General features: G+C 39.4%; 74 protein-coding genes and 3 tRNA genes (2 of these 77 only partly in view). 3 read left to right on the plus strand and 74 right to left on the minus strand.

All coding sequences use genetic code 11. The features are described from left to right. From ISS83_00345 to ISS83_00375, 7 genes are all read right to left on the minus strand, one after another. Positions 1–483, minus strand: the 5' end (the start) of a protein-coding gene (locus tag ISS83_00345) for a prolyl-tRNA synthetase (GenBank protein MBL7142105.1). The gene continues 768 nt to the left of window position 1, outside the view; only the first 483 of its 1251 coding nucleotides appear in the window; its start codon is at positions 481–483; its stop codon lies beyond the left edge, outside the window. Between the two features lie 2 nt (positions 484–485). After that, the gene (locus ISS83_00350) at positions 486–1562 is read right to left on the minus strand and encodes a site-2 protease family protein (protein MBL7142106.1); all 1077 of its coding nucleotides are present in this window, start codon (positions 1560–1562) and stop codon (positions 486–488) included. A 137-nt stretch (positions 1563–1699) separates the two neighbouring features. After that, complete coding sequence (gene frr / locus ISS83_00355; protein ID MBL7142107.1) at positions 1700–2260, minus strand: ribosome recycling factor; 561 nt, start codon at positions 2258–2260, stop codon at positions 1700–1702. 141 nt (positions 2261–2401) lie between these two features. Next, positions 2402–3292, minus strand: a complete 891-nt coding sequence (locus ISS83_00360) for a hypothetical protein (GenBank protein MBL7142108.1) — start codon at positions 3290–3292, stop codon at positions 2402–2404. A gap of 3 nt (positions 3293–3295) precedes the next feature. After that, positions 3296–4297: a rod shape-determining protein gene (locus tag ISS83_00365; protein ID MBL7142109.1), complete on the minus strand. Its 1002-nt coding sequence runs from the start codon at positions 4295–4297 to the stop codon at positions 3296–3298. Between the two features lie 30 nt (positions 4298–4327). Beyond that, positions 4328–5524, minus strand: coding sequence for an MFS transporter (locus ISS83_00370; protein ID MBL7142110.1), 1197 nt, complete (start codon positions 5522–5524; stop codon positions 4328–4330). A gap of 60 nt (positions 5525–5584) precedes the next feature. Then, the gene (locus ISS83_00375; GenBank protein ID MBL7142111.1) at positions 5585–6343 is read right to left on the minus strand and encodes a tetratricopeptide repeat protein; all 759 of its coding nucleotides are present in this window, start codon (positions 6341–6343) and stop codon (positions 5585–5587) included. 372 nt (positions 6344–6715) lie between these two features. Here ISS83_00375 and ISS83_00380 point away from each other — a divergent pair, with 372 nt between their 5' ends. After that, on the plus strand, positions 6716–8020 hold the full coding sequence (locus ISS83_00380) for a hypothetical protein (protein ID MBL7142112.1): 1305 nt from the start codon (positions 6716–6718) through the stop codon (positions 8018–8020). Here ISS83_00380 and ISS83_00385 read toward each other — a convergent pair. From ISS83_00385 to ISS83_00590, 42 genes are all read right to left on the minus strand, one after another. After that, positions 7991–8698, minus strand: a complete 708-nt coding sequence (locus tag ISS83_00385; protein ID MBL7142113.1) for a PD-(D/E)XK nuclease family protein — start codon at positions 8696–8698, stop codon at positions 7991–7993. The genes ISS83_00380 and ISS83_00385 overlap by 30 nt on opposite strands. Positions 8699–8703: 5 nt before the next feature. After that, complete coding sequence (gene rpsI / locus ISS83_00390; protein ID MBL7142114.1) at positions 8704–9189, minus strand: 30S ribosomal protein S9; 486 nt, start codon at positions 9187–9189, stop codon at positions 8704–8706. A gap of 125 nt (positions 9190–9314) precedes the next feature. Continuing rightward, positions 9315–9665, minus strand: a complete 351-nt coding sequence (rplM, locus tag ISS83_00395; GenBank protein ID MBL7142115.1) for a 50S ribosomal protein L13 — start codon at positions 9663–9665, stop codon at positions 9315–9317. Between the two features lie 2 nt (positions 9666–9667). Further along, complete coding sequence (gene rplQ / locus ISS83_00400; protein MBL7142116.1) at positions 9668–10018, minus strand: 50S ribosomal protein L17; 351 nt, start codon at positions 10016–10018, stop codon at positions 9668–9670. Next, entirely contained in the window at positions 9984–10814 is an 831-nt protein-coding gene (rpoA, locus tag ISS83_00405; GenBank protein MBL7142117.1) for a DNA-directed RNA polymerase subunit alpha, read from the minus strand. The genes rplQ and rpoA overlap by 35 nt, the downstream gene beginning before the upstream one ends. Before the next feature lie 58 nt (positions 10815–10872). After that, the gene (gene rpsD, locus ISS83_00410) at positions 10873–11502 is read right to left on the minus strand and encodes a 30S ribosomal protein S4 (GenBank protein MBL7142118.1); all 630 of its coding nucleotides are present in this window, start codon (positions 11500–11502) and stop codon (positions 10873–10875) included. Between the two features lie 140 nt (positions 11503–11642). Beyond that, positions 11643–12092, minus strand: coding sequence for a 30S ribosomal protein S11 (gene rpsK / locus ISS83_00415; GenBank protein MBL7142119.1), 450 nt, complete (start codon positions 12090–12092; stop codon positions 11643–11645). Positions 12093–12244: 152 nt separating this feature from the next. Then, positions 12245–12634 (minus strand): 30S ribosomal protein S13, encoded by a 390-nt coding sequence (gene rpsM, locus ISS83_00420; GenBank protein MBL7142120.1) that lies wholly within the window; start codon positions 12632–12634, stop codon positions 12245–12247. 5 nt (positions 12635–12639) lie between these two features. After that, positions 12640–12756: a 50S ribosomal protein L36 gene (gene rpmJ / locus ISS83_00425; protein MBL7142121.1), complete on the minus strand. Its 117-nt coding sequence runs from the start codon at positions 12754–12756 to the stop codon at positions 12640–12642. 33 nt (positions 12757–12789) lie between these two features. After that, a complete protein-coding gene (infA, locus tag ISS83_00430; protein ID MBL7142122.1) occupies positions 12790–13005 on the minus strand; it encodes a translation initiation factor IF-1 in 216 nt (71 codons plus the stop codon). A gap of 48 nt (positions 13006–13053) precedes the next feature. Next, positions 13054–14355, minus strand: a complete 1302-nt coding sequence (locus ISS83_00435; protein ID MBL7142123.1) for a hypothetical protein — start codon at positions 14353–14355, stop codon at positions 13054–13056. A gap of 101 nt (positions 14356–14456) precedes the next feature. Further along, positions 14457–16103, minus strand: a complete 1647-nt coding sequence (locus tag ISS83_00440; protein MBL7142124.1) for an alanine--tRNA ligase — start codon at positions 16101–16103, stop codon at positions 14457–14459. An 11-nt stretch (positions 16104–16114) separates the two neighbouring features. Next, complete coding sequence (locus ISS83_00445; protein MBL7142125.1) at positions 16115–16627, minus strand: ribonuclease H-like YkuK family protein; 513 nt, start codon at positions 16625–16627, stop codon at positions 16115–16117. 38 nt (positions 16628–16665) lie between these two features. Next, positions 16666–17397, minus strand: a complete 732-nt coding sequence (locus ISS83_00450) for a triose-phosphate isomerase (GenBank protein ID MBL7142126.1) — start codon at positions 17395–17397, stop codon at positions 16666–16668. A 26-nt stretch (positions 17398–17423) separates the two neighbouring features. Beyond that, a complete protein-coding gene (map, locus tag ISS83_00455; protein ID MBL7142127.1) occupies positions 17424–18170 on the minus strand; it encodes a type I methionyl aminopeptidase in 747 nt (248 codons plus the stop codon). A gap of 246 nt (positions 18171–18416) precedes the next feature. Then, on the minus strand, positions 18417–19109 hold the full coding sequence (locus ISS83_00460) for a nucleoside monophosphate kinase (GenBank protein ID MBL7142128.1): 693 nt from the start codon (positions 19107–19109) through the stop codon (positions 18417–18419). Continuing rightward, the gene (secY, locus tag ISS83_00465) at positions 19096–20373 is read right to left on the minus strand and encodes a preprotein translocase subunit SecY (GenBank protein ID MBL7142129.1); all 1278 of its coding nucleotides are present in this window, start codon (positions 20371–20373) and stop codon (positions 19096–19098) included. The genes ISS83_00460 and secY overlap by 14 nt, the downstream gene beginning before the upstream one ends. Positions 20374–20375: 2 nt before the next feature. Next, a complete protein-coding gene (locus tag ISS83_00470) occupies positions 20376–20822 on the minus strand; it encodes an uL15 family ribosomal protein (GenBank protein MBL7142130.1) in 447 nt (148 codons plus the stop codon). A 4-nt stretch (positions 20823–20826) separates the two neighbouring features. Beyond that, entirely contained in the window at positions 20827–21315 is a 489-nt protein-coding gene (locus tag ISS83_00475; protein ID MBL7142131.1) for a 30S ribosomal protein S5, read from the minus strand. Positions 21316–21322: 7 nt separating this feature from the next. Beyond that, positions 21323–21661, minus strand: a complete 339-nt coding sequence (locus ISS83_00480) for a 50S ribosomal protein L18 (protein MBL7142132.1) — start codon at positions 21659–21661, stop codon at positions 21323–21325. A 4-nt stretch (positions 21662–21665) separates the two neighbouring features. After that, entirely contained in the window at positions 21666–22259 is a 594-nt protein-coding gene (gene rplF / locus ISS83_00485; GenBank protein ID MBL7142133.1) for a 50S ribosomal protein L6, read from the minus strand. After that, positions 22253–22642, minus strand: coding sequence for a 30S ribosomal protein S8 (rpsH, locus tag ISS83_00490; protein ID MBL7142134.1), 390 nt, complete (start codon positions 22640–22642; stop codon positions 22253–22255). Before rpsH ends, rplF begins: the two co-directional genes overlap by 7 nt. Before the next feature lie 6 nt (positions 22643–22648). Then, the gene (locus ISS83_00495; GenBank protein ID MBL7142135.1) at positions 22649–22834 is read right to left on the minus strand and encodes a type Z 30S ribosomal protein S14; all 186 of its coding nucleotides are present in this window, start codon (positions 22832–22834) and stop codon (positions 22649–22651) included. 144 nt (positions 22835–22978) lie between these two features. Further along, entirely contained in the window at positions 22979–23536 is a 558-nt protein-coding gene (rplE, locus tag ISS83_00500) for a 50S ribosomal protein L5 (protein MBL7142136.1), read from the minus strand. A 4-nt stretch (positions 23537–23540) separates the two neighbouring features. Beyond that, positions 23541–23861, minus strand: a complete 321-nt coding sequence (locus tag ISS83_00505) for a 50S ribosomal protein L24 (protein MBL7142137.1) — start codon at positions 23859–23861, stop codon at positions 23541–23543. Next, a complete protein-coding gene (gene rplN, locus ISS83_00510) occupies positions 23858–24229 on the minus strand; it encodes a 50S ribosomal protein L14 (protein MBL7142138.1) in 372 nt (123 codons plus the stop codon). The genes ISS83_00505 and rplN overlap by 4 nt, the downstream gene beginning before the upstream one ends. Positions 24230–24231: 2 nt before the next feature. Then, a complete protein-coding gene (gene rpsQ / locus ISS83_00515) occupies positions 24232–24471 on the minus strand; it encodes a 30S ribosomal protein S17 (protein ID MBL7142139.1) in 240 nt (79 codons plus the stop codon). A 2-nt stretch (positions 24472–24473) separates the two neighbouring features. Then, positions 24474–24656 carry a 50S ribosomal protein L29 gene (rpmC, locus tag ISS83_00520; GenBank protein MBL7142140.1) on the minus strand — a complete coding sequence of 61 codons (183 nt, stop codon included), beginning with the start codon at positions 24654–24656 and terminating at the stop codon, positions 24474–24476. A 3-nt stretch (positions 24657–24659) separates the two neighbouring features. Then, positions 24660–25064 carry a 50S ribosomal protein L16 gene (rplP, locus tag ISS83_00525; GenBank protein MBL7142141.1) on the minus strand — a complete coding sequence of 135 codons (405 nt, stop codon included), beginning with the start codon at positions 25062–25064 and terminating at the stop codon, positions 24660–24662. 11 nt (positions 25065–25075) lie between these two features. Next, complete coding sequence (gene rpsC / locus ISS83_00530) at positions 25076–25723, minus strand: 30S ribosomal protein S3 (protein MBL7142142.1); 648 nt, start codon at positions 25721–25723, stop codon at positions 25076–25078. A gap of 6 nt (positions 25724–25729) precedes the next feature. Next, positions 25730–26254, minus strand: coding sequence for a 50S ribosomal protein L22 (gene rplV / locus ISS83_00535; GenBank protein MBL7142143.1), 525 nt, complete (start codon positions 26252–26254; stop codon positions 25730–25732). Between the two features lie 4 nt (positions 26255–26258). Continuing rightward, complete coding sequence (gene rpsS, locus ISS83_00540) at positions 26259–26573, minus strand: 30S ribosomal protein S19 (protein ID MBL7142144.1); 315 nt, start codon at positions 26571–26573, stop codon at positions 26259–26261. 137 nt (positions 26574–26710) lie between these two features. Continuing rightward, positions 26711–27490, minus strand: coding sequence for a 50S ribosomal protein L2 (gene rplB / locus ISS83_00545; GenBank protein MBL7142145.1), 780 nt, complete (start codon positions 27488–27490; stop codon positions 26711–26713). A 2-nt stretch (positions 27491–27492) separates the two neighbouring features. Next, entirely contained in the window at positions 27493–27912 is a 420-nt protein-coding gene (gene rplW, locus ISS83_00550) for a 50S ribosomal protein L23 (protein ID MBL7142146.1), read from the minus strand. Between the two features lie 4 nt (positions 27913–27916). After that, on the minus strand, positions 27917–28546 hold the full coding sequence (rplD, locus tag ISS83_00555) for a 50S ribosomal protein L4 (protein MBL7142147.1): 630 nt from the start codon (positions 28544–28546) through the stop codon (positions 27917–27919). 2 nt (positions 28547–28548) lie between these two features. Beyond that, on the minus strand, positions 28549–29136 hold the full coding sequence (gene rplC / locus ISS83_00560) for a 50S ribosomal protein L3 (protein ID MBL7142148.1): 588 nt from the start codon (positions 29134–29136) through the stop codon (positions 28549–28551). Between the two features lie 150 nt (positions 29137–29286). Further along, positions 29287–29628 (minus strand): 30S ribosomal protein S10, encoded by a 342-nt coding sequence (gene rpsJ / locus ISS83_00565; protein MBL7142149.1) that lies wholly within the window; start codon positions 29626–29628, stop codon positions 29287–29289. A gap of 34 nt (positions 29629–29662) precedes the next feature. Next, a complete protein-coding gene (gene tuf, locus ISS83_00570) occupies positions 29663–30862 on the minus strand; it encodes an elongation factor Tu (protein MBL7142150.1) in 1200 nt (399 codons plus the stop codon). Positions 30863–31002: 140 nt separating this feature from the next. After that, complete coding sequence (gene fusA, locus ISS83_00575) at positions 31003–33105, minus strand: elongation factor G (GenBank protein ID MBL7142151.1); 2103 nt, start codon at positions 33103–33105, stop codon at positions 31003–31005. A gap of 4 nt (positions 33106–33109) precedes the next feature. Then, positions 33110–33577: a 30S ribosomal protein S7 gene (gene rpsG / locus ISS83_00580; protein MBL7142152.1), complete on the minus strand. Its 468-nt coding sequence runs from the start codon at positions 33575–33577 to the stop codon at positions 33110–33112. A 3-nt stretch (positions 33578–33580) separates the two neighbouring features. Continuing rightward, positions 33581–33994 (minus strand): 30S ribosomal protein S12, encoded by a 414-nt coding sequence (gene rpsL / locus ISS83_00585; GenBank protein ID MBL7142153.1) that lies wholly within the window; start codon positions 33992–33994, stop codon positions 33581–33583. A 25-nt stretch (positions 33995–34019) separates the two neighbouring features. Further along, positions 34020–34637 carry a site-2 protease family protein gene (locus ISS83_00590; protein ID MBL7142154.1) on the minus strand — a complete coding sequence of 206 codons (618 nt, stop codon included), beginning with the start codon at positions 34635–34637 and terminating at the stop codon, positions 34020–34022. A 91-nt stretch (positions 34638–34728) separates the two neighbouring features. Here ISS83_00590 and ISS83_00595 point away from each other — a divergent pair, with 91 nt between their 5' ends. Together ISS83_00595 and ISS83_00600 are read left to right on the plus strand one after the other, a co-directional pair. Continuing rightward, entirely contained in the window at positions 34729–34917 is a 189-nt protein-coding gene (locus ISS83_00595) for a 50S ribosomal protein L28 (protein ID MBL7142155.1), read from the plus strand. 2 nt (positions 34918–34919) lie between these two features. Further along, positions 34920–34992: transfer RNA gene (locus ISS83_00600), tRNA-Pro, on the plus strand. A 454-nt stretch (positions 34993–35446) separates the two neighbouring features. Here ISS83_00600 and ISS83_00605 read toward each other — a convergent pair. The 25 genes from ISS83_00605 to uvrA all read right to left on the minus strand — a co-directional run. Beyond that, positions 35447–36508 carry a nucleoside monophosphate kinase gene (locus ISS83_00605; protein MBL7142156.1) on the minus strand — a complete coding sequence of 354 codons (1062 nt, stop codon included), beginning with the start codon at positions 36506–36508 and terminating at the stop codon, positions 35447–35449. Beyond that, positions 36489–37349, minus strand: a complete 861-nt coding sequence (locus ISS83_00610; protein ID MBL7142157.1) for an MBL fold metallo-hydrolase — start codon at positions 37347–37349, stop codon at positions 36489–36491. The genes ISS83_00605 and ISS83_00610 overlap by 20 nt, the downstream gene beginning before the upstream one ends. A 93-nt stretch (positions 37350–37442) precedes the next feature. After that, on the minus strand, positions 37443–37598 hold the full coding sequence (locus ISS83_00615) for a hypothetical protein (GenBank protein MBL7142158.1): 156 nt from the start codon (positions 37596–37598) through the stop codon (positions 37443–37445). A 185-nt stretch (positions 37599–37783) separates the two neighbouring features. Further along, on the minus strand, positions 37784–38485 hold the full coding sequence (locus ISS83_00620; GenBank protein ID MBL7142159.1) for an anaerobic ribonucleoside-triphosphate reductase activating protein: 702 nt from the start codon (positions 38483–38485) through the stop codon (positions 37784–37786). A gap of 102 nt (positions 38486–38587) precedes the next feature. Further along, positions 38588–40711, minus strand: a complete 2124-nt coding sequence (locus ISS83_00625; protein MBL7142160.1) for a ribonucleoside triphosphate reductase — start codon at positions 40709–40711, stop codon at positions 38588–38590. 311 nt (positions 40712–41022) lie between these two features. Then, the gene (locus ISS83_00630) at positions 41023–41202 is read right to left on the minus strand and encodes a ferredoxin (protein MBL7142161.1); all 180 of its coding nucleotides are present in this window, start codon (positions 41200–41202) and stop codon (positions 41023–41025) included. Positions 41203–41229: 27 nt separating this feature from the next. Then, positions 41230–41673 (minus strand): YjbQ family protein, encoded by a 444-nt coding sequence (locus tag ISS83_00635; protein MBL7142162.1) that lies wholly within the window; start codon positions 41671–41673, stop codon positions 41230–41232. A 5-nt stretch (positions 41674–41678) separates the two neighbouring features. Continuing rightward, positions 41679–41963 (minus strand): rubrerythrin, encoded by a 285-nt coding sequence (locus ISS83_00640; protein ID MBL7142163.1) that lies wholly within the window; start codon positions 41961–41963, stop codon positions 41679–41681. Between the two features lie 79 nt (positions 41964–42042). Continuing rightward, complete coding sequence (locus ISS83_00645; protein ID MBL7142164.1) at positions 42043–42474, minus strand: hypothetical protein; 432 nt, start codon at positions 42472–42474, stop codon at positions 42043–42045. 63 nt (positions 42475–42537) lie between these two features. Further along, positions 42538–43095 (minus strand): hypothetical protein, encoded by a 558-nt coding sequence (locus tag ISS83_00650; GenBank protein ID MBL7142165.1) that lies wholly within the window; start codon positions 43093–43095, stop codon positions 42538–42540. A gap of 61 nt (positions 43096–43156) precedes the next feature. Further along, entirely contained in the window at positions 43157–43429 is a 273-nt protein-coding gene (locus tag ISS83_00655; protein MBL7142166.1) for a hypothetical protein, read from the minus strand. 281 nt (positions 43430–43710) lie between these two features. After that, positions 43711–43782: transfer RNA gene (locus ISS83_00660), tRNA-Asn, on the minus strand. A 39-nt stretch (positions 43783–43821) separates the two neighbouring features. Then, positions 43822–44208 (minus strand): DUF2784 family protein, encoded by a 387-nt coding sequence (locus ISS83_00665; protein MBL7142167.1) that lies wholly within the window; start codon positions 44206–44208, stop codon positions 43822–43824. A 5-nt stretch (positions 44209–44213) separates the two neighbouring features. Then, positions 44214–45455, minus strand: coding sequence for a sigma-70 family RNA polymerase sigma factor (locus tag ISS83_00670; GenBank protein ID MBL7142168.1), 1242 nt, complete (start codon positions 45453–45455; stop codon positions 44214–44216). Next, positions 45434–47176 (minus strand): DNA primase, encoded by a 1743-nt coding sequence (locus tag ISS83_00675; GenBank protein MBL7142169.1) that lies wholly within the window; start codon positions 47174–47176, stop codon positions 45434–45436. The genes ISS83_00670 and ISS83_00675 overlap by 22 nt, the downstream gene beginning before the upstream one ends. Beyond that, entirely contained in the window at positions 47173–47640 is a 468-nt protein-coding gene (locus ISS83_00680) for an NUDIX domain-containing protein (GenBank protein ID MBL7142170.1), read from the minus strand. Before ISS83_00680 ends, ISS83_00675 begins: the two co-directional genes overlap by 4 nt. 5 nt (positions 47641–47645) lie before the next feature. Continuing rightward, positions 47646–48002, minus strand: coding sequence for a nucleoside triphosphate pyrophosphohydrolase family protein (locus ISS83_00685; protein ID MBL7142171.1), 357 nt, complete (start codon positions 48000–48002; stop codon positions 47646–47648). Between the two features lie 2 nt (positions 48003–48004). Continuing rightward, positions 48005–48391, minus strand: coding sequence for an ACT domain-containing protein (locus ISS83_00690; GenBank protein ID MBL7142172.1), 387 nt, complete (start codon positions 48389–48391; stop codon positions 48005–48007). A 27-nt stretch (positions 48392–48418) separates the two neighbouring features. Further along, positions 48419–48503, minus strand: a tRNA-Ser gene (locus tag ISS83_00695). Next, entirely contained in the window at positions 48504–49346 is an 843-nt protein-coding gene (locus ISS83_00700; GenBank protein MBL7142173.1) for a M48 family metallopeptidase, read from the minus strand. It abuts the tRNA gene before it with no gap. A 56-nt stretch (positions 49347–49402) separates the two neighbouring features. Next, positions 49403–49957, minus strand: a complete 555-nt coding sequence (locus ISS83_00705; GenBank protein ID MBL7142174.1) for a LemA family protein — start codon at positions 49955–49957, stop codon at positions 49403–49405. Between the two features lie 105 nt (positions 49958–50062). Then, a complete protein-coding gene (groL, locus tag ISS83_00710; GenBank protein MBL7142175.1) occupies positions 50063–51682 on the minus strand; it encodes a chaperonin GroEL in 1620 nt (539 codons plus the stop codon). Between the two features lie 7 nt (positions 51683–51689). Next, positions 51690–51980, minus strand: coding sequence for a co-chaperone GroES (locus ISS83_00715; GenBank protein ID MBL7142176.1), 291 nt, complete (start codon positions 51978–51980; stop codon positions 51690–51692). Positions 51981–52130: 150 nt separating this feature from the next. Continuing rightward, a complete protein-coding gene (locus tag ISS83_00720) occupies positions 52131–52622 on the minus strand; it encodes a hypothetical protein (protein ID MBL7142177.1) in 492 nt (163 codons plus the stop codon). An 88-nt stretch (positions 52623–52710) separates the two neighbouring features. Continuing rightward, positions 52711–54102, minus strand: the end of a protein-coding gene (gene uvrA, locus ISS83_00725; GenBank protein MBL7142178.1) for an excinuclease ABC subunit UvrA. Its footprint extends 1416 nt past the window's final position; the window shows 1392 of its 2808 coding nt (coding positions 1417–2808); its start codon lies off the right edge, out of view; its stop codon occupies positions 52711–52713.

The raw sequence follows: 54102 nt of genomic DNA on the forward strand, positions 1-54102 counted from the left end.
GAAAGAATATAAATCTTTCATCAAAAACTCCACTCCCCTTAAAAGTCCTGATTTCACCCGTAATTCATCTCGAAACTTATCCTGAATCTGATAAGCATAAAAAGGCAGGTCTTTGTACGAGTTAATAAATTCTTTGACTAAGGGAGTAATGATTTCCTCGTGAGTCCAGCCAAGGGAAAAGTCTTTGTCTGAACGGTTTTTCAATTTAAACATTTCAGGATACTTCCATCTGCCTGTCGTTTCCCAATTCTTCTTAGAATGCAAAGCTGGCATTAAAATCTCCTGACCACCAACTGAATTCATTTCATTACGGATAATCTCTTCAATCTTTTTTTGGACCAAAAATCCCAAAGGTAAAAATGTATATACCCCCGCCATTAATTTACGGACAAAGCCGCCTCTTGTCAAAAACTTGGCATTAATGCTCTGCTCGTCTTTTGGCGCTTCCCTGATTGTTTTTGTGAAAAGTTGAGATTGTTTCATAATTAAAATAATCTGGCAACGTCTTTTATCGTCACCAAAACCATTAATAAAAGTAATAAACTGAAAAATACAGCTGTTATGTTCTGCTCCACTTTTTCGCTAATCGGCCTTCTCCTGATAGCTTCAATCCCCAGAAATAATATCTTGCCTCCGTCAACTGCTGGAATGGGCAGAATATTGAAAATAGCGATATAAATGGCCACTATGCCGACAAATTGCAGAAAATAATTCGTTCCCATCTGGCTAGCCTGAGTAAAAAGATGAACGACCCCTACCGGACCCATCAGTTCAACTCCCGAAGACTGGCCTTGAACAATATTGCTTATCACTTGGCCGTAACCTTTAATTATTGCTCCTGTCATATTAACCGTTGCCACCAATCCCTGCCAAGGAGCCTGGTACCAGGAAAAAGACTGCATTGCTGTTCTGACTAAAGCTACGCCCAAAGGACCTTCTCCTGCTGGCGGCGAAACTCGAGGTACGACTTTGACGTCAAAAACTTCATTCCCCCTTTCAACCGTCAAAACAATCTCTTCTCCTAAATGAGTATTACTGAACTCCTGCACTTCCCGTATTTTACCAACAGCCAATTGCTCCTCGCTAATTGCCATTCCTTTTATCGTATCCCCAGGTTGTAAGCCAGCAAGTTTTGCCGGAGAGCCAGCAGAAATGCTAGCAATCTGCACTCTTGGATTAACTAAACCAGAAGCTTCATCGTCTACAGCCACTGCTGTTCCTAAATTGAAAACAATAGCAAATAGAATTGCTGCCACTATCCAAAAAGAAAGCACTCCGGCAAAAGCAATTAAAGCCCTTTTCCAGACAGCCTGACCTGAAAAACTGCGAGGGTCATTTACCTGACCTATTTCGCCCGGCATTTTTACGAAAGCACCTAGGGGCAGAAGATTTAAAGAATAAATAGTATCGCCAATTTTTTTTCCGAATATCCTGGGAGGGAAACCTATGCCAAATTCTTCAACTTTTACTCCGAATTTCTTTGCTACGATAAAATGGCCGAATTCGTGAAGAGTTACTAGCCCTATTAAGCTTAAAGAAGCGATAAGAATTGTTAAAAACATACCCTGTATATCAACATCCAGGCATTTTCAATGCGAAAACACCCTGAAGATTGTCTTTATTTAATAATATATTTAACATAATAACTTTGTTTGAGATTTTAATACGAAGTATTCTGGATGTTGTATCACGGGGCATATTATTCTGATATTTCTTTTTTCTTATTCTCTCCCATTTCTTCTATCTTTTTATTGTAATCGTCAACCAACTCCTGAAGCTCGTCTTTAGCCCGGAACTTGTCATCCTCCCTGATTTCTCCCTGTTTTGTTTTATCCTGGATTTCACTCCAAACCTCTTCCCTCCACTTTCTAATAGTCCTTCTTGACTGTTCTTCTTTTTCCGCAATGGTCCTGGTTAAATTCTTCCTGTATTCTTCGTTCAAAGGCGGCAAATTAATCCTGACTGCATCCTTGTCAACAATTGGATTAGCGCCGATTCCCGTCTTTTCCAAAGCTGAAACAATGCCTTCGATATAAGACTTATCCCAAGGCTGAATTAAAATCTGCTTTGCCTCAGGTGTAGAAATGGCAGCCAATTGTTTTAAAGGAAACTTCTGGCCGAAACAGTCAACAACAACATCCTCCACCAAAGAAGGCGTTGCCCTGCTGGTACGAATCTTATTCATTTCCTTTTCTAAAAAGCCGATTACCTTGTCTAATTCCGGTTTAATATTTTGAATGATTGTTTTGTAGCTATCCATACCCTGTGTATCAACATCCAGGCATTTTCAATGCGAAAACATCCTGAAGATTGTTTTTATTTAATAATATATTTAACATAATAACTTTGTTTGAGATTTTAATACGAAGTATTCTGGATGTTGTATTACGGGGCATAAAAATTACATTTCCATTACCAGTCTTTCCAGAGCCAATCTGGCGTTAACATTGGTCTGGGCAAGCAGTAATTTTGTCGTTTGAATTAGATTAATAATATTTTTTAATTTATCAGCTGAATAACTTTTAAAGCTAATATCGGAATTGCCAGAAGAAAAACGGGCAAGCAGAATGTCCCTGAAATAATTAAGCCAGACATCCAGGGTTTTTTGCGTTTCTATCGGCTCTTCGCTCAAATCTTTTACGTACTGGAAACGGGAATAAAGCATTGATTTTGAAAGATTTTTAACTTCTTCTATTTTTTTCTTGAACGCTCCAACCGCTTTTTTATCGGAAACGAAATCCATAACCAGTCCCGGTTTCCCAGAAGAAATGGAAGAAAGCTCTTCTGCCTCTTTTTTCAAAAACCCTTTGTCTAATAGATAGCGATTGATTTCTTCTTCTTTGACCGGATTAAACTTTACAACCTGAACGCGGGAAAGAATGGTCGGTAAAAGATAATGTATTTTGTCGCTGATTAAGATTAAAACGCTGTCACCCCTCGGCTCTTCCAATGTTTTTAAAAGCGCTGTCTGTGCCTCCTGATTCATTAAGTGGGCATTATCTATAACAGCTGCTTTCACCGAATTAAAAGAGCTTTTAAGCGAAAATCTGCGAATCAAATCCCTTATCTGGGAAATCTTTATCTCTTTTTCCTCAGGCGTAACAAGAACAAAATCTGGATGATTGCCAAAATCCTTACTGACTTTATCGCCAAAAAGCAGCGAAACCCATTGTAAAGCCAAAGTCCTTTTCCCTAATTTTTCGGAACCGGCAAATAAATAAGCGTGGGAAAAAGTCTTAGTCTCAGCCAATTTTTTCAAAAGATTCCATTGTTTTTGGTGTCCGACCAACATAGCTTATCTTTTATTCATTATGCTCTTTTTGTAAACATCAAGGTTTTCCAAAACTACGCCCGTTCCTTTGGCCACGCAAAGCAAAGGGTCTTCAGCCAGAAAGCAAGGGACGCCTGTTTCCCGGGAAATCATTTCTGTAATATTTCTTAACAATGCGCCGCCACCAGAAACGATCATGCCTTTGTCGATTATGTCGGCTGACAATTCAGGCGGCGTATCCCTTAATACAGTTTTAATAACATGGATAATATCTCCCAAGATTTCAGAGATCGCTTCGGCAATTTCGTTGGAAGAAATTTTAACTGTCCGGGGCAAACCGGAAACCAAATCCCTGCCGCGAATTTCTATAAATCTTGGCTCTTTTTCCGGTATAGCTGTACCTATTTTCATTTTAACCTCCTCTGCTGTCTGTTCTCCGATAGCTAAATTGTATTTTTTCTTTATATAATCTGAAATGGCAAAATCCATTTTGTCTCCGCCGATCCTGATAGAATTACAAGTGACTATTCCCCCCAAAGATATGACAGCTATTTCAGAAGTCCCGCCGCCGATATCAACAATCATATTGCCAGAACAGGAATTAATCGGAATGCCAGCGCCAATGGCTGCTAAAATCGGCTCTTTTGCCAAATATGCCTGTTTGGCACCCGCATTCAAAGCAGCTTCAATTACCGCTCTTTTCTCGGTTGAGGTAATGCCAGCTGGCACGCCTATCATTAATTCAGGTTTTAAGAAACGCCAAAAACCGCATACTTTATCAATAAAATGCCTTAGCATTGCCTGAGTCACCCTGAAATCAGCAATCACCCCGTCTTTTAAAGGACGATAAACCCTAATTGTGTCTGGAGTACGACCGATCATTTCTTTTGCTTCTTCCCCGATTGCCAGAATTCTGTTCTCTTCTAGGGCAACAGCAACAACTGAAGGCTCTTGCAAAACCACTCCTTTACCGGGAAGAAAAACCAAAGAATTGGCAGTACCCAAATCTATACCTATTTTTCTCATAAATATATTAACAATTAATTCAAATCTATCTTATCTTAATTCCCGTCTTTTGACAAATATACCAACTATCAAAACTACAATAACTACGAAAATACCGCCGAAAATAAACACTAAATCATATCCCAGAAAACCAATAAGCAAGCCGGAAACCAAAGCTCCTAAAGCAACGCCTAAAGGAGCAAAAACAGTATCAATGGCACTGGCTTCTTCCGGCTCTGTCTTAAAGCTTCTGGAGACCAATCCTGAACGGCCAGAATTGCAAATTAAAGCGCCAGCAGAACGTAAAACATTAATCAGCAAAACGCTGAAAAAATTCAAAAAGCCACTAGCTAGACCAAAGACAATCGATAATAGTCCAGCAATTAATCCGCCCCGAAAAATACTTGCTCTACTATTGCTCTTTTCTAAATATTTAATAAGTAAGAAAGATAAGGGAAGAAACAAAACTGAAAAAACTGAAATAAAAATCAGAATTAAATTCTGCGACCAGACCAATTGCTCTTTTAAAAATAAAACGAAGAAAGCATGGTAAAAACCGGCCAAAAGCAAAACGGAAAAAGAAATCAAAAGAAAAGGCAGAATACTTCTCTTTTTTAAAAGTTGAAAAATCTTTTGGTAGTTATTCTGGGAATCCCTGACCTTAAAGCCTGCATCCGTTAAAGTTCTCGCTGGTTTCCTTAGTTTAAAAAAGCAAAAAAAGGCGGTAAAAAGATGAAGTGCCATGCTTAAAATAAACACGCCGACAAAATTAAACTGCCAGACAAAAAAAGCGCCGATAGCCGGAGCAATGGCATCAGCATAAAAAGGAGCAGAATAAAACCAACCGAAAGACCTGTCAGCATTCTCTAAAGGAAAACCCATTAAAATAGACCTAATTGAAACAAAAAACAAGGCAGCAGAAACCCCTAGCAAAACCTGCCAGAAATAAAACAATGCCTGGTTTTGAATTAAAATCATACCCAGAGCGTAAAGAGCGTAACCAAAAATTCCAATAGCTGAAAGTATGGCCGGATTAATCTTGTGATTCAAAAAACCGGCAATCGGAGCGAATAAAGCAAGAGGCAAATAAATAAGCAGAAAAGCATAACCAACCTCAGGTAAAGACAAACCACGAGTAACCAAAAACAAAGGGAAATACAAAGAAAATGTTTTGTAGCCAAACAATAAAAAGAAATGGACTATGGTTGCGTCCATGGTTATCTTTTCTATCTTGGGAATGAAAAACATATTCAGTTATTCTAGCAAAAAAAATAGCGGGTAGCCATTACAATTGACTACCCGCACTGCTCACAGAGCAGATAACTTCTCCTCAACTCCACTGATGTGGAATTTAGCACTCAGCCCAGTCTCCTTCTGAGACCTCTCATATAACTTTATGGCCGTTCTGTACTCCGTCTTTGCTCTTCGTGTCTCTCCGATTTCCCTAAGGGCATCGGCCTTGTTCTGTTTGGCATGCCCCGCTGTTCGGAGATCTCCCTTTGCCAAAGCAGTCTTATGCACCTTTTCGCACACTTGAACACTCTCAGCGAACCTTCCCTCACGACGAAGGGTAATGGCCTTGGTATTCCAAACCGATGGCTCTTCGGAGAATGATGCAACAGCCTTATTGATAACTGACCAAGTCTCTGGCTTTTTATCTAAAAGCCAAAGTGCCAAGGGCAGCCCATTCAAACAGGAAATTTTCCTGCTTTTGTTTCTGGTATTAAGAGCTTCCCGAAACGAAAGCTCTGCTAGTTTAAGGTTGCCCTTCCTGGTTGCGACCGGGCCTTTGATTGAGATATAATAGTAATCCCATCCCAATATCCGGTTAGCCTCGGCAATCTCTTCTTTGCCGGTTAAACTTACTTTGTTCTTCTTGATCAAGGCAACTGACTCATCATATTTACCATCTGCATACAATTTCTTAGCCAGTTTCAAGATCTTTTGGGCCGGCATCGCTTTGGCAATTTCCTGCTCTTTTTTAAAGAACAGATAAACCATTGCATTGCAACCGGTAACAAAGCCCAATAGCAAGATAAATCCTGCTGAAAGAAAAAACTCTGCCATCTCGGCACCTCCTTTCTTTATTTCTTATCTTTCGTTAATATATTAATCAAATCCTTACCTTGCAGGATATAATATGAATTCAACCTCCATCTCTCTTCTCTGCTCCTCACCATATATATCAACCCATATTGGACATAAAATGAACCACCGCTCCCCTCCTTCTACAATCACATATATTACCACGCTCTTTCCAAAATGTCAACCCCATTAGAAGTCCGCCTTGCCGGAGGCATGGCGACAGCCACCAAGGGGGCAGCTTACTTCTAACGGAGTCAAGATTGAGGTATAATAATCATATGCCAGGTAGTGAAAATTCAACCACTGCCGCGGCAGTGAAAAAAATAATAATTTGTCGAATTTCTACTACCTAGTATGACCAAAAAGACAAAAACAATACTGTTTTTAGCCTGCTTACTTGCATTCATCCTGTTAGCTCCCTCAATAGTCCTGTACTCCCAAGGATACAGAATTGATTTTAATCCTCCAGAAGGCGGAAAAATGATTACCCAAACCGGAGGCCTTTTTTTGAAAGTCACGCCCAAACAAACAGATATTTATATTGACGGCAAACCTAAAAAAAGAACTGATTTTCTATTCGGTTCTGTTTTAATTGAAAACCTCATTCCTGGAAAGTACAAAGTAGAAATCAAAAAATTAACCAGCCAGGAAGAATACTATCCCTGGGAGAAAAACCTGGAAATACGGGAAAAACAGGTAACTGAAGCCAAGAACGTTGTCCTTTTCCCGAAAAACGTTAATTTCAACGTCTTATCAACCAACGTAGAACAGCTTTGGCTTTCTCTGGACCAAAAGAAACTAATCTTAAAGGAAAATGAAAAAGCCAGCTGGTCCTTAAAGCTTTACGACCCGGAAAAGAATATAAAAAGCTATTTAATAAGCGACGAGGATTTCTTCACGAAAGAACCCCAATTAATCAATCTGAAATTCTCGGGAGACTCAAGAAGTATTAATCTGGAAGTCAGCATAAAAGAAGCAATACAATCTTTTTCTCTGCAACTTGACCAAGCAAAACCAACTTTAAATAAAAAAACAGCAGCCACAACGACAACTGGAAACGCTGCTATCTCGCAACAAGCAGGCAATGATATATATTATCTGGACAGTTTCGGCTATCTTTTCAGGAATAAAGAAAAGCTGGCAGAAACTCCCTTTCAAACAAAACAAGAAACAGAATATGCTTTAGATATTTTCAACGGCAACATATTCTTAAAAGAAAACGACAAACTGTACAAATTCAATTACAATCTGAAAACATTTGAACATTTCTTTGACGGAATCAATATCTTAAAGCTTTCTCCGGACAATAAAAAACTGCTTTACGCTTCAAACAATGAAATGTGGATTCTTTTCCTGGAAGACAAAATCGACCAGCCGCAGAAAAAATCAGGAGAGAAAATCTTTTTAATCCGCTTATCAGACCAAATCACAAGCATCTCCTGGATAAACGACAATTACCTGGCTTTTCTTGCCGGCAATACCGTTAAAATCATTGAAATAGACGACAGGGACAGAATAAACGTTATAGACATCTTTGAAACAAAAAACCTCCCTCAAGAAGGAAGCATTAATGAAATGTCCTGGAACAGGTTTGACAATAAAATCTATCTCTTGGACGAAAACGGCTATTTATATAGCTCTAACGTCCTGCTCCCGTAATTTGATTTTCTTTTTAAAAGCTTCCCAGCCCATTTCTCCGGTATTGGCTATAACGCAAACTTCCTTGAACTGGCAATAACGACACTGCCAATTATCGGGGTAATCCGATAATCTGTCGGGAATAACGTTCTTATCAATCTTCTTTCTAATACCAGCCAAAAAGTCCAAAAGAGAAAGGGCGCATTTTTTATCGTATTTTACGACAAAATCCTTCAGCTGCTGGTTATCTTTATTAACGTAAAGCAGTATTCCTTTAGGAATCTTAAAATAATGGAGATAAAGCTGAAGCTGAGCAATATTTTCCTCCTTTGGCTCAGTTAACTTACCAAAAATCATGCTGTTCATACTTTTAATATCCAAAACATATAGTTCCTTGCCATCGCTGATTATGGCATCAGCCCTGCCTGAAATCAGTTCCTGAGGAGGAATATTAACTTCGGCAGCCACCACATGGATTTCCCTGGTGCTCAAAAGCGGCTTCATAATAAGCTGATGGATGTGGTCGCCATGGTCAAACAGCCTTAGAATATTGGCCTCCATCTCCTTTCTGGGAACATTCTTGAACTTAAAAAACAAAGCTCTGCCGCATTTGCCTGCGTCAGTAATATAAAAGTGATGCTGCTCTTTATCTCTTTGCCTGTCCAAATAGAATTTATCGATTATATCTTTAAGAAACATAGAGTTTATCTCTTCTGCCACTGAGGAGCACGACGAGCGCGCTTCAATCCGAACTTCTTTCTTTCCCTCATCCTCGGGTCTCTTTTCAAAAAACCAGCTTTTTTCAACTGTTTCCTCAATTCTGGATCGAATAAAACTAAAGCGCGAGTTAAACCGTGCCTGACAGCTTCAGCCTGGGAAGTCGTCCCTCCCCCTTTAACTTTTACTGAAACCTGAAATTTGTCAGAATAATCAGTCAAAATCAAAGGAGAAAAAATAATACGCTGAAGGTATTTTGTCGGAAAATAATTTTCAAAAGTCCTTGTATTTATTAAAAAGGTCTTTTCTTTTTGAACAGAAATTCTCACCCTGGCTACAGCTGTCTTTCTCCTGCCTATGCCCTCAAAATACCTGGCTACTTTAGGTTTAACTGTTACTTTGGCAGTTTTTTTAGCTGGAGCTTTTTTGACTTTCTTTACTGTTTCTTTTTTTGTTTTTTTAGCCTTTGGCATACCCCGTATATCAACATCCAAGCATTTTCAATGCGAAAACACTCTGAAGGCTGTTTTTATTTAATAATATATTCAACATAATAACTTTGTTTGATATTTTAATACGAAGTATTCTGGATGTTGTATTACAGGGCATATTTTAATCTTTTAATCATTTTTGCTCTTAATTTATTCTTGGGCAGCATGCCAAAAACCGCTTTCCTCAAAACTTCTTCCGGATTCTTCTCAAATAACTTCTCCAAAGTTATCTCCTTCAAGCTTCCCAGATATCCAGAATGACGGTAGTATTTCTTCTGTTTGGCTTTTTTGCCGGTGAATTTCAACTTATCAACGTTTTGGACAATAACAACATCGCCGATATCTTTGTACGGCGCAAAGTCTGCTTTCTGTTTCCCCCTCAAAAGCAAAGCTATTTCAACAGCCAGTCTGCCTAAAACCTTATCAGTAGCGTCTATTTTGTGGGTTTTGCGTTCCATAGTTATTTAACCAATTCTATTATGGCTATTTTGGCAGCATCTACTTTTCTTTGGCCAAGCTTAATAATCCTGGTATATCCTCCTTTTCTTTCTTTGAATCTCGGGGCGATCTCATCAACCAATTTCTTAACCACTTTTCCAGTAAAAAACTTTGCCAATAATCTGCGCGAAGCCAAAGTGCCGACTTTCGCTTTGGTAATCTTTTTTTCAACGAAAGAGGAAACCTCTTTTGCCTTAGCTTCTGTTGTTTTAACTTTTTCTTTCAATATCAAAGCAGCAGCTAAAGATCTTAAAAGAGCGTTTCTTTGGTCTTTTTCCCTATTTAGTTTTTTCCCTTTTTTTCTTTTTCTCATTTTTTACTTTTTTGCTTACTGCTTTCTTTTCTTTTTTCGGCTTCTTGGCCGCTTTTTTCTTTTCTTTGTCTTCCGGTTCTACAGATGCAGCTTTCGGCTGGAAAGCTGTAGCCAGCAACGAAAAGTGGCTAATCAAAATTTCCGAAGCCTGATAAAATGCCTGTTCCGGATCGATAATGCCGTCTGTTTCAATTTCCAGAAACAATCTGTCAAAGTCAGTTCTTTCTCCGACACGCATATTCTCAACCCTGGAACTTACCCTTTTTACAGGAGTAAAGCTGGCATCCAGCAGAATAGCTCCTATCTCTAATTTTTCAGGCATGGAGCCTGCTGTTTTTTTCCTTGTTTCGCGGCTGGAATAGCCAATTCCCTTTTCAATCTGGATTTCCATTTCCAGTTCAGCGGATTTTGAATTCAAAGTGGCAATATGGCAGTTTTTATTTACCAATTCCACTTGGCTGGGCAGCTTGAAATCAAAGCCCTTCACTGCTTTTTCTCCCTTAACTTTCAGGGTCGCTTTCTGTGGCTCGTCGCTAAAAAGCTTAAATCTCAATTGCTTCAAATTAAGCATTATAGTGATAACGTCTTCTAAAACTCCTGAAATCGTTGAGAACTCATGGGAAACTCCCTTGATTTTGACTTGGGTAATAGCAGCTCCTTCAAGCGAAGAAAGCAAAACCCTTCTCAAAGAATTGCCGACGGTTACTCCGTAGCCAGGACGCAAAGCTTCTATTTCAAAAACAGCTTTGTTCCCTTCTTTTTTAACTATTTTGGGAGCGTGAGGTAAATTAATCATATAGCGAGTCCCGCAACAACGGGACGAAGGTTAAGAAGAGGATGAATTCCTCTTCGATTTATTTTGAGTAAAACTCGAAAATTGCGGAGAGTTCTGCCGGTGGGACAGCCTCTTCTAAATTTGGTGAATCGATGACCTTTGCCTCCAGCTTCTCAGCGTCTAATTTGAGCCAAGACGGAGGATTATATTTTTTTAAAGTAGATGATAATTTCTGGAAAATTGTTTTTTTTAAAGAATTGGGGTTAACGCTTATTTTGTCCCCTTTCTTAACCAGATAGCTGGAAATATTAATCGGCCTGTCGTTAACCATAAGATGGCTGTGGGAAACCATTTGTCTGGCAGCAAATTTGGAAGGAGCGAAACCTAATCTGAAAACTACATTGTCCAAGCGGCTCTCCAAAGTTTTAATTAAAGCAGCGCCGGCATCCGTCACCTTTCCCCTGGCCTTTAAAATATCTTTGACGTAGTTCCTGAATTGCTTCTCTTCCAAATTATACCAGTTCTTTAATTTTTGTTTTTCCCTTAATTCTTTACCGTATTCAGAAAGCGATTTCACTCTTTTTTTAGCTTTTGGCCCTGGCGGATAAGGTTTTTTGATCATTGGGCATTTCTGCGATGAGCACCTTTCGCCTCTCAAAAAAAGCTTAATTCCTGCACGACGGCAAATTTTGCATTTAGAAACATTCATACCCTGTATATCAACATCCAGGCATTTTCAATGCGAAAATATCCTGAAGGCTGTCTTTATTTAATAATATATTTAACATAATAACTTTGTTTGATATTTTAATACGAAGTATTCTGGATGTTGTATTACAAGGCATAAGTTTATACCCTTCTTACTTTTGGCTTACGACAGCCGTTATGCGGAACTGGAGTCATATCCTTAATTGAAACTATTTCCAAACCCCTGGCAGCCAATGACCTAATAGCTGAATCTCTGCCAGAACCTATCCCCTTTACGAAAATCTCTATCTTTTCAATCCCTATTTTCTCGGCAATCTGGACGATTGCTTCAGCTACCTTGGAAGCAGCAAAAGGCGTTGCTTTTTTTGCTCCTTTGAAACCGATATTGCCAGCGCTAGTCCAGCCCAAAACATTACCCTTTGGATCTGTCAAAGTAAGGATGGTGTTGTTATAAGAAGAAGCAATGTAAATTCTGCCCTCTTGTATCCTTTTAAGGGTTTCTTTGGCCTGCTCTTTCACTTTCGTTTCCATGGCTTCACCTTCTTTCAAAATCTCTTCTTCAGTTTGTCGTATAACACGTTTTTTACCCATAATGGTAATACCTAATTAGGTCGCGGCACGTCCCACTTGCAGCGGGACTAACACCGCTCTTTAAAAACCCTCGGTTTTTAATATTTTCCTACACGGAAGAACCAAAGGGTTCTTCCGACCCATCTCCGATATGGGACGTTATTACTGAATTATTATGTAGGTCCCGGAGGCGGCTTTCTGCCAGAACCAACTGTCTTTCTTATATTTCCCCTGGCAGTTCTCGTATTGGTTTTGGTTCTCTGCCCCCGCACAGGCAGGCCTTTAATGTGCCTGATGCCTATCCAGGTTCCTGCGTCCTTCAACCTTTTAATATTCATCATAATTTCTCTTTTCAAATCGCCCTCTGTCTTATAATTCTTCTCAATAATGTCTTTTAAGGTAGACACTTCCTGAGTGGTCAATTCTGAAGCTTTTTTTGTTTCTCCAATACCAGCTTCCTCTAAAATTTTCTTGCTCAAAGAGCGGCCTATTCCGAAAATATAGGTTAGGGCTATTTGTATTTGTTTTTTTTCAGGGATGTTAATCCCGGCAATACGTGGCATAAGTTTTATCCTTGACGCTGCTTATGTTTGGGATTTTTTTTGCAAATAACATAAATTCGTCCTGATCTTCGGACGATTTTACAGTCTTTGCAAATTTTCTTGACCGATGGACGTACTTTCATAATAAAAAAACAATAATGACTTATTGCGCGAAACTATTTTCCGCGGTATGTTATTCTTCCTTTTTTCAGATCATAGGGGCTTAATTCAACCGTCACCCTGTCGCCCGGCAAAACCTTTATCCTGAACATCCTTAATTTACCTGCCAAATGGCACGAAACCTCCTCCCCGTCATCCAGCTTAACTTTAAAATGCGTGCTGGGAAGAGCTTCTGTGATTATTCCGGTTTTTATTAAGTCATTCTTATCCATTAAATAGGCAATTTTTTAGTTTATCAGAAATTAGTTATTTGGTCAATGCTAATCAATGACCAGATTGAATTTAATCTTACTTAGGTCTTCTGGCACCTTATTGACCCAGAATGGCCAAAACTTGACGCTGGCCCTGGTAATCTTAGGATAGTTTTCCAAGAAGAGCTTAGCCTCGAGCAAAGACTTTCCTTTTAAGGCGTTTTTAAAGCTGAAAATGTCAACGTCAGCATAGATTTTAGCTGAAATTGTCAAAGAAACAGCAATTTTGCCGGTCTCTAAATCAACATCGTCAATAGAATAATTTATTTTCAAACTTTCCTCATAAAGCTTTTTATCCTGGGGAATTTGAAAAGTAATCGCTTCTTTAACGTAATTCCTAATATCTTCTTTCTTAAACACTACGACTTGGCATTGCGCTTTCACCTGATAATTAAAGTCTTTTGCTTCTGTTTCAGCAGAAGTCAAAGAAAAGTTCTCAATAATTTCTGTCTGGATGCTGTCTGGCAAATAATCGAACTTGGAAGAAATCGCTTCTGACTGCAGTTCTTTCTGCAGCAGTTCATTGCATTCTTTCTCCGCTTGTTTTGTTAAAGTTTCTTCAGCTTGAGATAAATCCTTTTCTGTCACTTTAGCAATTTCTTCATGGAAGCCGCCTGCCATTGCTTCAAAAGATTCGCCGTAGAATTTAGTATACCTGTCTGTGCCGGCAAATCCCGGTACGGAGAACTTGGTCAAAGCGATATTGTATTCTTCGCCAGGCTGATCTGCCACCACTTTTACATCTATTTCTCCTGGAACAAGCTTTCCTTTCTCATAAGTACCTCCAGGAACAGTAACTTTGATTGGCGTGCGGAATACCTTTCCGTCAGCTGAAACAAAACGGGTAGTGGCTATTAAAACCTGCTGCGAAGTTGAATAGGCATTGTACACTTTTATTGTGCCTTGCGCCTTCTCCTCTTTCATAATTTTACCGGAAGCCGGAAAAGTCTGAACAATGGTTTTTTCTTTCTGAAGCGTTTCTGCCGGAATAATCTTTAAAAGAGAATCAATAGCTGTTGCGTTTTTGTCGATATTCGTTTCTTCTATAAGATTAAAAACTTCTGTCTCCGGCCAAACGCTTATTTCAGCTTTAGACAAAGCAATGTAGCAAAACGCTCCCAATAAAACCAAAAAAAGCAAAGAAAAAGTCAAACCCTTTTTAAAGGGTGGATTAGGAGCTTTTTTAGGAAAACCCCACAAAGGAACCTTGGGCTTTTGCTCTAGTTCTATCTTTACTTCTGGCTCTTTGTGCTCCTCCTTTTTTTTCTCTTTTTTCGAAGGAGGGAAAACGTCTATTACTTTTTTGCTCATACCAGGTAGTAGAAATTCGACTAATTAAACATTATTATCACTGCCGCGGTAGTGGTCGAATTTTCACTACCTGGCATAATAATATTATACACTATTTATGCTTATTCCAAAACAGCTCTGATCCTTCTAATGCCAGCGCTGGAAGATTCTTCCTTAACAATCTTGAAATGGCCGAGCTCGCCAGTGCGGCGAACGTGAGGTCCGCCGCATATTTCCTTTGAAAAATCGCTGATACTGTAAACTTTTACTTTCTCTTCATATTTATCTTCGAAAACTCCGGTCGCTCCCTTCCCCTTCGCTTCCTCTAAACTCATTTTTTCACAGACCACAGGCAAATCCTCTTTGATTTTCTGGTTAACAATCTCTTCAACTTCTTTAATCTCTTTTTCTGTCATCTTTCCTGGATGAACAAAATCAAATCTTAATCTCTCAGTTGTGATATTGCTTCCTTTTTGAGAAACCTGGTTGCCTAAAACCTGCCTCAAGGCAGCTAACAACAAATGATTAGCAGTGTGATATTCAACTACTTGCTCAGAATTATCAGCTAATCCTCCTTTGAACATGCCAGAAGAAGAAGTTCTTGAAAGGTCCTGATGTTCTTTGAACTTTTTATTAAATTCTTCCACGTTAATATCCCTCCCTCTTTCTTTAGCCAATTCTAAGGTCAATTCTAAAGGAAACCCGTAACTGGTATATAATTCAAAAGCGTCTGTGCCTTTTTCAAACTGTTTCAATCCCTCCTCTAATGTCTTCTCAAATTTCTCCTCTTCATTTTGAATTGCTGTTAAAATATCAGTTTCTTTTGATTTCAACTCAGGATAAACATCTGTGTACATTTCAATCGCTTTTTGAGCTAAAGGAATCAAGAAATTCTCCGGCAAATTAAGCAGTTTGCCATATCTTATCGCCCTCCTTAAAACTCTTCTCAAAACGTATCCTCTTTCAACATTAGAAGGTAGAATCCCGTCTGAAATTAAAAAAACCGAGCCCTTAACATGATCAGAGATAATTCTTTTTGCTCTTTCATTATCACCCGGAATCTCATTAATAATCGGTAAAAACAAATCAGTCTCAAAAACTGATTTTTTGCCCTGAACAACCGTTGCTAATCTCTCTAATCCCATACCAGTATCAACGCCTTTCTGTTTTAAAGAAGTAAGTTTTCCTGTTTTATCCTGGTAATATTCGTTAAATACCAGATTCCAAACTTCAATACCGTTAAAATGAATTTCAGTTGTCGGGCCGCAAGGCCCCTCTTCGCCTGTCGGTCCCCAGAAATTATCTTCCCTGCCGCACTTTTTAATTTTATTCTCCGGAACACCAAGTTTTTGCCAAATCTCAGATGACTCTTTATCCTCAGAGACCTTCCCATCTCCTTCAAAAACAGTAAAAACAGCCTTATCTAATGGCAGTTTCAACTCTTTAAAAAGAAATTCATAAGCCAATTTTATCGCTTCCTTTTTAAAATATCCTCCGAAAGAAAAATTTCCAAGCATTTCCAAAAAAGTCAAATGGCTATCATCTCCCACCTCTTCAATATCTGACGTCCTGAAGCACTTCTGGCAGGAACAGACATTCTGGCCAAGAGGAGATTTTTCACCGAGATAATACGGCTTGAACTGCTGCATGCCGGCCGTAGTAAACAAAACACTTGTGTCAGTCGGTATAAGCGAAGAGGAAGGCACTATTTTGTGTCCCTTTTTTTCAAAAAATTCTAAAAACTTTCTCCTCAGGTCTTTTGAGTTCATTAAAGTTTCCATTAGCTGTATCTGTCAGCTACTGATGAAGCAGCGAAAGATTCCGGCTTGATTTTCGGCTCAAAACCGTTCCCTTTTATCAAACCGGTAACCTCTTTAATCATGTCCCTAGTTTTTCCGTTCTCACCGACATCGGCATGAATGTAGCGAAACTGATAGTTAAGATTTGCTTTTCCGGGCTTTTGAATCACCTTTTCAAAGCTTTCTCTCAGATATAAAGCAAATTGGCAGGAAAGATAAACTTCTTCTAAAATTCTCTGTTTCCAGTTATAGAAAATCCTTCCTTTATAATCTATCTTTTTAAGAAAAAATCTGCCCCCCTCGCCCACTCTCAAAACAACTACTGCCAAAGGAAAATGCGGCTCTGTACCGGAGGAGGAATCGCAACCAACGATAACATCGTAAAACTTTTCAGGTTTTTCGGAAATATAATTAATTATCTCCTCAAGCACCTTCTCAATCTTAAGATCGCCCTTGGTCGGATTAAAAAAATAGCCGTTTAGAATCTTATCCATAATTTAATGGTTAAAAATAACAAAAATACCCAATAAGGTCAACTTTTCCTCACGCTCTCAATAAAGTCTTTGGCGTTCAGAGAGGCTGCGCCGATTAAAGCGCCGTTTATACCATCAACAGCAACAAACTCTTGAATGTTCCTGCTGTTTACGCTCCCGCCGTACAATATCCTCAATTTCTGAGCAATATTTTTACCAAATAATTTAAACAAATTCTCCCGAATAAAAGCTGCTCCTTGTTCAGCTTGTTTTGGAGTAGCTACTTTTCCTCCTTTTGTCGTACTTATCGCCCAAACAGGCTCGTAAACAACAACTAAATTCTTAACCTCATTTTTATTAATTCCAGATAAAGCTATTTCTAGCTGTTTCTTGATTTCTTTGAATTCCTGCTTCTGATTCTTGCTCTTGCTACCAATACAAAGAATTGGCTTCAAACCAGCTTTTAAAACCGCCTTTAATTTCCTATTAACTATTTCATCTGTCTCTTTCAGAACTTCTCTTCTCTTAGAATGGCCAAGAATGACATATTTTACACCAATGCTTTTCAACATTAAAGGAGAAATTTCCCCGGTAAAAGGCCCTCCGCAACAAAAACAATCCTGGGCTCCCAGTTCCAAACCGGGACTGAGAGAAGCAATATATAAAAAAGGAGGGCAGATAACCACCTCTGCTTTTTTAATGTTTTTTACCCCTTTAGCAACAGAATTAAAAAGCTTTTTAGCTTCTGTCAAACTTTTAGGGTTGCATTTCCAGTTTGCGACAATCAACATAATCGTTGTTTTATTATAGAACTTTTTTAAGCTTCTGTTAATATTTTGCAGCCCTTTTCCGCTACAACAATAGTATGTTCAAAATGGCAGGATAAAGAATTATCAGCAGTTTTATAAGCGTGCCCGTCAGAAGCCAATTTGATTTTCCAGTCGCCTACGGCCAGCATCGGCTCAATGCAGAAAACCATTCCTTCTTTTATTTCAGGACCGCTCCTTCTTTTTCCGTAATTCAATATTTGCGGCTCTTCGTGAACTTCTCTGCCAATTCCATGACCGCATAAGTCCTGTATAACGCTGAATCCCTGCGACTCAGCAAATCTCTGGATAGTATTGCCAATATCGCCAAAAGTATTGCCCGGCCTGACTTTTTTCAACCCTCTCTTTAAAGCTTTCTTCGTTGTGCGGATAAGCCTAGAAACTTCAGAGCTAACCTTGCCGACGGGCAAAGTCACTGCCATATCAGTATGAAAACCCTTATAAAGCATTCCTAAATCAAGGGAAATTATCTCTCCCTCTTTCAAGACACGATCTGAAGGAATAGCATGGACTATTTCCTCGTTTATCGAAGTACACAAACAATTAGGATAACCATCGTGTCCCTTAAAAGAACATTTTCCTCCGGATTTTAAAATCAGACTCTCGCTGAGCCTGTCTAATTCTTTAGTGGTAATTCCTGGCTTCACTTTCTTCTCCAACTCCTGCATAATCTTTGCCAGAATTTTACCGCCTGCTGCCATTATCTTAATTTCCTCTTTTGTTTTTATCGGAATCATTTACCAAGTTTTTATTTATAAGTTCGATGAGATGAATCTCATTTCTCGCTCAATTTATATTTATCTCTCAAACGCGAAATGAAATAAATATTTCATTGAGCAAACGCAGGTGGAAAAGAAGCTTTAGCTTCTTTGACCAAGCCGAGCTTCCGAAAGAGTCAAAGAGATAAATCTCTTTTCCATCTTTGTTTTCGCTATGCGAAAACTTGATAAACGAAGATGAAGAAGAGGATTTGTCCTCTTCGCTTACAGAGCTTTTAAAATATCTTTAAAAACATCTGCCACTGACTGCTCTCCTTTGATTATATTTAATTTAACTCCCTGCTTTTTGAACAAATCAAGCAAGGGAGCGGTTTTTTTCTCAAATTCTTCAAGGCGAATTTTTATGGCTTTTGGATTGTCATCCTTTCTGCTCATCAACTTGGATCCATCCAAGGGGCATTTTTTCAGTTTTCTAGTTTCTTCATTATATAAAATAGAGTGAGTTGCCAACTCACATTCTCTGCGATGAGAATTCCTCCAGAGCGTTGCTGCCGGAGTCAGTTTTAAAAAGACTACAGAAACGTTTTTTGCCCCATATAATTTCTTTAAAAGAGGAGTTAAAGCTTTTCCCTCGTCCAAAGTTCTAGGAGAACCAGACAAAACAACTCCCTTTCCTTCTTCCGCGATTTCTTCAATCTTTTTCTTTGTTAGATAAGAAACAAAATTTCCGTCCCATAACAATCCTTTTCTGCGAATTTTTGCCTGTTCTGAAAAATAATACTTCTTTCCTTTAATAACTACAAAGTCTCCTTTCTTTGCCTGTGAAATAATCCTACCGATAATAGTGCTGTTTTCCCATTGGAAAAAACCGAATTTGCCAGCCAGCAATTCAGCCTGAGTTCCTTTACCGGAACCCGGAGGACCAAAAACGATTATCGCTTTCTTAGAAAGTTTCATATTCCCGCATTTGCAGTTGAGCTTTAATTTGGCGCATTGAATCCAAAGCAACGGAAACAACAATCAATAGAGCCGTACCTCCGATTAAGAAGTTGAAAACCTGAATTCCGGTAATGCCGCCGATAACAGAGGGCAAAACAGCGATAAGCCCCAAGAACAAAGCGCCAACTAACAATACTCTGTTTAAGATAAAATACATGAAATTAGCTGTGTTTTCGCCAGGCCTGATGCCAGGAACAAATCCTCCCATTTTCTGCAGATTGGCAGAAATGGCTTTCGGATCAAAGGTAACGGCCGTATAGAAAAAAGTGAAAAGCACCACCAGAACAAAGTAAGCAATGCCGTAAAACCACTGATTGGCGAACAAATTCCCAATGGTTTGGGCAATAGAACCGACCGTTCCGCCAACGCCTCCCAAAAAATTGGCAATCATTCCAGGGAAAAGCATGATTGATAAAGCAAAAATGATAGGGATAACGCCAGCTGGATTAATATTCAAAGGCAGATAAGTGGAAACTCCGCCGTACATCTTCGTCCCCCTCACTCTTTTAGCATAGGAAACAGGAATATTACGACGGCCTTCGTTAATTAAAACGACTCCGGCAATAATAACCAAAGCCATGCCAAAGAAAAACAAATAAGCAGGAATATTGGCCGGATCCCAGGTAACGATCATCTGCCTGATGTTATTTGGCACCTCAGCAATAATGCCGGCGAAAATCAAAAGAGAAACGCCATTGCCAACCCCCTTTTCTGAAATCAATTCTCCCAGCCACATTAAAAAAACAGTGCCTGCTGTAATGGTTAATATTGAAGTAATTGTCAGTTCCAAAGAAAGCTGGCCGATTATCTGCTGTCTCTGGAACAAAGTAAGCATGGCATAACCCTGCAAAAGACCCAAAGGAATAGTCAAAAGTCTTCCGTATTGGTTGAACTTTTTCTTGCCCTGCTCCCCTTCTTCCTTGTACATTCTTTCCAAAGCCGGAAATATCATTGTCAAAAGCTGCATGATAATAACAGCCGTGATGTAGGGGCCCAAACCAAGCATAACGATGGAAAGCTTATCTAAAGCGCCTCCGGTAAACAGATTCAAAAGGCCGAAAATTTGGTTAGCGCCGAAAAATTCCTGTATTTTTTCAGCTGAAATTCCGGGGATGGGAATATTGGCCATTAATCTGAAAACAGCAAAAACCCCGAGAATAAAAAGAATATTATTGCGTAAATCCTTGATCTTAAAAATTTGAATAATCTTCTGGTACCACATAATTAAGCATTTATCTTGCCTCCCGCCTTTTCTATCTTTTCCTTGGCGGTTTTTGAAACAAGGCAATTTTCAAATTCTAAAGCATGAGATATTTCTCCTTTAGCTAAAATTTTAACATTTATCCCTCTTTTTGATATTTTACGAAGAATACCCTTTTCAATCAATGTCTGGGGACTCACCTTTTCTCCGGTTTTAAACTTTTTCTCTATATCAGTTAAATTCAAAATCTCGGGTTTCGGCTTCTTGAATTTCGGCTTTGAACCCAAACGATGGCCTCTTAATTTAGGATATCTTTTAATCAACTCTCGGATTGCCGGCTGGAATCTTCTGCCTGCTCTGGATCTCTGTCCCTTCATGCCCTTTCCAGAATAAGTGCCTCTTTTGCCTCCGCGGCCGACTCTTTTTGATTTTTTTGATTTGCCAATCGGCTTTAATTCGTGCAATTGCATAATTTTATTTTGTTTTCGGACTTTTAACTTTCAGCTTTCTCAATGCGAGAATAGCTGCCTGGGCGTTGTTCAGCTTGTTTCCGGTCCTGCCCAGAATCTTGGAAGAAATGTTCTTTATACCGGCCAAAGTGCAGATGACTCTGACCACTCCTCCAGCTACCAAACCCCTGCCTTTTCTCTGGGGTTTTAACATAACCTGGGCTGCTCCGAATTTGGCATAGCTCTCGTGGGGAATAGTATCTTCAACTATCGGAACTTGAATCAGATTTTTCTTGGCAAGCCTTGTCGCTTTTTCAACTGCCTGAGCTACGTCCAATCCTTTTGATACGCCGACTCCTATCTTGCCCTGTTTGTTTCCGACAACAACCACTGCCCTGAATCTGAGACGCTTGCCGCCGGCCGTTACCCTGGTTACCCTGGCCAAATCCAAAAGCTTAGAATCAAACTCATCCCTTATCCTTTCTACTCTGTTTCTTCTAAATTTATCTCTCATCATAATTTTAAAAAATTAATCCTCCTTCTCTAGCGCCCTCAGCCAATTCTTTCACTTGGCCGTGATATTTGTAACCTCCCCTGTCAAAAACAACCTTTTCAATTTTCAAATCTTTGGCTTTTTTGGCGATTGCTTTGCCGATTTCTTTAGCTTTGCCTTCTTTAATTTTTTTAAAATCCGAATCACTGGCAGAAGCCACTGTCTTGCCCTTTTCATCATCAATCAGCTGAGCATAGATATGCTTGCCAGATTTAAAAACGCAAAGTCTGGGTTTTCCTTTTGTTCCAAAAACCCTGGCTCTTATCTTTTTGTGGCGTTTTTGCCTTTTTTGCTGTTTAGCCAACATATAATTATTTGCCGCCGGCTGTCACTACTTTCTTGCCGACTTTTCTCCTGATTATTTCGCCCTGATACTTTAACCCTTTTCCCTTATATGGTTCGGCCGGCTTAACTTTCCTTAAAATTGAAGCGAATTGACCAACCAAATCCTTCTTAATTCCGGAAATAGCGATAACGTTCTTTTGCACTGAAACATTAAGACCTTCCGGAATCTTTATCTTTACCGGCTCGCTGAAACCGACAAATAAAGATATCTCCTGGTCAACCATTTCTACTTTAAAACCGACCCCTTCAATCTCCAATTTTTTCTCAAAGTCAGAAACAACTCCTTTAACCATATTCTCTATCATCATTCTTGTCATTCCCCATAAAGATTTTACCTGCTTTGCCTTTCTGCCGGGAATCTTTTTTTCCTCTAATATTTCCTTTTTGGGCAAAACAAATATTTTATCTTCTTTCATTTCAATGCTAATTTCCGGTCGAAAATCTTTTGAAATTTCGCCTTTCGGACCTTTGACCGAAACATTATTCCCCTGTATTTTCACCTCAACTCCCTGCGGTATTAAAATTGGTTTTTTGCCGACTCGCGACGTTAGTTCTACCATATTTCGCATAAAATTTCTCCTCCTCTTTTTTGTTTTCTGGCTTCCTTATCAGTCATCAAACCTTTTGACGTGGAAATGACTGCCATGCCGTGGCCGTCTTTCACTCTTTTTATCCGGGTTGAATTAACGTAAATCCTCTGGCCGGGTTTGGAAACCTTTTTCAATCCGGAAATTGCCGGAATCTTATCTTCGTACTTTAAAGTGATTTCCATGGTTTTCCTGTTTTTCCTGCCTTTTTTATCAATCCCGCTGATAAAGCCTTGCCTCTCCAATAATTTAGCTATCTCGTATTTGAAATTAGAAAAAACAACCTCGACTGTCGGATGATTAACAGCTTGAGCGTTTTTTATTGTATTTAACATGTCTGCTACTGGGTCTGTCATATATTTTTACCAACTGCTTTTTTTAACTCCTGGTATTAATCCTTGATTGGCCATTTCCCTGAAACAAATCCTGCATAATCCGAATTTCCTCATATATGCCCTTTTCCTGCCGCACCTGAAACAGCGCCTGACTATCCGGCTTTTGTATTTTGGCTTTTTCTTTGATTTTTCTATTTGTGATTTTGTCGCCATACCCCGTATATCATCTTCCAGTTACTTCGTAATGCGAAGTGAAAGAAGTTTGTTTTATTATATTAAACTCATTTCTTTGTTTTAAATATTGCATGGGATTATATATATTAAGCATTCTGGAAGTTGTATTACAGGGCATATTTCCTATTTTTTAATGGGAAATCCCAATAATTTAAATAATTCCAATCCTTCTTCTTTGGTTTTAGAATTGGTGGCCACGGTGATTTCCAGACCGAAAATGTTCCTGGCTTTTTCCGGCAGAATTTCAGGAAAAGCAATGTGCTCTTTAATGGCAACGGTTAAATTTCCCTGCCCGTCAACCGAATCCTGGGGAATCCCCCTGAAATCCCTTGTCCTGGGAAGAACAATATTGATAAACCTTTCTAAAAAATCCTGCATTCTTTTTCCCCTTAAGGTAACTTTTGCGCCCAGAGCCATGCCTTCGCGAATCTTGAAACTTGAAATGGCTTTTTTCGCGTAGGTTTTTACAGCTTTCTGGCCGCAAATCAAAGTAAGATCTCCTGCAATAAAATCAGCTGTCTTTTTCTGCTCGTCATTCGTCTTACCAACCACCTGCCTGCCAAAACCAGTGTTAACCACCACCTTCTCCAACCTTGGTACAGCCATAGTGCTCTTGTAACCGAATTTCTCCATCATCTGGGGAATTGCTTCTTTTTTGTATTTTTCGGTTATCTTCATCATAAATTTAAGTTTCCTGGCTGCATTTCTTGCAGACTCTGGCTTTTGATTTCTCACCCTTGGTGTTTGTCGTTAATTTGTATCCTGTTCTTGTCGGCCTGCCGCACTTTGAACAAATCAATTTTACGCTGGAAACGGAAACAACGCCAGGCAAAGTAATAATCTGGCCTTTTTCTCCGGATTTTTTGGGTCTTTTGTGCTTCTTTCTCAAATTAACGCCCTCTACCATCAATCTGTTTTCTTTGGGAAAAACCTGAAGAATTTTTCCTCTTTTTCCCCGATCTTTTCCGGAAACTACTAAAATTGTATCGCCCTTTTTAATCTTCATATAATTTCAGTTGCCAAAGAGGCTATTTTTTCAAAACCTTTTTCCCTGATTTCCCTGGGAATCGGACCGAGAATCCTTCCTCCTTTGGGCTCTTTGGTTTTGGCTTCCAAAATAACAGCCGCGTTTTCATCAAACCTGATATATGTGCCGTCGGCCCTGCGGAAATTCTTTTTCTGACGGACTATCACCGCCCTGACAACCTCGTGCTTTTTGACTATTCTCCTCGGTTCAGCTTCCTTGACCGCGGCCACAATCACGTCGCCTATCTGGGCATAATGCCTTTTCGTTCCTCCTAAAACATGAAAGCACTGGATTATCTTTGCTCCGGTATTGTCAATGATTTTTAATTTTGTTCTTGGTTGAATCATATTTATTTAGCCAATTTTTTAACAACTTTCCATTTTTTGTCTTTGGAAAGCGGCCTGCATTCTTCAATAACAACCTTATCTCCCGGTAAAAAATCCCCTTCCTCAACATGGGCTTTGTAGTTCTTGTGTACCCTGAATCTTCTTTTGTATTTGGGATGCTCTTTCAATCTTTCAATTCTGACGACAACCGTCTTTTGCATCTTATTTGAAATGATATTTCCGATTAATTGTTTCTTTGGCATAGTTATTTGGCTAATATGGTTAATATCTGGGAAATTTCTTTTTTAATTCTGCGGATTTCCCTGACGTTTTTTACTTTTCCGGCAGCTAAATCAAACCTAAGCTGCCTTGTTTTTCCCCTGTTGTCTCTCAAAATCTTTTGCAGCTCTTCTTTCGGTTTTTTGATTAATTCGTCAATCTTTTTCATAGTTTATCTTTGAATTATTTTCGTTTTAATGGGCAGTTTGTCTGCTGCTTTTCCGAAAGCTTCTTTGACGACTTCTTCTTTCAAACCGTCCAATTCAAAAATTATCCTGCCGGGTTTAACTGAAAAAACGTAATGATCAACGCTTCCCTTGCCTCCGCCCATGGGAACCTCTATTCCTTTTTGGGTTACTGGTTTGTCCGGAAAAATCCTGATCCAAAGCTTTCCTCCTTTTTTAAGGTATCTGAGAATGGCCCGTCTGGATGCTTCTAGCTGTCTGGCTGTAACCCAGAGAGTCTGTAAAGAAACCAATCCGAAAGAACCGAAAGACAATTTGTTTCCCCGGGTTTCTATACCTTTGGAGCGTCCCCTATGCCACTTCCTGTGTTTAACTTTTTTGGGCATTAATATGGACATGGTCTTTAATCAAATTTATCCCCTTTATATATCCAAACCTTTATACCTATTGTTCCGTAAGTGCAGAAAGCTTGGTCTTGGATAAAATCAATGTCAGCTCTTATGGTCTGGCGAGGCAGCCTGCCTTTTTGCAGCCATTCCCTCCTGGCAATTTCTGCGCCATTCAATCTTCCTTTCATCTCAATCCTGGCTCCCTTGACCTGTTTTGACAAAGAAATCTTTTCCAGAGTTTGCTTCAAAACCTTTCTGAAAGGAACTCTCTTTTCAATTTGCTGGGCAACATATTGGGCAGACAAGGCGGCTGAAGACCAAACATCCTTGATTTCCCTTATCTCAATCCTGACTTCCTTCTTGGCTTTGTTGTTCTCTAAGACCTTCATTTCCAACCCCTTTTTCATTTCTTCAATACCTGAGCCTCCCCGACCGATAATCAATCCTGGCCTGGCGCTGAAAATAATGATATTCAACTTCCCGGAAAATCTTTCAATTTCAACTTTTTCCACTCCCAGCTTGCCGATTTTCTTTTTAAGGTATTCCCTAATTTTAAAATCCTCCTCCAAATATTTGGGGAAATTCTTTTGATCAAACCATCGCGAATTCCAGTTTGCAAGATCTCTCAGCCTGTATGATTTTGGATGAACTTTGTGTGCCATATGGTTTTAAAATGCTTTTCTTCTGAAAATACGGTTTATTCCCTTTTGGCCTCTTGGCTTTTTCTCTTCAAGCTTCGGCCTGAATTTTTCCCTGTCTGACAGAGTTTTTTCGGTTTTCAAGGGTTTTTTCTCTTCTTTCACTTCTTCTGTGGCCTTTTCAACCAAAGGTTTCTTAACTTTCGCTTTTTTCTTGGTTTTGGTTTTTTCGTCAAGAACAAGAATGATGTGGGAACTTTTTTTCTGAATCTCGTAAGCCTGGCCCTTAGAACGGGCTCTCCACCTCTTGAATTTCGGCCCTTCGTCAACCATGATTTTTGAAATATATAAATTGTCAGGTTCTAACTGGAAAAGATTCTGGGCGCTGGTCACGGCCTGTTTTAAAAGTTTTGCCAAAGGCAAGGAAGATTTCTTCACAGCAAAATTAAGCAAGTTTTCTGCCTCTTTCACTGATTTTCCCCTTATCAAATCCGCTGTCAAACGAACCTTTCTGGGAGCTATTCTTAAATAATTTAATTTAGCTGTAACCGGCATATTTTTATTTTTCAGGTGTTTCGGCTGCTTTTTCTGAAGCTTTTGATTCCAATTCTCTCTGCATCCTTCCGCCGTGCCTGCCGAACTTAGTGGTCGGAGAAAATTCGCCCAGCTTGTGGCCGACCATGTTTTCTGCTGCTTTAACTGTAATGAATTCCCTGCCATTATGGACGCCGAAAGTAAAACCGATCATTTCAGGAGTGATTGTTGACCTTCTTGACCAGGTTTTAATAATTTCCTTGCCCTCAGGTTTCAAATTCTTTATCTTTTTCAATAATTTTTCGTCCACAAAAGGACCTTTCTTAATTGATCTTGACATACCCTGTATATCAACATCCAGGCATTTTCAATGCGAAAACACTCTGAAGGTTGTCTTTATTTAATAATATATTCAACATAATAATTTTAATTAAGCTTTCAATACGAAGTATTCTGGATGTTGTATTACGGGGCATATTATTTCTTCTTGTGTTTTCTCCTTTGAATGATTAATTTGCTTGTCCATTTCTTTTTTCTTGTCCTAACTCCCATTGCTATCTTGCCCCAGGGAGTTTTGGCATGCTTCATACCGATTGAAGACCTCCCCTCTCCTCCGCCATGAGGGTGGTCGGGCGGATTCATGGCTGTCCCTCTGACTGTCGGCCTTATGCCTTTATGTCTCGCTCTTCCTGCCTTTCCCACTTTGATAAACTTGTGTTCAGGAAAAGAAACCTGTCCGATTGAAGCGCAACATTCAGCTAAAATTTTTCTTGTCTCAGTAGAAGGAAAAATTAAATGGGTATACTTTCCTTCCTGAGCAACAACCCTTGCTGAAGTTCCTGCCCCTTTTACCAGTTTTCCGCCCCTGCCAGGCTCCATTTCAATGTTATATACCTGCATTCCGACAGGAATGTTCTTCAATTTCATTCTGTTCCCTGTTTTTATCTCCGCTTTTTCAGAACAAATCACGCTGTCTCCGACTTTCAACCCATGAGGGCAAATTCTATATCTTTTTTCTCCATTATCATATTGTAAAAGACAGATAAAAGAAGTTCTGTAAGGGTCATATTCAATGGCTAAAACTTTAGCCGGAGAATCCTGTCTTTCCTGGCCGAAATCAACGATTCTGTAAAGCCGCTTTGCTCCACCGCCCTTGTGCCTGACAGTAATCCTGCCCCGAGAATCGCGGCCAGCCCTTCTTTTCAAGGATAAAAGCAGGTTTCTTTCCGGTTGCTTTTTTGACAATATCTTTTTCATAATTAACGTGGCAATAATTCAATTTTCTGTCCTTTTTTTACCTTGGCTATCGCTTTTTTATAACCTGGTTTCATTCCTTTAATCTTGCCTATCCTTCTTTCTTTGGCAGAAACATTAATAATTCTAACTGAAACAACTTCGACTCCGTAAGTATCCTCTACCGCTTTTTTTACTTCTGTTTTATTGGCTCTTCCAAAAACCCTGAAAGTGTACTGGTTTTTTTCCGCCAAATCAGAAGCTTTTTCCGCGACATGAGGATTTCTTAAAATCTTATAGCCCTCCCCTATCTTTATCGCTTTCTTGATCTTCGGGCCTTCTTCTTTGACTGCTTTCTTTTCCGGCTTTATTTCTTTAGCTTTTTTCGGTTTTTCTTTCTTAACCGGAACAGCAGTCTTCTTTTTAAAAATATCTAAAATAGCCATACAATTATTTCAAAAAAGTTTCTTTTATCAATTTGATCGCTTCTTTTGGCATGATTAAGTATTTAAAAGAAAGTATGTCCAAAGCGTTCAAGTCTTTAGCCTGAATTGTCTCAATGGTAGCGATATTCTTGCTGGAAATTATAAGGTTTTTATCCATTTTGGGCAGAACAAGCAAAGCACTCTGTTTTTTAATGGGAAGCTTTTCCAAGACAACTACCATTAATTTTGTTTTTGCCTTTTCCAGCTTCAAATCTTCCAGAACAACCATCATATTGTTTTTTACCTTGCCAGATAAAACCATCAGCAAAGCGCTTCTCTTAACTTTCTTGTTTATCTTCTTTTTAAAAACTCTTTCTTTTCTCGGACCGAAAGTTATGCCGCCCCCGCGCCATATCGGAGAACGACGGGAACCGTGCCTGGCACGGCCTGTTCCTTTCTGCCTCCAAGGTTTTCTTCCTCCTCCCCTGACCTCTCCTCTGGTCTTGGCGTTGGCTAAAACCTGCCTGCGGTTTGCCATTTGTGCAACAACAACCTGCTGAACCAGTTGCGGATTTATCTTTACGTCAAAGATCTCCTTTGGCAGCAAAGTATTTCCAATTTCTTTTCCTTCTTGATTGTAAACATTAATTTTCATAATTATCCTTTAATTTCCAATAATCCTCCTGATGCTCCGGCAATCGCTCCCTTAACCGCCAATAAATTGTTCTCTTTATCAATTTTAACAACTTTCAAATTCTTGATGGTTTTCCTTTCTCCACCCATTCGGCCAGGCATCTTTCTGCCTTTGATTACCCTTTCTGGGAAAGAGGTTCCCGTAGAGCCCAAACTTCTCTGTTCATGTTTTGTGCCGTGGGTAGCCGGACGCCCGGAAAATCCCCACCTTTTCACTCCTCCCTGAAAACCCTTTCCTTTGGAAGTGCTGGAAACTTTAACTTTGTCCCCCTCTTCAAAAACAGAAACATTTATTTCATCTCCCTGTTTCATCTCGCTCTTTTCATCAATCTTAAACTCTTTTAAATATCTGAATTCTTTTCCTTTTTCTGTTTTCTTAGGTTTCTTTTTTTTAACAAAGCCAACCTGAACAGCCCAATATCTGTCTTTTTCATTCGTCTTTATTTGGGTGATATAGCAGGGACCGGCCTCAATCAGGGTGACCGGAATAACTTTTCCTTCTTCGTCGAAAATCTGCGACATTCCCAGTTTTTTTCCTAAAATGAATTTCATAAAAACTTTTCTCAAATAAAATACGGGGATTCTAACCCCGCATTCATTCTCATAAGGTTAGCTTGACTAATTACTTCATGAAGTTTTCTGCATAATTGTTTCTAATTATAATATCACCAAAATGAGAATTTGTAAATTCCTTTTGGCCGATTACATTTTGATCTCAATATCAACGCCAGCAGGCAGATTCAAATTTATCAAAGCATCAATCACTTTCTGGCCCGGATTCAATATGTCAATCAATCTCTTATGAACTCTCAGTTCAAACTGTTCTCTCGCATCCTTGTGGACGAAAGAAGAACGATTGACTGTTTGTTTTTGGATTTCCGTAGGCAAAGGCACAGGACCCAACGTTTGGACACCGTAACGCAAAGCCACCTCGATAATCTGGCGGGCAGAACTATCAATCACTTTATGATCGAAAGCCCTCAGTTTTATCCTTATCTTGGATTTAGCTTCTTCTTCAACTTCAGTTATTTTCTTTTTTGGCATCTTGAAAGAACCTTTGCTTTAAATCTCTTTTTCTTTATTTAATTACTTTTGTTACCACGCCTGCTCCCACGGTTCTGCCGCCTTCTCTGATGGCGAATCTCTGCTTTTCTTCCATGGCAATAGGAGTCAATAACTTTGCTTTAAAATTGACTGTGTCTCCCGGCATAACCATTTCAGTGCCTTCTGGCAATGTCACTTCTCCTGTCACGTCAGTGGTTTTAAAGTAAAGCTGAGGCTTGTAGCCGGTAAAGAAAGGAGTGTGTCTTCCGCCTTCTTCCTTTGTTAAAACATAAACTTCCCCTTCAAATTCAGTATGGGGGGTTATTGAACCTGGCTTGGCTAAAACCTGTCCTCTTTCAACATCTTCTTTCTTTGATCCTCTGAGCAATATGCCGACATTGTCTCCGGCTCTTCCTTCGTCCAGAATCTTGTTAAACATTTCTACGCTAACAGCAATTGTTTTGCTGGTCGGCTTAATACCAACCAATTCCACTTCATCGTTGGAATGGACAATTCCTCTTTCAATACGACCGGTAGCCACTGTTCCTCTTCCGGCAATTGAGAAAACGTCTTCAATAGCCATTAAGAAGGGCTTATCAATTTCTCTGACCGGTTCTGAAATATATTCGTCTATTGCTTTAACCAGCTCTAAAATGGGCTTGGCTGCTTCATCATCAATAGAATTGGCTGCCAAAGCTTTTAAAGCTGAACCTTTGATTATTGGAGTGGTATCTCCCGGATAACCGTATTTCTTTAAAAGCTCTCTTAATTCCGATTCAACCAAGCTAATCATTTCCGGATCGTCAACTGCATCGCACTTGTTCAAAAATACGACCATTGCCGGCAATCCTACTTGCCTAGCCAAAAGAATGTGCTCTCTTGTCTGAGGCATAGGGCCGTCGGGAGCTGAAACAACTAAAACTGCTCCGTCCATCTGGGCAGCTCCGGTAATCATGTTCTTGATGTAGTCAGCATGTCCCGGACAATCAATCCAGGCATAATGCCTTTTTTCAGATTCAAACTCAACGTGAGTGACGTTGATTGTCAAACCACGAGCCTTTTCCTCTGGCGCTGAGTCAATCTGGTCTATGGATTTTTCGGTAGCTTTAAAACCGGCCAACTTCTGAATTTTCAGAATAGCGGCGGTTAAAGTGGTTTTGCCATGGTCAACGTGACCGATGGAACCTATGTTTAGATGGGGTTTTTCCCTTGCGAATTTTTCTTTTTCTGCCATATTTTTTTTGTGCGATGAAAACTTTGTTTTCATCTTTCACCTCGCTCGCCTGAGGCGAGTTCGGCTATTAATTATTATTTATTTATATACTGACCGATATATAATATTTTATTAAACTTCTAATATTTGTCAATTGTGGATTATCTTCTTTTGCCCTCAATAATCTCCTGGGCAATATTGCCAGGAACCTCATCATAATGGTCAAATTCCATAGTAAAGGTTCCCCTGCCTTCAGTCAAGCTACGGATAGCGGTTGCATAGCCGAACATTTCAGACAAAGGTACTTTAGCATCAATTACTTTCATTTGCAATCTGTCTTGTGTTTCTTCGATTTTGCCTCTTCTGGCTGATAAATCTCCGATAACGTCCCCGAAAAAGTCAGCAGGAATAACCACTTCCAATTTCATAATTGGCTCCAATAATACTGGTTTAGCTCTTTTGGTTGCTGATTGAAAAGCCATGGAACCGGCAATTTTAAAAGCCATTTCCGACGAATCAACCTCGTGGAACGAGCCGTCAAAAAGCGTAGCAGACAAATCAACGATCGGGTAGCCGGCAACCACCCCCTTATCAGCTGCCTCTATCACTCCTTTTTCAACGGCCGGAATGAATTCACGGGGAATAATTCCGCCTTTTATCTCGTTGATAAATTCAAATCCCGTACCTCTTTCTTTCGGCTCCACTTTCAGAAAAACATGGCCGTACTGTCCCCGGCCTCCTGACTGCCTGACATATTTTCCTTCTGCTTCAGCTTCCATTTTAACGGTTTCTTTGTAAGCAACCTGGGGCCTGCCGATATTCGCTTCTACCTTGAACTCTCTTTTTAATCTGTCAGTAATAATTTCCAAGTGCAACTCTCCCATGCCGGAAATAATCGTTTCGCTGGTTTCCAAATCTCCCTTAACCCTGAAAGTCGGATCTTCGTCCATCAATCTTTTTAAAGCAGTGCCCATTTTTTCCTGGTCAGCTTTTGTTTTCGGCTCAATTCTGATTGAAATAACAGGTTCCGGGAAAACGATCTTTTCAAGAATAATAGGACTGTTCTCGTCGCAAAGAGTGTGGCCAGTAGAAGTATTTTTCAAACCGACGGTAGCTGCGATGTCTCCGGTAAAAACTTCCTCCACCTCTTCCCTTTCATTGGCATGCATTCTTAAAATCCTGCCGATTCTTTCTTTCTCGCCGGTAGTCGTATTTAAAACGTAAGAACCACGCTTTAAAGAACCGGAATAAACTCTGAAAAATGTCAAAGTGCCGACATAAGGATCATTGGCCACTTTAAAAGCTAAAGCGCAAAAAAGCTTGTCGTCCGAAGCTTCTCTTTCAATAAACTCACCGTTTTTTGGATCTGTACCAACGACAGCTGGAAGCTCAGTGGGATTCGGCAGATACTCAACTACTCCATCAAGCATTAGCTGCACTCCTTTGTTTTTTAAAGCTGAACCGCAAAAAACAGGAATAAGCTTATAATCAATAGTTGCTTTTCTTAAAGTTTTTTTCAGCTCTCCAACGGAAATTTCCTGCTTGGCCAAATATTTTTCCAAGAGAGATTCGTCTTCTGCCGCAATTTTCTCAATCAACTTCTCCCTCCATTCTTTAGCTTTTTCTATTAAGTCTGCCGGAAGCTCCTCTTTTTTAATAGTCTGACCGAAGTCACCCTCAAACCTCAAAACTTTCATTTCCAGCAAATCAATTATTCCTTCAAACTTCGCTTCCTCGCCTATGGGCAATTGAAGCGCGACAGCGCAAGGAGAAAGCTTTTGCAGAATAGAATTAAAGCTTCCTTCAAAAGAAGCTCCCATCCTGTCTAATTTATTTATAAAGCAAATCCTGGGAACGTGGAATTTATCTGCCTGTCGCCAGACAGTTTCAGATTGCGGCTCCACTCCTGCCACGCCGTCAAAAACAACGACTGCTCCGTCCAGAACTCTCAAGGCTCTCTGGACTTCAACAGTGAAATCAATGTGGCCCGGAGTGTCGATAATATTAATCCTGTATTCGTTTTCCTTTTTTTTCTCTGAATCGAGAGGCGTCCAAAAACAAGTGGTGGCAGCAGAAGTAATGGTGATTCCCCTTTCCCTTTCCTGAACCATCCAGTCCATGATAGCCTTGCCGTCGTGTACCTCTCCTATCTTATGGGAGATGCCGGTGTAAAATAAAACTCGCTCGGTAACAGTTGTTTTACCGGCGTCAATATGCGCGATAATCCCTATATCTCTGTATCTTTCTATCGGATATTGCCTCATAACTTTACCAAGAAAAATGAGCGAAAGCCCTGTTGGCCTCTGCCATTCGATGAGTATCTTCTTTCTTTTTAATGGCTGTTCCTTCGTTCTTTGAAGCTAAAATCAGCTCTTCAGCCAGTTTTTCTCTCATCGGCTTGCCTTTTTTTGACTTGGCTGCCTTAATTATCCATCTCATCGCCAAAGTAACCATTCTGTCCCCCCTTACTTCGCGGGGCACCTGATAAGTTGCTCCGCCGACTCTTTTCGGTTTTATCTCCAGTAAAGGAGAAGCGTTTTTTATAGCTGTTTCAAAAACCTCCAAAGGCTCTTTCTTTGTTTTCTCTTTAATAATATCAAAAGTGCCGTAAATGATTTTTTCGGCTATTGTTTTCTTGCCGTTCCTCATCACCTGATTGATGAATTTGGCTACGGTTACATTCTCGTAAACGGAATCAGGAACAACAGGTATTCTCTTTTTTTTCTTTCTAGCCATATATTATTTTTCTCTTTTTTTGCCGTATTTGCTTCTTTGTTTTTTTCTTCCTTCAACTCCAGCCGTATCTAAAACGCCTCTGACTATATGATATCTGACGCCTGGCAAATCTTTAACCCTGCCCCCTCTCAAGACAACCACTGAGTGCTCTTGCAGATTGTGGCCTTCTCCTGGAATGTAAGCCGTTACTTCCATGCCGTTGGTCAGCCTGACCCTGGCTACTTTTCTCAAAGCAGAATTTGGTTTCTTGGGAGTGGAAGTAAAAACCTTCAGACAAACTCCCCTTTTAAAAGGAGAATAAAAGTTTTTGGGCCGATTCTTTAAAACATTAAAACTAAAAGACAAAGCTGGCGACTTGGTGCGCTTTTTGGCTTTCTTCCTTCCTTTTTTAATTAATTGATGAATTGTCGGACACATAAATTACAATTTATCATAAAGCCAATTAAATTACAAGAGGCTGGCCGGTTACTAGAGAAAAAAGAAAATAAGCTGACTTGAAAATTAAGTTCAATCCGCCAAAGAAAATGAAGAACAGAAAAACAAAAAGTCCGTATCTTTCAAGAAACCTTCTGATTTCAAGAAGCTTTCCCGGGAAAAAAGAGAACAAAATATGTGAACCGTCAAAGGGCGGAACGGGAATAAGATTGAAAACTGCCCAGGCAAAATTATATATAACGATTATACTGAAAAGCATCAAAAGAGGCTGGGACAAAGACAAAAATCTTATAGCCAATCCGAAAATTACTGCCAGAAGAAAATTGGTTGCCGGGCCAGCGATAGCTACTTTCAATGTTCCCCATCTCTGGTCGCGAAAATTCAAAGGATTAATCGGCACGGGCTTTGCCCAGCCGATAATCGGTCCCTTGCCCAAAGTGGCAAAAAGCAAAAGCAAAGGAACAAGAATCGTGCCCAAAGGATCAATATGCTTTATGGGGTTCAGCGTCAAACGGCCGGCTCTCTTGGCCGTCTCGTCTCCCAAATGTAAAGCAACGCTTCCATGCGCCACTTCATGAATGACAATGGAAAAAAATAAAATTAATAAAATAAAAACGATTTCCATGCTTTTAATGATAACACAACTTGAAAAAAATAAAAATTTCTGCTAGAATAAAAAAGTCGTAGTTTATCATTTCTAAAAAATCATCAAGAATATGGCAAACGAATGCCCAATCTGCGGTAAAAAAACTCTAATGGTTTGGAGAAGAGTGAAACTCCGAGGAAGATATAATCCAACAACGAAAACAAGAAAAAAACCAAATCTGCAATGGGTTAAATTGCCTTCGGGCAAAAGGATAAAAGCCTGCACGAAATGCATCAAGGCAATGGCGAAAAAGAAATAAAACGGGGCATGGTGTAATGGTTAACATACACCCTTGGGGTGGGTGTGAGTCTGGGTTCGATTCCCAGTGTCCCGACCTCCGAAAATGGTACAGGGTAAAGGTGGGTAATTGCTATTTACCTAAGGGTTTTTACCCCGCATAATCCGAACATGGTGAGGATTTGTGCGGGGCGATTCCCTGCACCCCTAAAAGTAAACTAAAAAACCGCTGAAATGGCGGTTTTTTAGTGGCTCTGTTTTCTAGGAAGTTTTCTCGGAAAAAGTTACAAGTGGGAATCCTAGTCCGCCGCCACGGCGGCGGAATCATTTCAGACTCCCTTAAAAAACTTTTGTACCAGAACTAACTAGATTCAGAGCCAATTTAATTATACATTTTATGAAGGAGGAATGTCAAATGACTTCCGACTGAATAAAATAAAGATGAGGGGTTATTCCCTCATCGCCCATCCGACCGAGGAAGGATGTCAACGACATCCGACTCCCGAGCAACAGCGAAGGGAGTTCGAAGAAACAAGTTTCTTCTATCGCTCTCACAAATTTAAAACATCGCTGATTTGCTTTATCAAAGAAACGACAACCGGCGGCGGAAGCAAGCTGTAAGAGGGTTCTTTGTTATCATCTGGAACAAGCCAAGGCCTTTCTTTAACGATTGCTTTATCTCCTTTCCATTCGTAATAATATTCCGGGGTAATCTCGTAATCGTCAACAGAGCTTTTAGCAGATTTCTTAGGAACAGAATTCCTTAGAAGAATCTTGGGAATACCATAAAGGGAAAAAGCCTGGTTAATCAGTTTCCCGTCTCTTTTTAATCTGTCTTTGATCGGCTTTATGCCGAAATCATCGCCTTCCTTGCGAACCATTCTCGTTCCCCTACACTTTGGGTTGTCGCAAAGCAGATAGAATTCTTTTTTCTTTGCCTCATAGCCTATTTTGGAAGTGGGCAATAATTTAAAATTTCTTGAAGTCTGACAATGAGGACAAACCATCCTGTATTTTATCCTTTCGTCAATCACCTTTTCCGGTACGTTAATCAAAACAAAAAAGTCGGGGTCCTCACGATAGCCGATTAAATCCCTAAAAAATAAAGCAAAGTTTATTTGGTCTAAATCCCTGGGAAAGCCGTCAAGAAAAATAGTTTTTTTCTGTCTTTTTCCGATCTCTCTTTTTACCAAAGCTAGTATCAATTCTGTCGGCAAAAGGGTTTTTGTACTTCTTTTTTCCAAAAAAGACACCAACTCTTTAGCTGACTGCCAGCCGCGATAATTCTTTTCCAAAAAGGAAAAAAACTCCTTTTTCTTTTTCGGGTCTTTCAGTTCGTTGTCGACTCCCCGAATTATATCGCCTATCGAAAAATGCTCTATTCTTTCCGGATCAACAATCTCAGCGAACATTTTGGAATATGTTCCCTTACCTGAATTTTTCTTGCCGACAAGATAAGCGACGAAAGTATTCCCCTTTCTGAAATATTCCCTTAATTTTTTAATCTCTTTTCCCACTTTCAATTGGAAGTACTTTTCTCTTTCTTTCGGATTATTCAAATCAAAAGTTGCTTTTACTTTCGGATTTTTAGTTTTAAAAATTGGAAATTGCATAATTTTTGCTGTTGGAAATAATTTTAATATCGCCTTGCTCGTCCGTCCTGAATATTCTTATACCATATTTTGTCAAAGTATCCAAAGTTTCCTGATTGGGATGGCCGTATTTATTGTCCTTACCAACGGAAATTACGGCAACCTCCGGAGAAACTTCCTCAATAAATTCTCGGCTGCTTGATGTTTTACTGCCGTGATGGCCGACTTTCAAAATATCGGATTCAATAAAAATACCTTTTCCAACCAGCTGTTTTTCAACCGATTGGAAAGCGTCGCCGGTAAACAAAAAAGAATTATCTCCGAAAACCAATCTGACGACAATCGAAGTGTTGTCAACTTCTTTAATTTTTTGGTTTTCCAAATTTTCAAAAGGATAGAGAATTTCTAAAACCACTATACCGGCGATTACCTTTTGTCCGGACTGTGCAATATATACTTTGGTTTCCTTAATCGCTTCCTGCCATTTTTCAAAAATAGATGTTTCCATTAAAACGCCTGTCCATAAAACATTTTCCACTTCATAATTTTCCAAAACCTTAATAAAGCCTGACAAGTGGTCATCGTGCGGATGGGTTAAGATAAGCAGATCAATCGTTCTGTCCCAGAAAGGCATCTTTTCTCCCAACTTTTCCAAAACAGCTGAGCCCGGCCCTCCGTCAATCAGAATCTGCTGATTACCTGGCATTTCAATAAATATGGCATCTCCCTGCCCAACATCAAAGAAATTCACTTCCAAAGAACCTTGTCTATTCAAATCAAAAACAGTTAGCCAAGCCAAAATATTAAAACAAAATAAAATTATTAAAACCACTAATATTCTGTTTTCTTTGTTCTCGCGCATTTTTCTATAATATCTCAATAAAACGATAAAACAAAATCCCGTTAATCAAAACAGGATTCTGTTCAAGAAATAACGTTATCTCTTGGGAAAAGATTAGGCGTTTCCCATGATTCTGAACATCTTGGTCCCGCATTTGGGGCAAGTGCCAGTCATGGCTCTTCTTTTTCCCCCGCCCTTTCCTTTCATTGTTACTTCCTTTTCGTTAGATATTTCTTGTTTCTTTTTGCATTTTACACAATAACCTTCCATAATGTTGTAAAAAATGTAAATTTTTCAAAACCGACCTTTATCCCGCACCACTTTGCAATAATCTCTTACTCAAAAATCAAAATTATAACTGATGGGTTTTAAATTACGACAAAGTGGTGCGGGGTTTATCCACAACTTCATTTAGCTTAATTTAAGCACAATTTTAAGTCAAGCCCCTTAAAAGATTACCCCCTTACCTGGCAAACTCCAAAAAAACCAGAAATTTCCTCTTTTATCGCCAAAAGAAAGTCTTGAGAATAAGGTTTTATCTTTTCAAAGTCAGGATCAATGGTTTTTTCGGGAAGAAAACTCTGCAAGAAGAACTTTTTTGCCGGACCAATCTCCTCAGCAATTTGAATCACGTCTTCTTTTTCATGGAGCGAGGGAACAACCGTCATTCTGAACTCATAGTCAAGGCCCGAGTTCTTTATTATTCCAATACTTTCTTTAATATCCTGTAAATTTACCTTGATACCGACTGCTTTATCATATTTTACGAAAGATGATTTGATATCCATGGCAATATAATCAAGCAGATTGTCGTCAATAAGCTTTTTTATCATTCCGGGGTTAGAACCGTTAGTATCAAGTTTAATAAGATAGCCCAGCTTTTTAATTTTTCCGATGAAGTCTATCAGCTCAATATGAATTGTCGGCTCTCCCCCGCAAATTACCACTCCTTCCAAAAGCCCTTTTCTTTTTTCCAAAAAATCAAAAAAATCTTTTTCTGAAATTCTCGGCTGCAGTTTTATTTTCTCCGGCAAAACCAATTCTGCAGAATAACAGAAAGGACAGCGGAAATTGCAACCCAAAAGAAAAACAGTGGCCGCAACGCGACCAGGAAAATCAATAAGAGTGGTTTTTTGAAGTCCGCCTATCTCAATCATTTATCGAGCTTCCAAAGGAAGCGAAGATGAAGATGAAATTTTAATTTCATCGACCACCGAGATTTAATTTTATAAAAACGCGAGTAAGTTCAAAGAAGAGATTTATCTCTTCGACTCGCTGACTAAGTTAGGAACGCTGAATTCTTTTCTTTCTTTGAATTCTTCCTTTTTACTGGCATGCCATTGCTGAACCGGACGAATATACCCGACTATCCTTGAATAAACTTCGCAGGGCTGTTTTATTGTGCATTGCGGACACTCAAAATGTTCTCCTGACAGATAGCCATGCGTGGGACAAATTGAAAAAGTCGGAGTAAGAGTAATATAAGGCAAATGGAAATTCTTAAATATTTTCTTAATTAAGCTTTTAACGTTTTCAATGTCGTTTATTTTTTCACCGATAAACATATGGAGTACTGTCCCTCCAGTATATTTGCATTGAAGTTCATCTTGAAGTTTCAAAGCCTCAAAAAAATCTGGAGTATAATCAACCGGCAGCTGGCTGCTGTTTGTATAATATGGTTCTTCCTTGCCCGCTGTAATAATATCCGGATATTTCTCTCTGTCTATATGAGGTAAACGGTAGCTGACTCCTTCGGCCGGTGTAGCTTCCAAGTTGTAAAGATTGTCAGTTTCCTTTTGATAATCCACCAGCCTGTCTCTCATAAAATCCAGAACTTCCAGAGCGAAAGTCCTGCCCTTTTGAGAGCCCATATTCTCACCGATAAAGTTCAAAAGGGATTCGTTCATACCCACCAAACCTATGGTTGAGAAGTGATTGCCGTAATACTGGTCTCTCATCTTTTTTACTCCCGACAAATAAAACTTCGAGTAAGGATACAATCCCTTTTCCATGAAGTTTTCCAGAATTTTTCTTTTTATTTCCAGACTTTCTTTGGCTAAATCCATCACCTTGCCCAATCTTTCAAAAAACTCTTTCTTTGTCTTGGAAAGGTAACCGATTTGCGGAAGATTGATAGTCACCACTCCAATGCTTCCGGTAAGCGGATTTGAACCGAAAAGTCCTCCTCCCCTTTTTAAAAGTTCTTTATTATCCAATCTAAGGCGGCAACACATAGCTCTCACGTCTTCCGGCTTCATATCTGACTGTATGAAATTTGAAAAATAATTTACTCCGTATTTTGCGGTCGCCTCCCACATCGGAATCAAACTAGAATTGTTCCAGTCAAAATCCTTGGTAATGCTGATTGTCGGAATCGGAAAAGTGAAAGGTCTTCCTTTTGCATCTCCTTCCATCAAGACTTCGTAAAAAGCCTTGTTGAACATGTCCATTTCCAGCTGGAACTCTCCGTAAGTTTCTTTCTGAGGCATTCCTCCGATAATCACCGGCTGTTTTGCCAGATTGACAGGCGGTTTGATGTCCAAAGTGACATTAGTGAAAGGAGTTTGGAACCCGACCCTTGTCGGAATGGCGCAATTAAAAATAAATTCCTGCATTGACTGCTTCACCTGTTGATAGCTCAGATTGTCATACTTAATGAAAGGAGCCAGTAATGTATCGAAAGAAGAAAAAGCCTGGGCGCCTGCCGATTCTCCCTGAAGAGTGTAAAAGAAATTTACAGTTTGTCCTAAAGCAATTCTCAAGTGTTTGGGCGGCTTTGATTCAACCTTTCCGAAAACTCCTCTGAAGCCCCTTTGGAGCAAATCATACAAATCCCAACCGCAACAATAAGTTGCCAGAGAATCAAGATTATGAATATGCATTTCTCCGTTTTTGTAAGACTCTCTGATTTCCTGCGGATAAACTTTATTCAGCCAATATTTTTTTGTCACTGCAGATTTTACATATTCATTCAAACCTTGCAGAGAATAAGCCATATTGGCGTTTTCCTTGATCTGCCAATCAAGCTCCTTTATGTATTTATCGATCATTTCAACAGATTCATCAACGATCTTTACGGCGTCCCTGATTTGTCTTCTCTGTTCTCTATAAAGAATATAAGCTTTGGCAGTGTCTACCAAATTTTCCAAAATCAAAACCTCTTCAACAATGTCCTGGATCTGCTCAACTGCCGGAATATCCCCTTCCTTGAATCTGCGATTCAAAAAAACAAGCACCTTATCAGAAACTTTCTTTGAGATATCGCCGTCGCCCTGGCCGGTGGCCGTTAACGCCTTAAAAATTGCCTTGGCAATTTTGGATTGGTCAAAATCAACAATCGTACCGTCCCTTTTTTTAATTTTTGTAATTTTATTCTGGTCCATTTTTAGAGAAAAAATAGTCGAAGAGCGTTTCGCACCCTTCTTCACCTTCGCTCCCTTCTTCAATGAAGGAAGCTCAGTTAAATATTATTATATTTTATCCAAAATTTAAAGAGGGGTCAAATTCCTGACAACTACTCTTAAAAGCTCGGCTTTTCCACACCCCGTATATCAACTTCCAGAACCAAACTTTTATTCGCAGAACTAATTCTGAATTATTATTTTATATCTTTAATATCCCCCCCCAACTATATTATTTTATTACGTTTGGTTTGTTGCGAATAACTGGAAGTTGTATTACGGGACACACCCGATTATTCCTCTTTTTTTTCAATGGCTCCGTAAGGACAAATGCTTTCTCCGCCGCATTCTGCCAGCTTTTGGTTATCAATAACCTCAGCTTTGCCCTCGTCATTCATTTCTGTCCCGCCCGGGCATTGAGTAACGCACAGCCCGCAGCCAATGCACTTTTCTTTGTTTACTTTGTAATACATATATATATTAAAAAACTAAAAAGACCTTTAATCTCCGATTATTTGTATTTGGAATCTCCTTTGCCTTGACTGGTCAAGTTCAACAAAGAAAATTCTCTGCCATTGGCCCAGCTGCAGTTTTCCGTTTATCAGATTCAAAACAGCTGATACCGGTAAATGAATCGCCCGACAGTGAGCGTGTCCGTTGACACACTCCTCAGCGCACATATTGACCGTCCTAATAGTAAAATCATTATGCCTATAATCTCTGTCCTTGCTGGCTGACTCTTTCAAGTGCCTTTTAAAATCTTCAATAAGCAAAGGTTCGTTTTCGTTAACGATAACTGTCGCTGTCGTGTGCATGCTTTGAATATTTACCAAGCCGTTTTTAATTTTGCTTTCACTGACAAAAGCTGTCACCTTGTCTGTAACGTCAATAAAATCCAGCTCCTCTTTTGTCTGAAACTCGATTGTTTTGTTCAACGACTTCATTTTAACTATTTGCTTGTTTTTTCTTCGATTTCTTTTTTGCCCTCTTCCAATTCCTGTAACTGTTCTGCATCTTCTCTCAAAAGCAATGTTTCAAATTCTCCGACATGGGTTTTTTCTTCCTTGGCAATATCCAAAAGAATTTTTTTAATGTCTTCTTTGTCGGTCATTGCCGCCAGCTGCTCGTAAAGGGAAACAGCGTCAAGTTCGGCAATCATGCCTATTCTTAAAATCTCCTTGTCCAAATCTTCTTTTTTTACTTTTTCAAGTGAAATTGGTAATTGCGATAACATATTTTTAAAATTAATTGTTGGCGACCTTTCAAATTAATAATTCCAATCCTGCTCTAAAAATAACTTAATTCAATATATTTTATTCTTTCTTTGCTTTTATCAATAGGATAACACTGCCCAGTAAACCAATCAAGAAAGCTATCGGGCAAACAACAATCGCTAAAAGAAAGAAGAAAGGTTCGTCCCCCAAGCCGATTCTTTCCCAAAAGCTTTCTCCGAAAAGAAAGATAAAAAGGCCATAAACCAGATTGTGCAAAATTACACTGACAACCATTACTAAGGGAGAAATACCTGTCAGCAGCAAAAACTTTTTAAGCTTTCCGCCAACTTTCTTTCTAAAGGTAAAAACTATCAAAATAATGCTCAGTAGAAAAAATATCAGAAAAGAAATCAAAAAAAGAACAGGTCTCCAAAAGCTATTGAACGTTTGCCCCAAAATCTGAAAGCTGGCTACAACGTAAAGGAAAACGACCATTAATGCTCCGAGTATTATTACGAATGGTTTTTTCATATATTTAATTATACCAAAAACTACCTTATTTTAAAAAGTAACTCGCATTAGAAGATAACTGGATTATCTGTTGAATAACTTTAGCAGCCAGCCGAATAAACTGAATTGGCCTTCCTGCGTTTCTATAAAATTATCAATTCTTGCTTGCTCCTGTTCTAGTGTCTGAATTTGGTTTTGAAGTTCCGTCCCCTCTGCTTCATTCTGGACATTTTCCATTAATCTGTTCAACTGTTCCAATCTATTTCTGGTTTGGACAACCTCGCTTCTTAACGCTCCTAAATTCTTGTAGTCTGTACCCATCAAAAATGTCTTTATTCTGCTTCTTGTTTGAATCCTTTCCATCGCCTGGATCGTTGTGCTTGCCGATTGGTTCTGTTCCTGGGCAATGGTTCTCACCTGCTGGCCAATGCCTCCCTCTCTGTCAGCAACCTGTAAGAGGCTTTGGACAAAGTTTGCCACGGCGCTTTGATGCTGTTCAGCATTAATCTGTCCTTGCTGATTTTGTTTTTGATTAGCGTTCTGATTTTGTGCCGCTTTTGCATTCACAAAAAAAGCAAAAGAAAAAACAAGCATTATTGCTAAAATAGATACGAATAATATATTATTTTTTGTTTTAAACATATTTGATTTATTTTTTAATAATAATGCAACCTTTATACGATTCTAACAAAAAACTGTCTTCTTATGCAAATAAGCTCATAATTCCCTTTATGCTTAATAAAACTATAGCGATAATCAGAATCGTTTGAGGTATTATCATAAAGAAAGTCAAAATAAGCAAAATGCCTGCCATTAAATCAAAAAGGCTTCCTATATCGGGCAGAAAAGGAATTGCTTTTATCAGCAGAATCACTGCAAATAAGATTATTACTCCTTTGGGAAAATCGATTCCAGTGACAACTGATAATAATAAAAAAGCAACAAATAAATCTATTAATCCTAATATTTTAACCATTAAATTACCACTTCAATAAGAATTCGTGATATTCATCGCCCCGGGAAATGCATTTTGTTTCTTCGCATGCAACTTCTCTCCGAACGACCATTTTAGCCGATGCGATGAAATAACCAATAAGATACTGGCAATGAAAAACATTAAGGTTGATATTCTCTAATTTAATAATAACATATTTTTTCTTTCATATATTTATCCTACCAAAAAACCGCCGCCGCCGAAAGGCGGATTGGCGATTTTTATCGTGGCTTGCCCTGAGCGAGCGAAGCGAGTCGAATGGGCTCCGGAGGTAGGACTCGAACCTACAACCCACTCGTTAACAGCGAGGCGCTCTGCCATTGAGCTACTCCGGAATATCTCTTATTATATTCAATTTTAAGAATTTTTCAAGCTTAACGAACTAATAAAAAATACTGTAAACTGACAATAACAAATATAGTAAGGGTAAAACAGGTTATAAATTTATGCGGCAAGTGTATGTGAAACTTGCCAAAAAATTCCTTAGCAAAAGAATGGCTATAATTTCTTTCGTCTGATATGGATTTGCCCCTTAAAAGCTGGTGTATGGTCGTTAGAAAGCAAACCATCCGGTATTTCTTGGTCCAGGGCATAATGATTAGACCCCAGATGAATTGGTTAAAAACAATCACTAGAGTCAGATAAAAATGGAATATTATTTTATCCGGCCACCAGCTTGTCGGAACAAATAACAAACCTAGCCAGAAAACAACAATAGCAGAATGAATCCAGAAAATAATTTTACCCAAAAAATCTTTCATGAAAATCAATAACCTTTTAGCTTTTTGAGAGAACCATGCTCTCTGATTCTTTCCAAGGCTTTGGCTTCAATCTGGCGGATTCTCTCCCTGGTCACGCCAAACTCGTTTCCCACCTCTTCTAAAGTGTGGGTTACGCCGTCTTGCAATCCAAACCTCATTGCAAGGATTTTCTGCTCTCTAGGGGTTAAATCAACTAAAATTTCTTTTAATCTTTCTTTTAATAAATTTCTACCAGCTTCCAAAGAGGGAGAAATTGACTTTTCGTCTTCAATAAACTCAGCCAAAACAGAGTCTTCTTCGTCTTCGCCAACAGGAGTTTCAAGAGAAACAGTATCCTGGGAAATCTTCATTATATGATAAACTTTCCCCAGCTCAATACCCATTTCAGCTGCAATTTCTTCCGGCAAAGGTTCCCTGCCCAAATCCTGCAGCAGCCTTCTTCTTATCTGGGTGTATTTTGAAATGGTTTCCACCATATGAACCGGAATTCTGATGGTTCTTGCCTGATCAGCCAAAGCTCTGGTGATTGCCTGGCGAATCCACCAGGTAGCGTAAGTTGAAAACTTATAACCTCTTCTCCAGTCAAACTTTTCAACTGCTCTAAAAAGCCCCAAATTCCCCTCCTGAATCAAATCAAGCAAAGTCAGATTAGGAGAACGTCCAACATATCTTTTGGCAATGGAAACGACCAATCTCAAATTAGCTTTGGCTAACTTCTTCTTTGCCTCAAGATCACCTTTCTCTATCTTTTTTGCCAGTTCTTTTTCTTCGGCAGCTGTAACAAAGGAAAGTTTGCCTATTTCCTTCAAATACATTTGAATCGGGTCTATCCTGCTCTCGCTTGCTTTTGGTTTTTTAACTTTTTCTCCGATTGTAATCAATTCTTTGACCTCCTGCACTTCGATCCCAGCCTTTTCAAAATCATCGTAAAGCCTTTCCAGCCCCTTTATATCCCTTTCTATTGCTGGAAAATAATAAAGGATTTCAGAATAAGTGACGAATCCCCTTTCTTCTCCCTTTTCAAGAAGCTGCTGGAATTTTTCCTCAGTGAAAACCTTTTTCGGCCTGCCCAGCTTTATCATTATTCTTTTCTTTTTCTTCGCCTTTTTCCTTAACTTAACTCTGGCTTTCTTTTTAATTATTTTCTTGGATTTGGGCTTTTTCTTAACAACAATCCTTTTCTTCTTTGGCACTCTTTTCTTTTTGGCTGATCTTTTCTTCTTTTTTACTTTTTTTGATTTTGGCATTTTTGTTGAAGTATTTGGTTAAAATCTTTGGTTAATTCCCCAACTCTTTCCCAGTTTTTTTCTTCTTCCGCCCTTTTGATTTCCTGGGATATCTGATCCAATTCGTTCTTGGCTTTTATCAGGACGGTTTCAGACAAGCAATACTGTATTTCAGATTCAATGTCCTTTTCTTCGATTTCCTCTATTTCCGACTTTAAGGCAAGCTGATTGAATAATTCCGAATCGATCTTTAAACCCTTTTTCATCTTTAGCATAATCTCCTTAATTTGGGGAGAGAAATCTTCCAGGCATTCGTCTTTGATAATTTCTATGCTTTTTGGAAATTTTAAAAACAAAATGACTAATCTTTCTTCCAGAAGCTCATTCCTTGATTTTACTGGCAAATTCTTAATTTCTTCTGGCTCCATGCCCAAATAATCAGAATACTCTTCCAGTTTGATTTTTTTCAATTCTTCTTCAATATTTTCTTCTTTTGTCTTAAGCTTCTTTGCCAGTTCGCCAATCCAGTGAGACTGGACTATTCTGTTGGAAATTCTTTTAATGATCGGCAGCAATATTTTTGAAATTTCTTTTTTGCCTTCGGGAGTATCTTTGTCAAATTTTGAAAAAGCGCTTTCAAAATAGAAATCCATGATTGATTTTGCTTCCTTCACCTTCTCTTCCCAAGCTTTCGGGTCTTTAAAAATTAGGTCTGCCGGATCCAAGCCCTCTGGCAAAACAATAACTTTAACATCAAAACCGTGAAGCTGCGCCAAATCGATTCCTCTTTTAGTGGCTGCTTCTCCTGCTATATCCATGTCAAAAGCAGTCAATAAATTATCAGAATACCGCTTCAAGGTTTTAAGCTGCAAAGGGGTCAAAGCAGTACCAGAAGTAGCAACCACATTCTCAAAACCAGCCTGAGACACCATTATTAGATCAACGTATCCTTCCACCAAAATACAGAAATCATTTTTCCTTATCTCCACTTTTGCTTTGTCCAAACCATAAAGAATACGGCTTTTATCGTAAAGAATGGTCTGGGGAGTATTAACGTATTTGGCTATTTCCTTTTTGTCTTTTTCCTTAAAAACCCGGCCGCCAAACCCAACCACCTGAGAATTCAAATCAAAAATAGGAAATATAATCCTACCCCTGAACCTGTCGTAAAAAGAACCTTTTTCAGAAGACAAGCCTACCCCAGCTTTCTTAATTTCCTCCTGAGAATAGCTCCTGGAACTCAAAAAATCAGCTAAGCCCTGCCAGACATCGGGTGCATAACCGACTCTCCACTTTTCCAAACTTTCCTTTGTAATACCCCTATCTAAAAGGTACTGCTTGGCTTCCTTGCCTGTTTTGCTTTCTGCCAGTTGCTTTTCAAAGAATCTTGTTGCCAAATCGCAAATTTCGTAAAGACGCTCTCTTTCTGTTTGAAATTCTTTGTATTCTTTAGTTTGCCTTTTCAACTCCACGCCCGCTCTCTGAGCCAGAATGCGCAAAGCATCGCCAAACTCAACCCCTTCAATTTTCATTACAAAATCGAAAATTCCGCCTCCGACCGAACAACCAAAACAATGCCATATCTGGCGCGCAGGAGAAACAAAAAAAGAAGGTTTTTTTTCAGAATGGAAAGGACAGACAGCCCGATAATTAGCTCCTGCTTTTTGAAGCTTGATATAGCTGCCGATTACCTCGATTATATCGAGCCTGCTTTTGATTTCATCAATAGGCGAAGAAATCATATTTTTTTAATAATTTTATCCACCATTTCAAGTTCTTCCCAAATCCCGCCTATCAAATCGTAATTCTTAGCTTCTTCAAGACTTACCCATTTATAATCAACGTTTTCTTCGTTCATTTTCACTTCGCCCGACTGCCAATCGCAGTAATAACTCAAAGTAATGACCGGGACATTGTCAGAACGGAGAAAAGTCAAATCCAAAAGATATTTCAATTCGCCAACCTCCAAATCCGTCTCTTCCTTAATCTCCCGTTTCAAAGAATTGGTTAAGGGAAAATACCAGGCGTCAAGATTGGTTTTGGGCGTATTAATGTAATCGCTGAGCTCTAAACCGCCGCCTGGAACGCTCCATCTTGAAGGAAAAGCTTTTTTATTTGGGCTGCGCTGCAAAATAAGATACCTACCGTCTTTTTGAATGATTGCCGTAGCTGTAACCCTATGAAGTTCTAATTTCTGATTTTCCATAATTTTTACTTCTCGTTCCAGTCTATTCCCTGTCTTTTGGCATGCTTTTTTGAAAAACCTTCAGGATACCTTTTCTTGAGTTTGGCAATATTTTCTTCCAAAACTTCGTCCAAATCCCAATCAAAGAAATTGCAGATCATGGCTGCATACCACAAAGTATCTCCGATGTTTTCCCTGATACCGGCAATCTGGTCGTTTTTATGCGAGAAAGTCTTTTTAATGCAGCCTGCCGCATCCCCTGCTTCGCCGACAATACCCAAACCCCAGGTCAATATCTCTTTTTCTTTGTCTTGAAATTTCTGAGCTGTGTTTTTACAAAGCTTTTGATATTCTTTTAATTTTTTAATTTTATTTTTTGCCATTTTTATTTTTTAATCTTGCAAAAAGAACTTAATATTCTCTTCGCTTTATTAAGATTCTTGTCTTCGACCAAAAGATAATTGGTTTCGTAAGTCGAAACATTGAAAATACTGATGCCGGCTTTTGCCAAAGGTTTTGATAGAGCAACAATAACGCCCACAGAACCTATATCCAAATCTCCCTCAAGTCTGAAAGCCCTCCAATCTTTCTCAAACATAACTCCTGCCGGAATCTTCATCTGGGGGCAAACAACAGAAAGCTCTGTTCTCGTTCTTGTAATAGAACAAAAAAAGGTTTTTCCCGCCCACTCTGGAATGGGAATGTTTTTGGACAAATGACAAATGCCTAATTTTTCAGGCAATATGGAAAGCGTAAACTTTTTATTTTTCATATGTTTTAAGGTTAATAATAATCCGAGCGGAGGAGGTGGGATTCGAACCCACGAGCCCCTTGCGGGGCACGGCTTTCCAAGCCGTTGGAATAAACCGCTATCCGACTCCTCCCTAAATACTCATTCCCCTTAAAGCTTTGACCCTCTCTTCCACCGGAGGATGAGTCATAAATAATTTATGGAACCACGATTTTGTTTCTTTTCCTCGAAAAGGATTAGCAATATATAAATGGGAAGTGGTGTCTTCAGCTGCTTTTAAAGGATTCGGGTCTCTAGAAATCTTTTCTAGAGCCCTGGCTAATCCTTCAGGATATCTTGTCAAAAGAACGCCGGAAGCATCAGCTAAAAATTCCCTTTTTCTGGAGATGGCCAGATGAATCAAACTGGCAGCAATAGGAGCAAGAACAGCAGCAATAATTCCGACTAAGGCCAAAATACCTCCGCCAGAGCTCTTTGAATTCCTATTTCCCCCGAAAAAGCTTATTCTTAAAAAGAAACTGGACAATATAGCGATAACCCCGGCCATAACAACAACAACTGTCTGTAAAAGCATGTCTTTATTGCCAATATGGGAAAGTTCGTGAGCAATTACTCCTTCTAATTCTGGCCTTTCAAGCTTATCTAAAAGACCCCTAGTTACAGCAATAACAGCATGATTTTTATCGCGGCCAGCGGCAAAAGCATTAGGCTGGGCTTCTTCAATAATATAAATCTTTGGCAAAGGAAGCCCAGCAGCAATGCAGAGATTTTCAACCAACCTGTACAATTCCGGATTGTCCTTCTTTTCAATCAGTTTTGCTTTAGCAGTAGCCAAAACTATTTTATCTGAATACCAATAACTGGAAATGCTGGTTAGAAGGCTGAAAGCTACGGCAATCAATAGGATTACCTGGTTCTCCAATATGTTGCTGAACAACCAGCCTAAAGCAATAACCAATATCAGAAAACCTGTCATTAACAGCCAGGTCTTACGGATATTAGATCCGGCTTGCGTATATATTGTCGCCATACTTAAAACTTAACTTTCACCGGCTCTCTTTCTTCAGCTGCGCCAGTTTCAAAGAAATCCATTTTCTTGAATCTGAAAATAGCTGCAATAATATTTGCCGGAAAAGTTTCAATCTGGATATTCATGTCTCTAACATTGCTGTTGTAAAACCTTCTGGCGGCCTGAATCTTATCTTCAGTGTCAGTTAATTCATCTTGGAACTTCTGGAAGTTTTCTGAAGCCCTTAGATTGGGATAATTCTCAGCCACGGCAAAAAGGGATTTTAAAGTCTGAGAAAGAGCGTTTTCTGCTTCCCCTTTTTCTTTTAAAGTCTGGGCTCCCATTGCTTTAGTCCTGGCTTCAGTTACTCTTTCAAAAACTTCTCTTTCGTGAGTAGCATAGCCTTTGACTGTTTCCACTAAATTGGGAATCAAGTTGTACCTTCTCTTTAGTTGAACCTCAATATCTGACCAGGCCTCTTTTGCTCTGTTTTTAAAGGCAATCAGCCGGTTATAAACCAAGACTATCCAAAGAACGATAACAACGCCTATTATTATGAGAATTTTATTTAAATCCATAATAGATTTACAAATTAAAAATTGGTATATTGACCTATTACCAGTATAACTAAAAACTCCTCTGGTTTCAACCAGGAAGAGTTTTTAGGTAATTTTTAAATTTCTTTAGAATCCTTCAGGCATTGGCATCATTGGACCTTCCTTTTTATTTTTTTCCGGTTTTTCCGCCACTACCACTTCCGTAGTCAAAAACATTGAGACAGCAGAAGCAGCATTTTGTAAAGCACTTCTAACAACTTTTACCGGGTCAACGATTCCCGATTGCAATAAATCCTGATATTCCATTGTTTGGGCGTTGAAACCGAATCCTTCTTTGCCTTCTTTTACTTTTTGGACAACTACAGCTCCGTCTATACCGGCATTCTGGGCTATTTGACGGATAGGAGATTCAAGAGCCCTTCTCAAAATATTTAGTCCGGTTAATTCATCTCCTTCCAGTTTTAGTTCATCTAAAGAAGATATTGTTCTGATTAAGGCTACGCCTCCGCCAGGTACTATCCCTTCTTCAACTGCTGCTCTGGTGGCGTTAAGGGCGTCTTCAGTTTTGTGTTGTTTAGCTTTCTGTTCGATTTCAGTCACTGCTCCTACTTTAATTACTGCTACTCCTCCGACCAGCTTTGCCAGTCTTTCTTGCATTTTTTCCTTGTCAAAATCAGATTCGCTTGTTTCCAATTCTTTTTTAATCTGCTTTATCCTGGCATCAATCTTGTCTTTTTCTCCTTTACCCTCAACAATAGTGGTGTTTTCTTTGGTCGAAACCACTCTTCTTGCCTGACCTAATTGTTTTAATTCAACATTCTCCAACTTCAAGCCAACTTCTTCTGAAATGACTTCAGCTCCGGTAACTACGGCAATGTCCTGGAGAACTTCTTTCCTTCTGTCACCAAAACCAGGAGCTTTTACTGCTAAAGTGCTGAATATGCCACGAAGCTTGTTAACGACTAAGGTAGCCAAAGCTTCACCGTCAACATCGTCAGCAATAATGACTAATTCTTTTTTGCCTGCCTGAACGACTTTTTCCAGAACCGGCACGATCTCCTGGATCGAGGAAATCTTTTTGTCGGTAATTAAAATATAAGGGTCTTCAAAAACAGCTTCCATCCTCTCGGTGTCAGTGATCATGTAAGCGGAAACATAGCCCCTATCAAATTGGAGGCCTTTGACGATTTCCTTCTGGATGCCGAAAGCTTTTGATTCCTCAACTGTGATCACTCCGTCCTTACCAATCTCCTGCATGACTTCGGCAATCAAATTACCAAGCTCCTCGTCCTCAGCTGAAATGATTGCCACCTGGGCTATTTCTTCTTTGCTGGTAATCTTTTTTGAGTTTCTCTTTAAAACTTCAACAATTCTTTCTACTCCCTTTTCGATTCCCTTTCTTAAGGCTAAAGGATTAGCGCCAGCTTCCACGTTTTTTAAGCCCTCTGTGATTATTGCTTGAGCTAAAACAACGGCTGTGGTTGTGCCGTCTCCGGCAACATCATTGGTTTTCTCAGCCACTTCTTTAACAATCTCCGCCCCCAAATTTTCCACTTTGTCTTCCAACTCAATATCTTTAGCAATATTTACTCCATCATTGGTAATTGTCGGAGAACCGAAGCCTTTATCTAAAACAACGTTTCTGCCCTTTGGCCCGAGAGTCACCTTGACGGCATTGGCTAATTTATCTGCGCCTTCTTTTAATTTTTTCCTGGCTTCTTCTTTGTATAGAATTTGTTTTGCCATAATTGTTTTATTCTAAAATCGCCAAAATATCTTCGTCTTTGGCGATTAAGTATTCTTTACCCTCAACCTTGATTTTAGTCGGTCCATATTCGGTAAATAAAACCATGTTGCCGACTTTCACTTCAAGAGGGATAAAATCACCCTTCTTGTCTTTTTTGCCGGGCCCTACGGCAATGACCTTGCCTTGCTCTGGCCTTTCTTTTTCAGCGGTGTCGGGAAGCAAAATTCCGGCCCTGGTTTTTTCTTCCCCTTTTATAGGTTCAATTAAAATGTGATTTGATAATGGTTTGATTTTCATAATTTAGCTTTTTTAATTTTAGCAAACATGACCTTTGAGTGCTAATATCCAGTTTAATAAATAAAGAAAATTTGTCAAGTGTGAAAATAGAACGGAGCGTACTTTAACGTACGCTCCGGTAATTTAACTTGCTATGTTTAACCTCCTGTTCTATTTATTGTATAGCCCGAACCACCACTTAATGGTACCTATGACTAGTTTTAATGCATCTTCATCTGAGATATACCAAGGGATCACCAAAAGACATCGGTTTCTGTCGCTCATCGCTTCCATTAAGTCCAGGCCTCCACTGTTTTTAACGTCTATCAATAACTCTACTCCGCTGCTGAACAACACCTTTGTGTCGATGCCTTTTCTATCCTCCAAGCTCAAATGCTGGTAAGAAATGATTTCCGTAATTACTCCTATCTTGCCAAATTGCAGCTTAGTCGACCGGATGGTTCTAAGGTTCTCAATTGCTTTATTCTCGGAGATTAGCGCCTTCTCTCTGGACTTGGTAGTGGCAACGCCAACGCCCCAAAGACCTCTTTTTACCTCTTCTCTGTTCAAGATTTCCCTTCGTGTCTCATCCACGTGACGTTTTCTTTTGACTGTTCCATGAAAGTAGCTCTTGCTTCTTTTTTTATGTCTTCCTTTACTCAATTCCTGTCACCTCCTTTCATTCCATAAATTTGGTAAAAACCAAGGAACTGAGTCAACCCTAACTCTTTCCAAATATAAAATCAAGAGATTATCCTTGCTTTAAATATCTGCCGGTATAGCTCTTTTTACTCTTGGCAATTTCAGAAGGAATACCCTCAGCAATAATGTATCCTCCCTTTTCGCCTCCTTCCGGCCCCAAATCAATAATCCAATCAGCATTCTTAATAAAATCCAGATTATGCTCGATTGTTACAACTGTATTTCCCTTTTCAACCAGGCCTTTTAAAACCTGTATCAGTTTTTTAATGTCGTCAAAATGAAGACCGGTGGTCGGCTCGTCCAGAATATACAAGCTCTTGCCTGTCGCTTTTCTGGAAAGCTCGGTAGCTAGTTTCACTCTCTGTGCTTCTCCTCCAGAGAGCGAGGGAGCTGGCTGTCCCAACTGAATATAGCCCAAGCCGACTTCGTTCAAAGTTTTCAATTTCTCATAAAGACCAACGATATTTTTGAAAAAGTCCAAAGCTTCTTCTACCGTCATTTCAAGAACCTGGGCAATGTTTTTTCCTTTATATTCAACTGACAAAGTTTCCTTATTAAATCTCATACCTTTGCAATCTGAACACTGTATATATATGTCAGGCAAAAAGTACATTTCTATCTTTTTCACTCCCTGGCCTTCGCAGCTTTCGCATCTTCCTCCTTTAACGTTAAAGCTGAAACGGCCGGGTCTGTACCCCCTGACTCTCGCTTCTTTGGTCTTGGTAAACAAATCCCGAATGTATGAAAAAGCGCCTGTGTAAGTGGCAGGATTTGACCTGGGAGTTCTGCCTATCGGCGACTGGTCAACTAAAACTACTTTATTTAAAAATTCGGCTCCCAGAATTTCTTTGTGTTGCCCCGGCTCTTCTTTGGCCCTATAAAACTTTTTTAACAGGGCGCGGGCCAGAACGTCGTTCATCAAACTGCTTTTGCCGGATCCTGAAACTCCGGTAATACAAACGAACTTAGCTAAAGGCATTTTCACGTCAATATTCTTTAAATTATGCTCTTTTGCCCCCTTAACAATTAAATAATTTTGCAGGATTTGTTTAGGCCTGGCCTCAACAGCATGTTGAGGTTTAACCTCAACGGTTTTTCTTCCGGAAAGATACTCGCCGGTCAAAGAACGTGATTCCAACAATTGTTTTGGCGTACCCTGGAAAACGATCTTGCCGCCGTGTTTGCCGGCTCCCGGCCCAATATCAACCACCCAGTCGCTCTGCAAAATAGTCTGGCGGTCGTGTTCGACAATAATAATCGTATTGCCTAAATCCTTGAGCTTTTCCAAAGTCTGAATCAAACGGCCCTGATCTCTGGCATGTAGCCCAATTGAAGGCTCGTCTAATATATAAAGTACTCCTGTCAGTTTTGAACCTATTTGCGTGGCCAGCCTTATCCTCTGTTCTTCGCCCCCTGCCAAAGTGTCTGATTTCCTGTCCAA

It is taken from the genome of Candidatus Paceibacterota bacterium (genome assembly GCA_016782605.1).
Lineage (GTDB): Bacteria > Patescibacteriota > Minisyncoccia > Minisyncoccales > RBG-13-42-11 > BS750m-G71.

Excerpts from the sequence above, each read along its gene's own strand:
- rpsJ (MBL7142149.1), bottom strand. The coding sequence starts at position 29,628 with ATGCCAAAAAAGAAAATAACTGAAGTTGAAGAAGAAGCTAAATCCAAG.
- rpmC (MBL7142140.1), bottom strand. The coding sequence starts at position 24,656 with ATGAAAAAGATTGACGAATTAATCAAAAAACCGAAAGAAGAGCTGCAA.
- ISS83_00435 (MBL7142123.1), bottom strand. The coding sequence starts at position 14,355 with ATGAGCAAAAAAGTAATAGACGTTTTCCCTCCTTCGAAAAAAGAGAAA.
- rpsH (MBL7142134.1), bottom strand. The coding sequence starts at position 22,642 with ATGACAGACCCAGTAGCAGACATGTTAAATACAATAAAAAACGCTCAA.
- rpsC (MBL7142142.1), bottom strand. The coding sequence starts at position 25,723 with ATGGCACACAAAGTTCATCCAAAATCATACAGGCTGAGAGATCTTGCA.
- rpsK (MBL7142119.1), bottom strand. The coding sequence starts at position 12,092 with ATGGGTAAAAAACGTGTTATACGACAAACTGAAGAAGAGATTTTGAAA.
- ISS83_00670 (MBL7142168.1), bottom strand. The coding sequence starts at position 45,455 with ATGCCAAAATCAAAAAAAGTAAAAAAGAAGAAAAGATCAGCCAAAAAG.
- rpsI (MBL7142114.1), bottom strand. The coding sequence starts at position 9,189 with ATGCCAAAGGCTAAAAAAACAAAAAAAGAAACAGTAAAGAAAGTCAAA.
- rplQ (MBL7142116.1), bottom strand. The coding sequence starts at position 10,018 with ATGAGAAAAAGAAAAAAAGGGAAAAAACTAAATAGGGAAAAAGACCAA.
- ISS83_00690 (MBL7142172.1), bottom strand. The coding sequence starts at position 48,391 with ATGAAAAATAAAAAGTTTACGCTTTCCATATTGCCTGAAAAATTAGGC.
- rpsS (MBL7142144.1), bottom strand. The coding sequence starts at position 26,573 with ATGTCAAGATCAATTAAGAAAGGTCCTTTTGTGGACGAAAAATTATTG.
- rpsL (MBL7142153.1), bottom strand. The coding sequence starts at position 33,994 with ATGTGTCCGACAATTCATCAATTAATTAAAAAAGGAAGGAAGAAAGCC.
- rpsM (MBL7142120.1), bottom strand. The coding sequence starts at position 12,634 with ATGCCACGTATTGCCGGGATTAACATCCCTGAAAAAAAACAAATACAA.
- tuf (MBL7142150.1), bottom strand. The coding sequence starts at position 30,862 with ATGGCAGAAAAAGAAAAATTCGCAAGGGAAAAACCCCATCTAAACATA.
- ISS83_00470 (MBL7142130.1), bottom strand. The coding sequence starts at position 20,822 with ATGCAATTGCACGAATTAAAGCCGATTGGCAAATCAAAAAAATCAAAA.
- infA (MBL7142122.1), bottom strand. The coding sequence starts at position 13,005 with ATGGATAAGAATGACTTAATAAAAACCGGAATAATCACAGAAGCTCTT.
- ISS83_00680 (MBL7142170.1), bottom strand. The coding sequence starts at position 47,640 with ATGGAAAATCAGAAATTAGAACTTCATAGGGTTACAGCTACGGCAATC.
- rplD (MBL7142147.1), bottom strand. The coding sequence starts at position 28,546 with ATGAAAATTAATGTTTACAATCAAGAAGGAAAAGAAATTGGAAATACT.
- ISS83_00610 (MBL7142157.1), bottom strand. The coding sequence starts at position 37,349 with ATGCGCGAGAACAAAGAAAACAGAATATTAGTGGTTTTAATAATTTTA.
- ISS83_00620 (MBL7142159.1), bottom strand. The coding sequence starts at position 38,485 with ATGATTGAGATAGGCGGACTTCAAAAAACCACTCTTATTGATTTTCCT.
- frr (MBL7142107.1), bottom strand. The coding sequence starts at position 2,260 with ATGGATAGCTACAAAACAATCATTCAAAATATTAAACCGGAATTAGAC.
- ISS83_00715 (MBL7142176.1), bottom strand. The coding sequence starts at position 51,980 with ATGAAAATCAAACCATTATCAAATCACATTTTAATTGAACCTATAAAA.
- rpmJ (MBL7142121.1), bottom strand. The coding sequence starts at position 12,756 with ATGAAAGTACGTCCATCGGTCAAGAAAATTTGCAAAGACTGTAAAATC.
- rplM (MBL7142115.1), bottom strand. The coding sequence starts at position 9,665 with ATGGAACGCAAAACCCACAAAATAGACGCTACTGATAAGGTTTTAGGC.
- ISS83_00380 (MBL7142112.1), top strand. The coding sequence starts at position 6,716 with ATGACCAAAAAGACAAAAACAATACTGTTTTTAGCCTGCTTACTTGCA.
- groL (MBL7142175.1), bottom strand. The coding sequence starts at position 51,682 with ATGGCAAAACAAATTCTATACAAAGAAGAAGCCAGGAAAAAATTAAAA.
- rplB (MBL7142145.1), bottom strand. The coding sequence starts at position 27,490 with ATGAAAAAGATATTGTCAAAAAAGCAACCGGAAAGAAACCTGCTTTTA.
- ISS83_00495 (MBL7142135.1), bottom strand. The coding sequence starts at position 22,834 with ATGGCGACAAAATCACAAATAGAAAAATCAAAGAAAAAGCCAAAATAC.
- ISS83_00450 (MBL7142126.1), bottom strand. The coding sequence starts at position 17,397 with ATGTTGATTGTCGCAAACTGGAAATGCAACCCTAAAAGTTTGACAGAA.
- rplV (MBL7142143.1), bottom strand. The coding sequence starts at position 26,254 with ATGCCGGTTACAGCTAAATTAAATTATTTAAGAATAGCTCCCAGAAAG.
- rplF (MBL7142133.1), bottom strand. The coding sequence starts at position 22,259 with ATGGTAGAACTAACGTCGCGAGTCGGCAAAAAACCAATTTTAATACCG.
- ISS83_00635 (MBL7142162.1), bottom strand. The coding sequence starts at position 41,673 with ATGAAGTCGTTGAACAAAACAATCGAGTTTCAGACAAAAGAGGAGCTG.
- ISS83_00360 (MBL7142108.1), bottom strand. The coding sequence starts at position 3,292 with ATGTTGGTCGGACACCAAAAACAATGGAATCTTTTGAAAAAATTGGCT.
- rplN (MBL7142138.1), bottom strand. The coding sequence starts at position 24,229 with ATGATTCAACCAAGAACAAAATTAAAAATCATTGACAATACCGGAGCA.
- ISS83_00700 (MBL7142173.1), bottom strand. The coding sequence starts at position 49,346 with ATGACAGGTTTTCTGATATTGGTTATTGCTTTAGGCTGGTTGTTCAGC.
- ISS83_00385 (MBL7142113.1), bottom strand. The coding sequence starts at position 8,698 with ATGTTTCTTAAAGATATAATCGATAAATTCTATTTGGACAGGCAAAGA.
- ISS83_00645 (MBL7142164.1), bottom strand. The coding sequence starts at position 42,474 with ATGAAAAAACCATTCGTAATAATACTCGGAGCATTAATGGTCGTTTTC.
- ISS83_00615 (MBL7142158.1), bottom strand. The coding sequence starts at position 37,598 with ATGGAAGGTTATTGTGTAAAATGCAAAAAGAAACAAGAAATATCTAAC.
- fusA (MBL7142151.1), bottom strand. The coding sequence starts at position 33,105 with ATGAGGCAATATCCGATAGAAAGATACAGAGATATAGGGATTATCGCG.
- ISS83_00640 (MBL7142163.1), bottom strand. The coding sequence starts at position 41,963 with ATGTTATCGCAATTACCAATTTCACTTGAAAAAGTAAAAAAAGAAGAT.
- ISS83_00595 (MBL7142155.1), top strand. The coding sequence starts at position 34,729 with ATGGCAAACGAATGCCCAATCTGCGGTAAAAAAACTCTAATGGTTTGG.
- ISS83_00370 (MBL7142110.1), bottom strand. The coding sequence starts at position 5,524 with ATGTTTTTCATTCCCAAGATAGAAAAGATAACCATGGACGCAACCATA.
- ISS83_00705 (MBL7142174.1), bottom strand. The coding sequence starts at position 49,957 with ATGGATTTAAATAAAATTCTCATAATAATAGGCGTTGTTATCGTTCTT.
- ISS83_00445 (MBL7142125.1), bottom strand. The coding sequence starts at position 16,627 with ATGGATAAGATTCTAAACGGCTATTTTTTTAATCCGACCAAGGGCGAT.
- rpsG (MBL7142152.1), bottom strand. The coding sequence starts at position 33,577 with ATGGCTAGAAAGAAAAAAAAGAGAATACCTGTTGTTCCTGATTCCGTT.
- ISS83_00685 (MBL7142171.1), bottom strand. The coding sequence starts at position 48,002 with ATGGCAAAAAATAAAATTAAAAAATTAAAAGAATATCAAAAGCTTTGT.
- ISS83_00650 (MBL7142165.1), bottom strand. The coding sequence starts at position 43,095 with ATGTTTAAAACAAAAAATAATATATTATTCGTATCTATTTTAGCAATA.
- ISS83_00440 (MBL7142124.1), bottom strand. The coding sequence starts at position 16,103 with ATGAACTCAAAAGACCTGAGGAGAAAGTTTTTAGAATTTTTTGAAAAA.
- rpsD (MBL7142118.1), bottom strand. The coding sequence starts at position 11,502 with ATGAATGTTTCTAAATGCAAAATTTGCCGTCGTGCAGGAATTAAGCTT.
- map (MBL7142127.1), bottom strand. The coding sequence starts at position 18,170 with ATGATTCCGATAAAAACAAAAGAGGAAATTAAGATAATGGCAGCAGGC.
- ISS83_00605 (MBL7142156.1), bottom strand. The coding sequence starts at position 36,508 with ATGCAATTTCCAATTTTTAAAACTAAAAATCCGAAAGTAAAAGCAACT.
- ISS83_00480 (MBL7142132.1), bottom strand. The coding sequence starts at position 21,661 with ATGTTGGCTAAACAGCAAAAAAGGCAAAAACGCCACAAAAAGATAAGA.
- ISS83_00655 (MBL7142166.1), bottom strand. The coding sequence starts at position 43,429 with ATGGTTAAAATATTAGGATTAATAGATTTATTTGTTGCTTTTTTATTA.
- ISS83_00460 (MBL7142128.1), bottom strand. The coding sequence starts at position 19,109 with ATGAAACTTTCTAAGAAAGCGATAATCGTTTTTGGTCCTCCGGGTTCC.
- ISS83_00590 (MBL7142154.1), bottom strand. The coding sequence starts at position 34,637 with ATGGAAATCGTTTTTATTTTATTAATTTTATTTTTTTCCATTGTCATT.
- ISS83_00675 (MBL7142169.1), bottom strand. The coding sequence starts at position 47,176 with ATGATTTCTTCGCCTATTGATGAAATCAAAAGCAGGCTCGATATAATC.
- ISS83_00505 (MBL7142137.1), bottom strand. The coding sequence starts at position 23,861 with ATGAAGATTAAAAAGGGCGATACAATTTTAGTAGTTTCCGGAAAAGAT.
- rplE (MBL7142136.1), bottom strand. The coding sequence starts at position 23,536 with ATGATGAAGATAACCGAAAAATACAAAAAAGAAGCAATTCCCCAGATG.
- ISS83_00665 (MBL7142167.1), bottom strand. The coding sequence starts at position 44,208 with ATGAAAGATTTTTTGGGTAAAATTATTTTCTGGATTCATTCTGCTATT.
- ISS83_00630 (MBL7142161.1), bottom strand. The coding sequence starts at position 41,202 with ATGTATTACAAAGTAAACAAAGAAAAGTGCATTGGCTGCGGGCTGTGC.
- rpsQ (MBL7142139.1), bottom strand. The coding sequence starts at position 24,471 with ATGCCAAAGAAACAATTAATCGGAAATATCATTTCAAATAAGATGCAA.
- rplW (MBL7142146.1), bottom strand. The coding sequence starts at position 27,912 with ATGGCTATTTTAGATATTTTTAAAAAGAAGACTGCTGTTCCGGTTAAG.
- ISS83_00365 (MBL7142109.1), bottom strand. The coding sequence starts at position 4,297 with ATGAGAAAAATAGGTATAGATTTGGGTACTGCCAATTCTTTGGTTTTT.
- ISS83_00350 (MBL7142106.1), bottom strand. The coding sequence starts at position 1,562 with ATGTTTTTAACAATTCTTATCGCTTCTTTAAGCTTAATAGGGCTAGTA.
- rplC (MBL7142148.1), bottom strand. The coding sequence starts at position 29,136 with ATGAAATTCATTTTAGGAAAAAAACTGGGAATGTCGCAGATTTTCGAC.
- ISS83_00475 (MBL7142131.1), bottom strand. The coding sequence starts at position 21,315 with ATGAGAGATAAATTTAGAAGAAACAGAGTAGAAAGGATAAGGGATGAG.
- rpoA (MBL7142117.1), bottom strand. The coding sequence starts at position 10,814 with ATGATTAATTTACCTCACGCTCCCAAAATAGTTAAAAAAGAAGGGAAC.
- ISS83_00375 (MBL7142111.1), bottom strand. The coding sequence starts at position 6,343 with ATGGCAGAGTTTTTTCTTTCAGCAGGATTTATCTTGCTATTGGGCTTT.
- secY (MBL7142129.1), bottom strand. The coding sequence starts at position 20,373 with ATGTGGTACCAGAAGATTATTCAAATTTTTAAGATCAAGGATTTACGC.
- ISS83_00625 (MBL7142160.1), bottom strand. The coding sequence starts at position 40,711 with ATGGACCAGAATAAAATTACAAAAATTAAAAAAAGGGACGGTACGATT.